The 57,671-nt window shown below is 39.6% G+C and carries 58 protein-coding genes (2 of these 58 running past the window's edge); 24 read left to right on the top strand and 34 right to left on the bottom strand.

The genetic code is table 11. The annotated features are described in order from the left end of the window. From dnaE to B3394_RS03405, 5 genes are all read right to left on the bottom strand, one after another. Positions 1-280 carry the 5' portion of a DNA polymerase III subunit alpha gene (dnaE, locus tag B3394_RS03425; protein WP_177730162.1) on the bottom strand. It extends 4,232 nt beyond the left edge of the window, so 280 of the gene's 4,512 nt are visible here — the first part of the coding sequence; the start codon lies at positions 278-280; the stop codon falls past the left edge of the window. Positions 281-382: 102 nt separating this feature from the next. Then, entirely contained in the window at positions 383-1,966 is a 1,584-nt protein-coding gene (locus tag B3394_RS03420) for an MFS transporter (protein WP_286912960.1), read from the bottom strand. Positions 1,967-1,968: 2 nt separating this feature from the next. Then, on the bottom strand, positions 1,969-3,009 hold the full coding sequence (locus B3394_RS03415) for an HlyD family secretion protein (protein ID WP_177730165.1): 1,041 nt from the start codon (positions 3,007-3,009) through the stop codon (positions 1,969-1,971). A 41-nt stretch (positions 3,010-3,050) separates the two neighbouring features. Beyond that, the gene (locus B3394_RS03410) at positions 3,051-4,412 is read right to left on the bottom strand and encodes a TolC family protein (RefSeq protein ID WP_286912954.1); all 1,362 of its coding nucleotides are present in this window, start codon (positions 4,410-4,412) and stop codon (positions 3,051-3,053) included. Between the two features lie 147 nt (positions 4,413-4,559). After that, a complete protein-coding gene (locus tag B3394_RS03405) occupies positions 4,560-5,243 on the bottom strand; it encodes a DUF6252 family protein (protein ID WP_177730167.1) in 684 nt (227 codons plus the stop codon). 228 nt (positions 5,244-5,471) lie between these two features. On the opposite strand from B3394_RS03405, the gene B3394_RS03400 reads away from it, so the two are divergent. From B3394_RS03400 to B3394_RS03375, 6 genes are all read left to right on the top strand, one after another. Further along, the gene (locus B3394_RS03400) at positions 5,472-6,017 is read left to right on the top strand and encodes a 30S ribosomal protein S16 (RefSeq protein WP_177730169.1); all 546 of its coding nucleotides are present in this window, start codon (positions 5,472-5,474) and stop codon (positions 6,015-6,017) included. Between the two features lie 17 nt (positions 6,018-6,034). Beyond that, entirely contained in the window at positions 6,035-6,565 is a 531-nt protein-coding gene (gene rimM, locus B3394_RS03395) for a ribosome maturation factor RimM (RefSeq protein WP_177730171.1), read from the top strand. A gap of 23 nt (positions 6,566-6,588) precedes the next feature. Further along, on the top strand, positions 6,589-7,296 hold the full coding sequence (locus B3394_RS03390) for a tRNA1(Val) (adenine(37)-N6)-methyltransferase (protein ID WP_273244526.1): 708 nt from the start codon (positions 6,589-6,591) through the stop codon (positions 7,294-7,296). A 263-nt stretch (positions 7,297-7,559) separates the two neighbouring features. After that, entirely contained in the window at positions 7,560-8,738 is a 1,179-nt protein-coding gene (locus B3394_RS03385; RefSeq protein WP_177730175.1) for an acyl-CoA dehydrogenase family protein, read from the top strand. A gap of 96 nt (positions 8,739-8,834) precedes the next feature. Beyond that, complete coding sequence (locus B3394_RS03380; RefSeq protein WP_286912947.1) at positions 8,835-9,329, top strand: DinB family protein; 495 nt, start codon at positions 8,835-8,837, stop codon at positions 9,327-9,329. Between the two features lie 94 nt (positions 9,330-9,423). Then, positions 9,424-10,209: a DUF3050 domain-containing protein gene (locus tag B3394_RS03375; RefSeq protein WP_286912945.1), complete on the top strand. Its 786-nt coding sequence runs from the start codon at positions 9,424-9,426 to the stop codon at positions 10,207-10,209. Positions 10,210-10,239: 30 nt separating this feature from the next. On the opposite strand, the gene B3394_RS03370 is transcribed toward B3394_RS03375, so the two are convergent. The 15 genes from B3394_RS03370 to B3394_RS03300 all read right to left on the bottom strand — a co-directional run bounded on the left by B3394_RS03370 (position 10,240) and on the right by B3394_RS03300 (position 25,298). Beyond that, positions 10,240-11,256, bottom strand: coding sequence for a hypothetical protein (locus B3394_RS03370; protein WP_286912942.1), 1,017 nt, complete (start codon positions 11,254-11,256; stop codon positions 10,240-10,242). Then, on the bottom strand, positions 11,234-12,859 hold the full coding sequence (locus tag B3394_RS03365) for an NAD(P)/FAD-dependent oxidoreductase (protein ID WP_286912937.1): 1,626 nt from the start codon (positions 12,857-12,859) through the stop codon (positions 11,234-11,236). The genes B3394_RS03370 and B3394_RS03365 overlap by 23 nt, the downstream gene beginning before the upstream one ends. Further along, positions 12,837-14,315 carry a polyamine aminopropyltransferase gene (locus B3394_RS03360; RefSeq protein WP_286912935.1) on the bottom strand — a complete coding sequence of 493 codons (1,479 nt, stop codon included), beginning with the start codon at positions 14,313-14,315 and terminating at the stop codon, positions 12,837-12,839. The genes B3394_RS03365 and B3394_RS03360 overlap by 23 nt, the downstream gene beginning before the upstream one ends. A gap of 31 nt (positions 14,316-14,346) precedes the next feature. Beyond that, complete coding sequence (locus B3394_RS03355; RefSeq protein WP_177730188.1) at positions 14,347-14,562, bottom strand: DUF350 domain-containing protein; 216 nt, start codon at positions 14,560-14,562, stop codon at positions 14,347-14,349. Between the two features lie 18 nt (positions 14,563-14,580). Beyond that, positions 14,581-14,763, bottom strand: coding sequence for a hypothetical protein (locus B3394_RS03350; RefSeq protein WP_177729786.1), 183 nt, complete (start codon positions 14,761-14,763; stop codon positions 14,581-14,583). Positions 14,764-14,769: 6 nt separating this feature from the next. Then, entirely contained in the window at positions 14,770-16,002 is a 1,233-nt protein-coding gene (locus B3394_RS03345) for a DUF4178 domain-containing protein (RefSeq protein WP_286912929.1), read from the bottom strand. 3 nt (positions 16,003-16,005) lie between these two features. Then, on the bottom strand, positions 16,006-16,368 hold the full coding sequence (locus B3394_RS03340; RefSeq protein WP_177730192.1) for an S-adenosylmethionine decarboxylase family protein: 363 nt from the start codon (positions 16,366-16,368) through the stop codon (positions 16,006-16,008). Positions 16,369-16,462: 94 nt separating this feature from the next. Continuing rightward, positions 16,463-16,795, bottom strand: coding sequence for a 2Fe-2S iron-sulfur cluster-binding protein (locus B3394_RS03335; protein WP_286912927.1), 333 nt, complete (start codon positions 16,793-16,795; stop codon positions 16,463-16,465). Between the two features lie 40 nt (positions 16,796-16,835). Next, a complete protein-coding gene (locus B3394_RS03330; protein WP_177730196.1) occupies positions 16,836-17,894 on the bottom strand; it encodes an NAD(P)/FAD-dependent oxidoreductase in 1,059 nt (352 codons plus the stop codon). A gap of 179 nt (positions 17,895-18,073) precedes the next feature. Then, complete coding sequence (locus tag B3394_RS03325; RefSeq protein ID WP_177730198.1) at positions 18,074-18,313, bottom strand: NifU family protein; 240 nt, start codon at positions 18,311-18,313, stop codon at positions 18,074-18,076. Position 18,314: 1 nt separating this feature from the next. After that, on the bottom strand, positions 18,315-19,445 hold the full coding sequence (locus tag B3394_RS03320) for an Mrp/NBP35 family ATP-binding protein (RefSeq protein WP_177730200.1): 1,131 nt from the start codon (positions 19,443-19,445) through the stop codon (positions 18,315-18,317). Positions 19,446-19,771: 326 nt separating this feature from the next. Further along, positions 19,772-22,183: an ABC transporter permease gene (locus B3394_RS03315; RefSeq protein ID WP_286912925.1), complete on the bottom strand. Its 2,412-nt coding sequence runs from the start codon at positions 22,181-22,183 to the stop codon at positions 19,772-19,774. 164 nt (positions 22,184-22,347) lie between these two features. Further along, positions 22,348-23,091, bottom strand: a complete 744-nt coding sequence (locus B3394_RS03310; protein ID WP_177730204.1) for a head GIN domain-containing protein — start codon at positions 23,089-23,091, stop codon at positions 22,348-22,350. Positions 23,092-23,109: 18 nt separating this feature from the next. After that, complete coding sequence (locus tag B3394_RS03305; protein ID WP_286912920.1) at positions 23,110-23,823, bottom strand: ABC transporter ATP-binding protein; 714 nt, start codon at positions 23,821-23,823, stop codon at positions 23,110-23,112. Positions 23,824-24,056: 233 nt separating this feature from the next. Beyond that, on the bottom strand, positions 24,057-25,298 hold the full coding sequence (locus tag B3394_RS03300) for an efflux RND transporter periplasmic adaptor subunit (RefSeq protein ID WP_286912919.1): 1,242 nt from the start codon (positions 25,296-25,298) through the stop codon (positions 24,057-24,059). Positions 25,299-25,445: 147 nt separating this feature from the next. On the opposite strand from B3394_RS03300, the gene B3394_RS03295 reads away from it, so the two are divergent. Further along, on the top strand, positions 25,446-26,798 hold the full coding sequence (locus tag B3394_RS03295) for a sigma-54-dependent transcriptional regulator (protein WP_286912918.1): 1,353 nt from the start codon (positions 25,446-25,448) through the stop codon (positions 26,796-26,798). 11 nt (positions 26,799-26,809) lie between these two features. Continuing rightward, positions 26,810-28,171, top strand: coding sequence for a sensor histidine kinase (locus B3394_RS03290; protein WP_286912916.1), 1,362 nt, complete (start codon positions 26,810-26,812; stop codon positions 28,169-28,171). On the opposite strand, the gene B3394_RS03285 is transcribed toward B3394_RS03290, so the two are convergent. The 3 genes from B3394_RS03285 to trmB are packed head-to-tail and all read right to left on the bottom strand — an operon-like array spanning position 28,168 to position 29,813. Continuing rightward, entirely contained in the window at positions 28,168-28,500 is a 333-nt protein-coding gene (locus B3394_RS03285; RefSeq protein WP_286912912.1) for an MGMT family protein, read from the bottom strand. The genes B3394_RS03290 and B3394_RS03285 overlap by 4 nt on opposite strands. Further along, positions 28,500-29,138 (bottom strand): LysE family transporter, encoded by a 639-nt coding sequence (locus tag B3394_RS03280; protein ID WP_177730216.1) that lies wholly within the window; start codon positions 29,136-29,138, stop codon positions 28,500-28,502. Before B3394_RS03280 ends, B3394_RS03285 begins: the two co-directional genes overlap by 1 nt. Next, positions 29,139-29,813, bottom strand: a complete 675-nt coding sequence (gene trmB / locus B3394_RS03275; protein ID WP_177730218.1) for a tRNA (guanosine(46)-N7)-methyltransferase TrmB — start codon at positions 29,811-29,813, stop codon at positions 29,139-29,141. It abuts the gene before it with no gap. Positions 29,814-30,068: 255 nt separating this feature from the next. Between trmB and B3394_RS03270 the strand changes: the two genes are divergently transcribed. Continuing rightward, on the top strand, positions 30,069-31,145 hold the full coding sequence (locus tag B3394_RS03270) for a glycosyltransferase (RefSeq protein ID WP_177730220.1): 1,077 nt from the start codon (positions 30,069-30,071) through the stop codon (positions 31,143-31,145). On the opposite strand, the gene B3394_RS03265 is transcribed toward B3394_RS03270, so the two are convergent. Further along, positions 31,110-32,153 carry a sensor histidine kinase gene (locus B3394_RS03265; RefSeq protein WP_177730222.1) on the bottom strand — a complete coding sequence of 348 codons (1,044 nt, stop codon included), beginning with the start codon at positions 32,151-32,153 and terminating at the stop codon, positions 31,110-31,112. The genes B3394_RS03270 and B3394_RS03265 overlap by 36 nt on opposite strands. Next, positions 32,154-32,837, bottom strand: a complete 684-nt coding sequence (locus B3394_RS03260) for a response regulator transcription factor (protein ID WP_177730224.1) — start codon at positions 32,835-32,837, stop codon at positions 32,154-32,156. It lies immediately after the preceding gene. 183 nt (positions 32,838-33,020) lie between these two features. Here B3394_RS03260 and B3394_RS03255 point away from each other — a divergent pair, with 183 nt between their 5' ends. The 7 genes from B3394_RS03255 (at position 33,021) to B3394_RS03225 (ending at position 40,800) form a co-directional block, all read left to right on the top strand. Further along, positions 33,021-35,771 carry a TonB-dependent receptor gene (locus B3394_RS03255; protein ID WP_177730227.1) on the top strand — a complete coding sequence of 917 codons (2,751 nt, stop codon included), beginning with the start codon at positions 33,021-33,023 and terminating at the stop codon, positions 35,769-35,771. Positions 35,772-35,968: 197 nt separating this feature from the next. Continuing rightward, positions 35,969-37,156 carry a hypothetical protein gene (locus B3394_RS03250; protein ID WP_286912901.1) on the top strand — a complete coding sequence of 396 codons (1,188 nt, stop codon included), beginning with the start codon at positions 35,969-35,971 and terminating at the stop codon, positions 37,154-37,156. A gap of 110 nt (positions 37,157-37,266) precedes the next feature. Continuing rightward, positions 37,267-37,593 (top strand): T9SS type A sorting domain-containing protein, encoded by a 327-nt coding sequence (locus tag B3394_RS03245; RefSeq protein WP_177730231.1) that lies wholly within the window; start codon positions 37,267-37,269, stop codon positions 37,591-37,593. Positions 37,594-37,703: 110 nt separating this feature from the next. Next, entirely contained in the window at positions 37,704-38,753 is a 1,050-nt protein-coding gene (locus tag B3394_RS03240; protein WP_273244488.1) for a T9SS type A sorting domain-containing protein, read from the top strand. A gap of 152 nt (positions 38,754-38,905) precedes the next feature. Continuing rightward, positions 38,906-39,154, top strand: coding sequence for a hypothetical protein (locus tag B3394_RS03235; protein WP_286912897.1), 249 nt, complete (start codon positions 38,906-38,908; stop codon positions 39,152-39,154). Between the two features lie 121 nt (positions 39,155-39,275). Further along, entirely contained in the window at positions 39,276-39,737 is a 462-nt protein-coding gene (locus B3394_RS03230; RefSeq protein WP_286912893.1) for a T9SS type A sorting domain-containing protein, read from the top strand. Positions 39,738-39,819: 82 nt separating this feature from the next. Next, the gene (locus B3394_RS03225) at positions 39,820-40,800 is read left to right on the top strand and encodes an acyl transferase (RefSeq protein WP_273244484.1); all 981 of its coding nucleotides are present in this window, start codon (positions 39,820-39,822) and stop codon (positions 40,798-40,800) included. 32 nt (positions 40,801-40,832) lie between these two features. On the opposite strand, the gene tyrS is transcribed toward B3394_RS03225, so the two are convergent. Next, entirely contained in the window at positions 40,833-42,125 is a 1,293-nt protein-coding gene (tyrS, locus tag B3394_RS03220) for a tyrosine--tRNA ligase (RefSeq protein ID WP_286912891.1), read from the bottom strand. Positions 42,126-42,250: 125 nt separating this feature from the next. On the opposite strand from tyrS, the gene B3394_RS03215 reads away from it, so the two are divergent. Next, positions 42,251-43,249, top strand: a complete 999-nt coding sequence (locus B3394_RS03215) for an NAD-dependent epimerase/dehydratase family protein (protein WP_286912889.1) — start codon at positions 42,251-42,253, stop codon at positions 43,247-43,249. On the opposite strand, the gene B3394_RS03210 is transcribed toward B3394_RS03215, so the two are convergent. The 3 genes from B3394_RS03210 to B3394_RS03200 are packed head-to-tail and all read right to left on the bottom strand — an operon-like array spanning position 43,242 to position 45,705. Then, positions 43,242-43,622, bottom strand: a complete 381-nt coding sequence (locus tag B3394_RS03210; protein WP_177730244.1) for a DUF4296 domain-containing protein — start codon at positions 43,620-43,622, stop codon at positions 43,242-43,244. The genes B3394_RS03215 and B3394_RS03210 overlap by 8 nt on opposite strands. A gap of 4 nt (positions 43,623-43,626) precedes the next feature. Next, a complete protein-coding gene (locus tag B3394_RS03205; protein WP_177730245.1) occupies positions 43,627-44,967 on the bottom strand; it encodes a dihydroorotase in 1,341 nt (446 codons plus the stop codon). A gap of 15 nt (positions 44,968-44,982) precedes the next feature. Continuing rightward, positions 44,983-45,705: a polyprenol monophosphomannose synthase gene (locus B3394_RS03200; protein WP_273244479.1), complete on the bottom strand. Its 723-nt coding sequence runs from the start codon at positions 45,703-45,705 to the stop codon at positions 44,983-44,985. Positions 45,706-45,810: 105 nt separating this feature from the next. On the opposite strand from B3394_RS03200, the gene B3394_RS03195 reads away from it, so the two are divergent. Both B3394_RS03195 and B3394_RS03190 read left to right on the top strand, forming a co-directional pair. Beyond that, entirely contained in the window at positions 45,811-46,476 is a 666-nt protein-coding gene (locus tag B3394_RS03195; protein ID WP_177730249.1) for a DUF4271 domain-containing protein, read from the top strand. A 20-nt stretch (positions 46,477-46,496) separates the two neighbouring features. Then, a complete protein-coding gene (locus tag B3394_RS03190; protein ID WP_177730251.1) occupies positions 46,497-47,255 on the top strand; it encodes a uroporphyrinogen-III synthase in 759 nt (252 codons plus the stop codon). Between the two features lie 96 nt (positions 47,256-47,351). On the opposite strand, the gene B3394_RS03185 is transcribed toward B3394_RS03190, so the two are convergent. From B3394_RS03185 to B3394_RS03175, 3 genes are all read right to left on the bottom strand, one after another. Then, positions 47,352-47,642: a hypothetical protein gene (locus B3394_RS03185; RefSeq protein WP_177730253.1), complete on the bottom strand. Its 291-nt coding sequence runs from the start codon at positions 47,640-47,642 to the stop codon at positions 47,352-47,354. Between the two features lie 313 nt (positions 47,643-47,955). Next, a complete protein-coding gene (gene pckA, locus B3394_RS03180) occupies positions 47,956-49,569 on the bottom strand; it encodes a phosphoenolpyruvate carboxykinase (ATP) (RefSeq protein WP_177730255.1) in 1,614 nt (537 codons plus the stop codon). A 79-nt stretch (positions 49,570-49,648) separates the two neighbouring features. Then, entirely contained in the window at positions 49,649-50,035 is a 387-nt protein-coding gene (locus B3394_RS03175) for a DUF423 domain-containing protein (protein ID WP_177730257.1), read from the bottom strand. Between the two features lie 128 nt (positions 50,036-50,163). Between B3394_RS03175 and B3394_RS03170 the strand changes: the two genes are divergently transcribed. Continuing rightward, complete coding sequence (locus tag B3394_RS03170; protein WP_177730259.1) at positions 50,164-51,516, top strand: saccharopine dehydrogenase family protein; 1,353 nt, start codon at positions 50,164-50,166, stop codon at positions 51,514-51,516. Between the two features lie 88 nt (positions 51,517-51,604). Then, entirely contained in the window at positions 51,605-52,075 is a 471-nt protein-coding gene (locus tag B3394_RS03165; RefSeq protein ID WP_177730261.1) for an Lrp/AsnC family transcriptional regulator, read from the top strand. Positions 52,076-52,130: 55 nt separating this feature from the next. Here B3394_RS03165 and B3394_RS03160 read toward each other — a convergent pair whose 3' ends face one another. Both B3394_RS03160 and leuS read right to left on the bottom strand, forming a co-directional pair. Then, the gene (locus tag B3394_RS03160) at positions 52,131-52,826 is read right to left on the bottom strand and encodes a zinc metallopeptidase (RefSeq protein WP_177730263.1); all 696 of its coding nucleotides are present in this window, start codon (positions 52,824-52,826) and stop codon (positions 52,131-52,133) included. 98 nt (positions 52,827-52,924) lie between these two features. Next, positions 52,925-55,738 carry a leucine--tRNA ligase gene (leuS, locus tag B3394_RS03155; RefSeq protein ID WP_286912877.1) on the bottom strand — a complete coding sequence of 938 codons (2,814 nt, stop codon included), beginning with the start codon at positions 55,736-55,738 and terminating at the stop codon, positions 52,925-52,927. A 264-nt stretch (positions 55,739-56,002) separates the two neighbouring features. Between leuS and B3394_RS03150 the strand changes: the two genes are divergently transcribed. The 3 genes in view from B3394_RS03150 to B3394_RS03140 are tightly spaced (at most 31 nt apart) and all read left to right on the top strand, a layout consistent with a single transcriptional unit that may run on beyond the window. After that, on the top strand, positions 56,003-56,878 hold the full coding sequence (locus tag B3394_RS03150) for a cell division protein FtsX (RefSeq protein WP_177730267.1): 876 nt from the start codon (positions 56,003-56,005) through the stop codon (positions 56,876-56,878). A gap of 31 nt (positions 56,879-56,909) precedes the next feature. After that, positions 56,910-57,164 carry a DUF3098 domain-containing protein gene (locus tag B3394_RS03145; RefSeq protein ID WP_273244466.1) on the top strand — a complete coding sequence of 85 codons (255 nt, stop codon included), beginning with the start codon at positions 56,910-56,912 and terminating at the stop codon, positions 57,162-57,164. Positions 57,165-57,175: 11 nt separating this feature from the next. After that, positions 57,176-57,671, top strand: partial view of an undecaprenyl-diphosphate phosphatase gene (locus B3394_RS03140; RefSeq protein ID WP_177730270.1) — the 5' portion only. It continues 314 nt past the right edge of the window; the window shows 496 of its 810 coding nt (coding positions 1-496); its start codon is at positions 57,176-57,178; the stop codon falls past the right edge of the window.

The raw sequence follows: 57,671 nt of genomic DNA, 5'->3' as shown, positions 1-57,671 counted from the left end.
CTTTGGATAAAGCAATGTTGAATTTTTCCAATACTTCCTGCAGTGAAATTCCCTGCTCCATGGCCAGCTCGGTAGAAATACCGTGAATACGCTCTGCATCATAGGGAATATTGAAACCTTCAGGCTTAACAAGATAGTCCTGATGTTCTACCAGATTTCCCATTTCATCATGCAACTGCCATGCAATTTGAATACATCTGGGCCAGTTATCAGTATCGGTAATAGGAGCGGACCAACTTCGTGGCAAACCCGTTGTTTCGGTATCAAAAATCAAGTACATAGCTAAAAATCAGAATTTTAAAATCCGTAGAATTTCAAAAAAAGTAATTGTCAAATGTACTGCTTTTTAGAGAAAAAATTCAGCAGAAGTTGTTAACAAGCGCTAACTTCCCCAGACTCTGTTCTTAAAGATGTCGAAAGTTTGTTTCAGATGCCGGTTGATTAAAAGAAACCCTACTAAAAAAAGTAAGGCATACCCCACAACGGTAAAAATTTCCATATCCGAAAGCAAAACCGCCTGTCTGGAAACGGTATTGACGATTTGCTGTACCGATAATTTATGGGCCTCATCCACAGTATAGCCTTTAGCAATAAAACCCTGGGCAAATTTTTCCATCCGTGCCTGTGTTTCGGGACTTTCCGGCACTACAAACCGGCGCAGTTTGGTAAAATGGGTATTTTGCAGTAAAACCTGTGCATTTTGCATGATACAAAAACCGACGGTACTTCCCCAGAAACGCCCGGTAACGCCAATGGTTCCCGAAAAAGGAGCATAGTGTGCCGGAACAGACGAAACCGTGAACAACACTAACGGTACAAATAATATTCCCACCGCAACACCCTGCAATATATACGGAATCATAATATCCATCAATGCCACATCGGGCACAAAAAGAAAGGTAAACCACAGGTGATAGATTGCAAAAATGAGGAAACCCAGCATAAAAATATAGCGCATTGCCACCGCTTTTGCCAGAAAGACCCCTGCCAGTACAAGTCCCGTGATATTGCCCAGCACATTGAGATACTGCACGTGTGCTACTCTGGACGGTTCCCAGTTCCACACTGTAAACATCGCGCTGTGACAAATATTCAGCGTTGCTCTGGCGATATAAAAAACCACAAACAGGAAAAATCCGGTTCGCAGGTTAGTGTATCGAAATACCTGCATGTCAAAGCAAGGGCGCTTTACCAATTGCTGCCGGACAATAAAAAGACCTCCGGTAATGAGCGTTACGATCAAAGCAATGATGATTTGCGGCGAGTCGAACCAGTATTTCCGTTCGCCGTATATAAAGAAAAAGGAGCCGCTCAGTATGGCCGTCAGTACTAAGATAAAACTTGCCCAGTCCACCTGATACAGCGGGATCTTTTTATGAAAACGGTTGTTGTTAAACGTGAGCAGCACCAGTGCCACGCAAAGGATCTGGAATAATGCCGAGCCGTAAGCCATATAGGTCCAGTCGTAATTTTCCAGCAGCCAGACGGCTATATTCATGATAAAAGGAGAAGCCAGCAGCAGTGCGCCATAATTACAGGTAAATCCTATGATCACCGCATTCTTAGATTTAAAACGGGTGATCAGCAATTGCCGGAGCGGAATCCACGGCAAGGCCATCAGGATTCCTTCGGCCATTCTGAGGATGATAAACAGGGAATAATTGTTTGTATAAGCCGACAGCATAAAGGTTAATGCTGCCAGACAGTAAATAACAATGAAATATTTTTTGGTTGGAAAAAATTTAAACAGCCTGCTTTCAATCATTATCGTCGCCAGAAAGGTGCCATAGGTCACACACAATGAAAATTGCAGGTCTTCCACATCCACATCTAAGAAACTGGCCGAATAGGTCACATTTGAGGTATAAACTCCCAACAGTACCATGGAATGCAGCATGCAGAATATCAGTATCACGATGACCGCCCAATTGGGCACCCAGGGTTTAAAAACGCTTACTCCGGACATGTTTACTGGTGTTCCGCTACTACAATAACGTTCATTCCGGCTCTTAAAAAGTCGGTCTGCGAATCGATGTCGACAAGTTTGATACGGATCGGGATCCGCTGTTCGATCTTAACAAAGTTTCCAGTAGCATTATCGGGCGGCAATAATGAAAAACGGGCTCCGCTTGCCGGCGACAGGGATTCGATAACTCCGCGAAAAACTCTTCCTTTTACAGCATCTGCTTTTAGCGTGACTTCCTGCCCGACTGCCAGATATTGCAGCTGGGTTTCTTTAAAGTTTGCCGTGATCCATTTTTCTTTGCTGACGATAGCAACCAATGCCTGCCCTTCTTTGACAAGCTGTCCCGGCTGAATTGTTTTTTTTCCGACCCAGCCATCATAAGGCGCCGTGATAACCGTATAGGATAAAAACAGTGAGGCATTATCAGCCTGTGCTTTTTTGGAGGCAATCACCGCTTCAGCCGTTGGTATTTTAGCGGAAGCTTCCGAAGTGCTTAAAGCAGCCGTTTGGATCGTTCCGGATATTTCCTCATAATGTGCTTTTGCCGATTCATAATCTGCTTTTACTCTTTCCAGCTGCTGCTCGGTGGCCGCTTCTTCTTTTAGTAATGCCGCATAACGAAGGTAATCCTGTCTGGTTTTCCAGACTTCCGTTTTTGCCGCCGCCAATTGCGATTTTCTAACCGTTTCGGCATTTGCTGTTGTGGCTACATTTTTTTCAAGTACATTGATGGTTCTTTTAGCATTATCCATTTCGGCTGCTGCCATATCCAGATGTGCTTTATATTCCCTGTTGTCTATGATAACGAGCGTATCACCCCGGTTCACAAATTGATTTTCTTCATAACGGACTTCCTGTACATAACCGGTTATCCGCGCCATAACCGGTGTGACATACTGGTCTACCTGGGCATCATTGGTTTCTTCATGGTTGTTGTAGAAAATTAAAAACCAGATACCCAGAACGATGCCGCAAAAAACAATAATACCAGCCATTACGGTAATAAATGTGTGAAAAGAACGATGTGCCTTTTGTGTTCCCATCTTATGAAACGTATTTAAGAATTGTGTGTTAAATCAGAAAATTATTCGTGAAGCATATCTGCCGTATGAAGCAATTCGTAGTATTTCATTGCCGCATCTATTCTTGTAGCGATTTTTTTAAATCTTGCTTCCAGCAAGGTATTATCCGCATCGATCATTTCGGTGATCAGCACCAGCTGGTTCAGGTATTTTAATTTTACGATGCGATAATTTTCCTCCGCCAGTTCGAGTGCTTTATCGGTCACCGGAAGCCGGTCCAGAATTTCATGGTATTGGGTGTACTCCTTAAAAACCTTATCAGACATTTCGTTTTTAACGAGTGCTGCCGTTACTTTCTGTACTTCAACTTTTTTGTCAGCGATGTGCATCCGGGTCTTATTCTTGTAAAGGCCAGACAGGTTAAAAGTCGCCTCTACGCCAATCTGCCCGAGGGAGTACAAATAGGGATTGGGCGGAAAGAACATATAGTTGGGATACTTAAAGCTGTAGTTTCCAAAAAAGCTGACCGTGGGATAATAATTTGCTTTTACGATCTTTCTTTCAAGGTTCCCGATGACGATTTCCTGCTGTGCGATTTTCATCTCTTCGTTGTGCAGCGCTCCTTTCAGGTAATGATCATAATTTTCAGCAGCCGGCAAAGCAGCGATAATATGCATCGTATCCAGTGCGATGGTTTCATCTTCCGGTAACTGCAACAGGGTTTTAAGATTATGAAGAGCAATCGCGGTATTTTTCTGATTGGTCAGTGCGTTAAGTTCCCGGTCCGATAACTGCAATTCGGCGCGCAATACTTCATTTTTAGTCACCGTACCGTGGGCTTTAAAGGACTTAACTTCTTTTAACCGCTCCTGCTCTTCCTGAATACTTTGGGTTATAATTTTTTGTAATTCCATCATTTTATAGATTCCTAAAAAGGAGGCTATAACACTTAATCTGACGTCATTCTCTGTTTTTTCGGCTTTCAGCAATGCTATTTCCGATTCGTGTCCGGCTTTTTTTACGGCATTATTGATTCTGTTACCGGCATACAGCGGCATGCGGAACGATGCAGAAACATCGTAAATTTCCGGTATGGTTTTCGTAACCTGTTTATCCTGCAGGAAGCCGCTCTTAAATTCCGTCAGATCCGTAATCCTGGAGTATAACGAATGAAATTCCACTTCCGGCAGGCGCAGTTCTTTTTTCTCACTGATTTCTTCCCTGGCAATTTGTGTTTCAAGCTGCTGTTTCTGAATCGCGATATTGTTTTCTTTTGCTACGCGCAAAGCGTCTGCCAGTGTTAGCTTGCTGCCGTGTTGTGCACTTGCGGTACCAACACTAAATAGAAGAAAAGAAATTAAAGATATGCTTCCGGAAAAGCTGCTCTTTATGTGGTTTCGATAAACCAACCTGTTAAGGTGCATAATTTCATCAATAAATATGAGGCAAAGTTGCGGTGTTTTCCCGATGTGTTAAAATTACATAAAGCCAAATATTTATTCATTTCAGCCATTTACTAAAACAAAAAAACCACTCAAAATGAGTGGTTTAATTTTTTATTTGTGTTTTATCTAGTAAATCGGAATTCTGTAGAAAACCCCGTTTTGATAGGTTACAATACTGTCGTTAGCATTTTTTGCATTGAACTTGAATTTACCGGTCATTGTTCCGTCTTCAATTTTTTCAATTCTGATTTCTCCATCGCTACCATAAACATTCTCTACTTTGAATTTAGCGGTATTGTCACCACCATCAACCGTTACAATATCTCCCGGAAGGTATCCTGTACCTCTCAAAGTGATGATTACTTTAGTGATCACACCGGCAGCAACCGTAGTTCTAACCTGTAATCCGGAACCGGAACCACCGGATGTATGTGCCGAATTGGCAGCTGTATATCCTGTTCCACCGCTTTGCAGTGTTATTTTACTGGCAGGTCCTACAAAAACACCTGTTGTAAATACAGATTCTTCACCATCAAACGTAGAGATAAAACTAGCTCTGTTATTTTGATTTGTTGTTCCCAAAGCATAAACTCCGTTTTCAAAAGAAGATGTTCTTAAGATCACCTCTTCATCTGTCGTAATTCCTTCGATAGTTACCGAACCGTCCGGTCCGATAGTTGCATGTGCATCGGAAGCTCTCCATAAGTTATAGTTCTTTTCACCCTGAAGTGACGGATTATTAAACTTAACATCTTCTTCACAGGAAGAGAAAGCTGCCATAAGAACTATCAGAGAAAATATTTTTTTCATTTTCAATTCGCAATTAAATGTTTGGATACTTTATTTCTACAAAAATAGTTTTTTAAAGATAATAAGCTAATAAAATCATAAAAAATCACAAAAGACCTTTAATATTCCCATTTTCAAAACGATACCTATACTTTTTTATTATGCAAAATTATTTTGTATGCCAAAGTTTACTATATTTGCACCCTTAATTAACAGAGGTCGAGAACCTCAAAATTTAATCACAAGATTATGTCAGTAAAAATTAGATTACAAAGACACGGTAAAAAAGGAAAACCTTTTTACTGGATCGTTGCGGCTGATGCCCGTTCAAAAAGAGATGGTAAATTCTTAGAGAAAATCGGAACTTACAATCCAAACACTAACCCTGCTACTATCGACTTAAACCTTGATAGCGCTGTACAATGGTTACACAATGGTGCTCAACCAACTGATACTGCAAGAGCAATCCTTTCTTACAAAGGTGCTTTATTGAAACACCACTTAGACGGAGGTATCCGTAAAGGTGCTTTAACACAAGAGCAAGCTGATGCTAAATTAGCTGCATGGTTAGAGGAGAAAGCAGTAAAAGTTAATGCTAAAAAAGACGGTTTAAGCAAAGTACAAGCTGATGCTAAAGCTAAAGCTTTCAAAGCAGAACAAGAAGTTAACGCTAAGCGTTTAGCTGCTGCTGAAGAAGCTGCTAAGGCTGCTGAAGCTGCAACTGAAGAAGTTGTTGAAGAGGCTACTGAAGAGGCTCCAGCTGTTGAAGAAAACAACGAAGAAACTCAAGCTTAATTCAGTTAGCGATTATTATGCGTAAAGAAGATTGTTTCTATTTAGGTAAAATCGCTAAAAAATTTAGTTTCAAAGGGGAAGTTCTGGCTTATTTAGACACGGACGAACCGGAGATGTATGAAGATATGGAATCGGTTTTTGTTGAATTCAACAAAAACCTGGTTCCATTTTTCATTGAAAGCAGTTCGCTGCACAAAAACGATTTCCTGCGTATCCGCTTTGAAGATATTAACAGCGAAGAAGAAGCAGACAAACTACTGGGCTGCGAATTATACCTTCCGTTAACCATGCTTCCGAAACTGGAAGGAAACAAGTTTTACTTTCATGAAGTAATCGGTTTTGATGTGGAAGACAGCCGTTTGGGCGTTATTGGTAAAATCGTATCGATCAATGACAGTACCGCACAGCCGCTTTTTGAAATCCTTAATGGCGAAACGGAGATTTTAGTACCAATGATTGACAATTTCATTGTTAAAATTGACCGTGAGAACAGTAAAGTAGTCATGAATATCCCTGAAGGTTTAGTCGATTTATATCTGAACAGCTAAACGTCACCCCTCACCTTATTATTATGTTCGAATTCAAGCAGTTCAAAATAGAACAGGACAGATGTGCTATGAAAGTAGGTACAGACGGTGTTTTATTAGGCGCCTGGACTCCCGTTGAACACCATCCTTTCAGCATACTCGATATTGGCGCCGGAACCGGCTTAATAGCTCTTATGCTTGCACAGCGTTCTTTTGCAGAACAGGTTGATGCCTTTGAAATTGATGAAGAAGCCTACGAACAGGCTGTTGAAAATTTTGAAAACAGTCCGTGGAACGATCGTTTATTCTGTTACCACGCTGCTTTGGATGAATTTGTTGCGGAAATTGAAGACGAATACGACTTGATTGTTTCCAATCCCCCTTTTTATACGGAAGATTATTACTCCCAGAACGAACAACGCGACACCGCTCGTTTTGAAGACGCAATGCCTTTTGAGGATCTGGTTGAAGCTGCCGCAGTGCTGCTTTCGGAAACCGGCATTTTTTCCGTGATCATTCCTTTTAAGGAAGAAGAACGTTTTATTGCTCTGGCAAAAGACTGCGACTTGCATCCTTTTAAAATTACCCGTGTTAAAGGCACACCGGCAACCGCCGTTAAACGAAGCCTTATTGCTTTTAGCAGAAATCCGGAAACAACCTTAAGCACTGACGAACTGGTTATTGAAATTTCCCGTCACAATTATACTCCGGAATACACCGAACTGACGAAAGCGTTTTACCTGAAAATGTAATTCCTTTTCAGCCTTGCTGCAACAGGCAACCATCACCCAAACATATCCAGCATACCGGTACTGCATTCGCGGCACTACTTATTATTGTGACAAATAACACAATAAATACCGATTATCACAAATACTGTTTTTTAAAACAACTTCTGTCAATTATTCCTTCGTTAAGAGTCTTAAATTTCGATTGAATATATAATTATAACAATACTGTCACTTGAATAGTTGATTTTGTTTCCTTACTTTTGTCAACCAAAATTATAAACAAAATGAGACCAGACTTATTTCAAGCTCCTGATTATTACCAATTAGACGATTTATTGACGGAGGAACATAAATTAGTTCGTGATGCAGCACGGGCATGGGTAAAACGTGATGTGACACCTATTATTGAAGAATATGCTCAAAAAGCAGAATTTCCGAAACAATTAATTAATGGTTTAGCAGAAATCGGAGGTTTTGGACCTTATATTCCTGTTGAATATGGTGGTGCCGGATTAGATCAGATTTCTTACGGTTTAATCATGCAGGAAATTGAAAGAGGTGATTCTGGTGTTCGTTCAACATCATCTGTTCAGTCTTCATTAGTAATGTATCCTATCTGGAAATACGGTAATGAAGAGCAACGCATGAAATATTTACCAAAATTAGCGACCGGTGAATTCATTGGCTGTTTCGGATTAACAGAGCCTGATCACGGTTCGAATCCGGGTGGTATGGTAACCAATTTTAAAGATATGGGTGACCATTATTTATTAAACGGTGCTAAAATGTGGATCTCTAATGCTCCTTTTGCTGATATTGCAGTAGTTTGGGCAAAAGATGAAACCGGAAGAATTCACGGATTAATCGTGGAAAGAGGAATGGAAGGTTTTACAACTCCTGAAACACATAACAAATGGTCTTTAAGAGCTTCTGCTACCGGAGAGTTAATTTTCGACAATGTAAAAGTTCCTAAAGAAAATTTATTACCCAATAAATCCGGATTAGGTGCTCCGCTAGGATGCCTTGATTCTGCACGTTACGGAATTGCATGGGGTGCTATTGGTGCTGCTATGGATTGTTATGACACGGCATTGCGTTATGCAAAAGAGCGTGTTCAGTTTGACAAACCAATCGCTGCAACACAATTACAACAAAAGAAACTGGCTGAGATGATTACCGAAATCACAAAAGCACAATTATTAACCTGGAGATTAGGTGTATTGAGAAATGAAGGAAGAGCTACTTCTGCCCAAATCTCAATGGCCAAAAGAAATAATGTGGATATGGCTTTAACAATTGCACGTGATGCACGTCAGATGTTAGGCGGTATGGGTATTACCGGTGAATACTCTATCATGCGCCACATGATGAACTTAGAATCTGTTGTGACTTACGAAGGAACACATGACATCCACTTACTGATTACCGGTATGGATATTACCGGTCATGCTGCTTTCAAATAGTAGTTATACAATGCTATAAAAAAAAGAGTTCTTTCCGGAACTCTTTTTTTATACCCAAACTCTTCATAGCTTTGAATAAACAAAAAACAAATAGTTATGAATCTAAGCGAATTTTTAATGCCTGAATTTCAGCATGAAATGGCCAGTACCCGAAAAATGCTGAGTGCCTTACCCGAAGCCGAACTGGATTTTAAACCACACGAAAAAGCAATGAGCCTGGCGGAATTAGCCAATCACCTTACCGAAATACCAACATGGATTCCCATTACTTTACTGCAACCGGAACTGGATTTCTCGACGCTTAACTATACCCCGACCAACTACAGAACGGTGGCAGCGCTTTTAGAAGCTTTTGATGCCAATGTAGCGGAAGCCCAAAAACTACTCCAGGAAGCTCAAAATGAAACGTTTCAGGAACAGTGGACCATGCGAAACGGTGAAACGGTTTATTTCACCCTGCCCAAAATGTCTGTTTACCGGATGTTTGTCATGAACCACACCATTCACCACAGAGGGCAAATGTCGACCTACATCCGATCCGTTGGCGGCAAAGTACCCGGAATGTACGGACCCACAGCCGATGAAAACTAAGAATCACGATAGTTTATAGTTAAATTAATAAAATCAATGTTAAAAGCTTCCCCCGAAACGGGAAGCTTTTTTATTTTTGTAGCAAACTTTTACCATGAATATAAAATCTGTCAACAAAAAAATACAGCCACAAAGGGACATTCTATTGAGCCATCCTTTATACAGTCAGATCCAGAACATAGATGACTTACACTGTTTTCTTGAGGGGCATGTTTATGCTGTTTGGGATTTTATGTCATTGCTAAAGGCATTACAGTCCAAACTGACCTGCACGACCACACCCTGGTTTGCGACCAAAAATCCGGAGACCCGCTATCTGATCAACGAGATCGTTCTTGCTGAAGAATCGGATTTATCTCTGGACGGCAAAAGGCTGAGCCATTTTGAAATGTATCTCGATGCGATGCACGCCTGCAATGCAAACACCAGCCAGGTTAATGCTTTTCTGGACAATGTGATCCGTACGCAGAATATTTTTGTATCCATCAAACAAAGCGATCTGCATCCTGACATAAAGGCATTTCTCGATTTTACTTTCCGGGTTATCGAAGAAGGCAAGCCGCATGAAATTGCCGCTGCATTCACTTTCGGAAGAGAAGACCTGATCCCGGGAATGTTTACCGCTATATTGAAACATTTCCAGACGAATTTCCCGACTACCGATCTTTCCAAACTGATTTATTATTTTGAAAGACATATTGAGTTGGATGCCGACGATCACGGTCCTATGGCCATGCAAATGATTACAGAACTATGCGGTGAAGACAATCAGAAATGGAAAGAAGTGGAAGCTGTTTCCATACTTGCACTGGAAAAACGCATCGGCTTATGGAACGCTATCGAAGCACACATACAACAGAAGCATCTTGCTACAACATAAAACAGAAAAACATCCCAAGGGATGTTTTTTTTATTTTGATTTCCATATAAATCCGTCCAGTACATAATGGGTAAACTGCGGAACGGCAAGCAGCGGTACCAATACAAAATGAGCCGCCGTAAAGTCCATTCCACGCATCGAGAACTGTTCGTTCCAGACCGCTATTTCCCATATATATTCTTCCAGAAAGGCAATTAAAAGCAGTATTCCCAAATAGAAAACAACGCCTTTAAATTTCGTGAGATACGACATCGCTCCCCATAAAGCAGTACCTTTTCCGTCAATTTCTTTCAGAAAAATCAATGCCATATATGGTATGCCGTGGGAAACCACATTGAGCATCGTAAAGATCAGATCGTTATTATAGTACACTATACCAAAATACCAGGATAGGGCAGTCCCGACGATTATTGCATTTTTGGGGATATTAAAAAAACGGTTCTTCCATGCCTTATAACTTACACTGAGTACGTAAACGGCTAGTATTAAAAAGTAGAACGCCCGGAATATTTCCAGCAAACCTTCATTTTCAAACTGCAAAAACTCGTTTGGCATAAACCAGTTAAAGTTTCTTTCCGGGGAAAAGAACCAATACAACATCGGGTAGCCTGTAACGGTATAGATTACCAGGCTGTCAAAATATTTGTTTCTCTTTAATCTGGGTTCATTACGGGAATATAGCCGCATAAATCCATACTGCTGCCTTATAAAATGAAAAACAGCCACATACGCCAATACCGACCAAAAAACCCGGCTGCCAAAGGAGAACAGGACAAGCCCTATACAAAAGCACAGCACCGGCAATCCTATCATCAGTTTTTTTCGCTTCTGAAATTCAGACGAAACAAAATATGTTTTAAATAATGTGGCATAAACATGGGCCACGTCAATAAAAACGATCAGAAAAAGCCAGATATAAAAAGAGTGCTTCGCTTCTATTTCCAGCAGCCATTGCTGACCTAAAACAATAATGCCCAAAACCAAAAAAGAGGGCGCTAAAATAAATATAGTATCTGTTTTAGCTCTATGTATCCAGGGCTGCATCATCTATGATTGTATTAACTACATTAATTCCCTGATGAAAAGCTTCTTCAAAAATTGAAATACCGGATAAATCCGAATGGGCAAAATAGATCTTATTTTCGATTGGCTGCTTTGCTGCCGCTTTGGCTTTGCCAAACAAAAATCCCGGAACCGGGCTTATCATCCCATGTCCTAAAAGATGTATTTCCATTTCTTCAATATTGTCTTCAATATCAGGATGGGCAATTTTTAAATCCTTAATAACCATTTGTTTCCAGAATTCTTTACTTTTCTTATACATTTCCCTTCTGCTTTTACCGGAATCGGAAGCAGAAAAACTGTAATAGTAGGTAATTACCTTTCTGGAGTGTAATTGCTGTAATGACTGGTGCTGGTCATAGATATACCCCAATCCCTCAGCGCCATAAATCACATTATCCCAACACAGCGGATAGCTGTAATTATCCGAAAGTTCCCTGACAACGAGTGTCGCCAGCAGCCACGGCGCATAATGAAAAGCCTGCGCTATGGGCTTTCTGTCTTTCAGCAAATACTGGTTTACAAATTGCGGGGTGGCTAAAATAACTTTATCTGCCAGTATTTCTATTGTTTCTTTCGTTTCATCACTATACACCCTGGTTACAACTTTATCATTCTGAATCGCAATATTATGAGCCAGATGTCTTTTTAAGGTTTTTCCATCGACATATTGCTTTAAATGAGTCGTCAGTCTTGCATTACCTTCGGCCCACGTTAGTACATTTTCGGCTTTATCAGAAGTTGCATCGTGTTTTCTTGCGGCAAAATAGTGTATCCCGGCCCAGGCAGAAACAAATTCAATTCCATATCCGAAATCGTCTCTGCAGCAATAGTCTACATAATTTAATAACGGTCCGGCAGTAAATCCGTTTTCACCGAGCCACTGTTTCATCGTTATGTTATCAAAATCCTTAGCATATTTTTCATTGGAAGACTGCGCTAACGGAATATCAAAAAGGTATTTTCCATCCGATCCTTTTGCGGTTTTGAAAAAATCCATTTTCTCAAAAAACAGCTGAAATGCTGTGTTCTCTCCGGTCGTGTTTCCTGATTTCGGAACAAGACTTTCCTGCCAGCTGTTTTTATAATACAGCCGTTCCTGAGGCGAAAACGTTAATTGTTCTTCATCAAATACCGGGTATCCCTTTTCATCATAACGGACAATAATCTGTGCTTCTTCCAGGAATGCCAACAATTCTTTATCACTGAAATTAGGAAGGGGTAGGTAATGTGCTCCCAACGGGTATTTTGAGTATTTGTTCTCACCGTTTGACGAGTTTCCGCCTACATGATTTTCCAATTCAACAATTAAAAAATCTGTAATTCCTTTTTTAGCAAATTGCCGGGCAGCACTTAAGCCTGCTATTCCGCCGCCAATAATAAGATATGGTGTTGTAATCGTCCTTACCGGTTTTGGAAAATCATTAAGCCTTAGCCTGTGTCCTAAAATATGGTTTGTCCCGGAAAGGCGGATCATGAAGTTAATGACTTTCTCTTTACAGGACTGTAAAACGGAAACCAATAATACGGATGTCGCTATTCCTTTTATAAATGTTCTTCTTGAACTATAGTTTCCCCCACTCTTCATCGAAATAACGTACTAAAATCTGATTATCAAGACGATTGATTTCTACCGAATTTGCAATCATATCTTTTGAAAAATAATTCAATTTCTGAAACTGATAGTTATAGAACCGCAATCCGTTTACTTTTCTGTTTACCTTATCAAAAGAGGTTGCAAAGCTATTTGCGGCTATCGTATAGCCCCATTCTCCGAAGGAAGGCACATAGGCATGGTAGGCATCCACCTGAGGAAAGATCTCTTTTACCGTTTTATTGATACACCAGAATGATTTGGGCGCAAAGTAAGGCGACGTTGTCTGCACTACAACGACCGCATCTTTTGAAAGTATATCGTGCAGTGATTTATAAAAGTTTAAGGAGTATAATTTGCCCAAACTATAGTTAGACGGATCCGGAAAGTCAATAATGGCCACATCAAACTTTTCTTTGCAGTTCTTTGTCCAGATATAGGCATCCTGGTTAAACACTTTAACTTTTGCGTCAGTTAAGGAATGCTGATTGAAACCGGTCAGTATTTTATTGGTTTTAAAAAGTTTTGTCATGCCCTCGTCAAGATCGACCAGGGTAATGTTTTTCACCTCTTTATATTTTAATATTTCCCTTACGGCCAGTCCGTCGCCACCACCTAAAACGAGTACATTTTCCACTTTTTTTGCCGCAGCCATTACCGGATGCACGAGTGCTTCATGATAGCGGTATTCGTCGGCAGAGCTGAATTGCAGGTTGTTATTGAGGTATAATTTGTAATCGCTTTTGTTATGTGTCAATACGATGCGCTGGTATGGGGTTGAACTGGTATAGACAATATTTTCACCGTATAATTTCCCTTCCGAAAAAGAAAGAATCGCTTCCGAAAAAAGAAACACCAGAAGCAGGAATACGAAAGAGCCTATCGCTTTTGCTTTAAGGAGATAAGGGCGTTTCAATTCGTTTTTTAAAACAAAACACAATACGATGGCAATACTAACATTGATCATTCCAAAAAACAGCGAGGTTCGCATTACACCAAGCTGCGGCACCAGAACCAGAGGGAATAATATCGAAGCGAGTAAAGCGCCTATATAATCGAATGTGAAAACATTAGACACCAAATCCCTGAAGGCTACCTTATCCTTCAGGATATTCATTAAAAGCGGTATTTCCAGACCAACCAGGCATCCTGTTACAAATACCAGAAGGTATAAGATAAACTGGAAGTAATCGACACTTTCAAATAATAAAAACAAGATTACCGAACTCAGTCCGCCAATTAATCCTACCAGGATCTCAATCTCTACAAAAGTATTGAGCAGGTCTTTCCGGATAAATTTTGAGAAGTAAGAGCCTATTCCCATTGAAAAAAGGTACACTCCAATGATGAACGAGAATTGTTTAACCGAATCTCCTAAAAGGTAACTGGCCAGTGTTCCCGCCACCAGCTCGTATACCAGGCCGCAAGTGGCAATTGTAAATACAGCCATTAGCAGCAGAAATTCAAATTTCAGGTACTTTTTACCCATGTATAGCTGCACTAATAATCATTGATATTCCAATTATAAATGCCGCAAAAACGATGGCAACGGCAATATTATTTTTCTGAACAATTTCTTTCCACGTGTTTTCCGGGGTTAATTTTTCAATGACAAAATAGGCTCCCAAAAGGATCAGTACTCCTAATAGTGAGAAAACAACAGAATTTAAAATCGGTTTTAATGTGATAAGATCCATATATTTTTATTTTTAAAACTATTTATGATAAAAACGTCCAACGTGTGCCCTGCTTCCGTTACTGCTTCCGTATTTTTCTGTTGCAACACAGTCACAGATCCTGTTTCCGGAGAATATAAACTGTAAATACAGCAGATAAACGGCTAGTGCAACCAGCAAAGACCATTTATTATTTTTTATAAAGCTTACAATACTATCCATCTGAAATTAATCGTTTATATAAGGGGAATTCACACTTTCTGCCCATCGCTGTTTTTCAAAATACACGCTTAAATAATACACGATAACCAGAAAAACAATGATTGTTATTACAATTACCCAGACATTCCACATGGAGGCCTGATTCCAGACAGCGGTAACCCTCATATAGGTATTACTATTGTCTTCGGGTGCTTTTTGAGGCGTAATGGTCAAGTGATACTGTCCGGCACTAACGCCACAGATACTGAAATCCTCCGATTTATCTCCTTCAGACCAGTTTTCACCATCGGTATAGCCGTGATAATATTCCACATCTTTATTGGCGTAAATTTCTTCACTTGTTTTTTCATTCACCAAAGCTACCTGAACGTTAGCCCAGGAGTTATCTACTTCTGAAAAAACCGCAACCGTTAAAGGTGCTGCTCCTCCTTTTAAAGTAAAAGAAGGCGATATAAATTCTTTATTATTAAATTCACTAAAGTGAAGGTCCTTACTGACAACAACATTTTCCTCCCTGTCGTTATAAACAAACAGATGGGTTAACAGTATCAGCAGCATACAGGAACACAAAATAAGCGCCAGGTTCCGGATATTAAAAACAAATGGCTGTACGATTCCAATGCCAACGGTTGCAGGCACATAATCCGCTTTAAATGCCTTCTTTATTTTACTTTTTGAAATATGTTCGCCGGTGAATACGGTTTTTTCACTATTTATATTTTCTTTCGAAATAATATAAGGCGGCGCTATGTGCTCTGTCATTCTTATTGCCTTTACCGGCAATTCAAAATCAAAATAACCTTCTGCCGAGGCAATTGTAGCACTGGTACTTTCATACAGGCTATACATAACATCATTATAGGTAATATGCTTCAGTTTCGTGCTTGCCAAATGCGCATCTTCCGTTTCTTCCAGCAATATCCAGTGTCCGTTTGCTTCAGATAAATACCGGAAATTTCCGGCTGCATCCGTTAGTATATATTCCGTCCAAAAGAAATTTTCGGGTATGTTTTTTACAATAATACCCATTATGGTATACTCGACATTCCTCAAGGTTCCTTTCTGCCCCACTTTCAGTCCGTCATATTCCCGCTTGTAGCTGTATTGTTTTCTAAAAACAAAGTCACCCTCTTTATTGGAAAGGTACACACTTTTACAGCCAGGGCAGACAAACTGCACTACTTCAAAATTCACATCAATATCCGTAGCAGTATCACACTGATAACACGTTACTTTCATAAATTATCTGTTAATTTCAAAATCTTTAATAATATCCGCACGAAAGTAACTGATATAATCGTTAGCAATATCTTTAACTTTTCCGGAATTGTCCTGAAGATAATTACACAGGTAAATATCGATTGTCAGCTGATGGAACTCCGGCCAGGTATGAATGCAAATATGGGATTCTTTCAGACATACTGCAATTGTAAAACTATTATTTTCGAAAGAATGTGTTACCAGGCCTACTTTTTCCAGGTTATAGGTTTCCAGAATTTTTTCGGTAAAATCGGCAAAACCCCGGGCATCTTTAAGGATACCGTCGTCCTGTACCGAAAGTGTGAGCAGTTTATGTAAACCGGGTGAATAGGAAGTTTGAATCATTAATTTAATCCCTAAAGGGAAATTTTATAAATACTGTAATTATACGGAGTACTTTATAAAATGTTACAAAAAAAAGCGAAGAAAAATCTTCGCTTTAATATTCCGGTGCTAATTCCACCGCTAATCCGTCTAAATCTTCGGTGATGTGAATCTGGCAACCCAGTCGGCTGTTTGGCTTCACATTAAATGCTTCCGACAGCATGGCTTCTTCGTCATCGCCCATTTCCGGGACCGCTACATCGTTTAAGACATAACACTGACAAGAGGCACACATTGCCATTCCACCGCAGATCCCGATAGTGCCTTCCGGTGCCAGCTCATAGGCTCTGACCAGTTCCATGATATTCATATTCATGTCTGTTGGTGCCTGAACCTCGTGTGTAGCGCCTTCTCTATCGGTAATTGTTATCGTTATATCCTGCGACATTTCTTTTCTATTTACAAAACAGGCTACAGCCCGTTTATTTCTAATCTATCGATTTTACAACTGCTTTTTCAGCTTCTTTACGGGTACCGTCGAAACCGTCCACACCGCTAACCGTTGTATATTTTAACACATATTTTTTACCCGGATTCAGCTTGTTATACACACTCTGACACATCAGCGTAGCTTCGTGGAAACCGCATAAAATCAGCTTTAATTTTCCAGGATAAATATTGATATCGCCAATAGCGTAGATGCCTTCAATATTTGTCTGGTAATCCAGTGCATTGTTCACTTTAATCGCGTTTTTCTCGATTTCCAGTCCCCAGTTTGCAATTGCGCCTAATTTAGGTGTTAATCCAAACAGCGGAATAAAGTAATCCGTAACCACATTCATCCGGGCACCGTTAATTTCGATATCTACCGATTCAACTCGTTCCGAACCTTTAAATCCGACAACTTCTCCCGGTGTAACCAATTTGATTTTTCCCGCTTTTTTCAATTCCTGTACTTTTTCCACAGAATCCAGCGCACCTCTGAACTCGTTTCTTCTGTGAACCAAAGTCACTTCCGAAGCTACATCGGCCAGGAAAATACTCCAGTCCAATGCCGAATCGCCTCCTCCGGAAATAACCACTTTCTTGTTGCGGAATTTTTCCGGATCTTTTACAAAATATTCTACCCCTCTGTCTTCCTGTTCGTAGAATTCCAAATCTTTCAGGATTGGTTTTCTCGGCTCAAAACTACCCAAACCTCCGGCAATCGCAACAGCTTTTGCATGATGCTGCGTTCCTTTATCGGTGGTAACGATAAACGTACCATCTTCCAGTTTTTCTATAGTTTCTGCTTTTTCATTCAGTGTAAAACCAGGCTGGAACTGTTTGATCTGTTCCATCAGGTTGTTCACTAAATCTCCCGCTAAAACGGACGGGTATCCGGGGATATCAAAGATTGGTTTTTTAGGATACAATTCTGTTAATTGTCCTCCGGGCTGCGGAAGACCGTCAATGATATGGCATTTTAATTTTAAAAGTCCTGCTTCAAAAACAGCGAAAAGTCCTGTGGGACCTGCGCCAATAATTAGTATATCTGTTTCAATCATTATTTAATGGATTTTTAAGGACACAAAAGTCCTTAGAATTATTTTCACATTCTATGACAAATATCAAGAAATCTAACAATGGAAAGCATTAAAAAACTATACAGGATAGGATCCTGAAAGCAAAAAGAGTCCCAATTTTCAATATTGTTATCGAAAATTGAGACTTAAATATCCTGAACTTATGCTACATTAACCACAGTCTCGATCTGTGGAGCATATTTTTTTATAGTTGTTTCAACTCCGGCACGCAAGGTCATCTGATTCACGCTACAAGCTGTACAAGCGCCTTCAAGGCGGACTTTCACATGCTTATCATCTTCGATGTCAATAAGTGTGATGTCACCTCCGTCTGAATTCAGGAAGGGACGAATCTCTTCCAGTGCTTTCTCAACGTTTAATTTGATTTCTTCTGTTGTCATTTTATTTCTTTTTTACAGCTGAACATCCAGCCATCGTGGTAATTTTTATTGCTTCTGTAGGAGGCAGACTTTCATTTCTGTCTACTACTTCCTGTACTACGGAACGCGCTAAGTCTTCAAATGCTTTTTCTACCGGAGAAGCGGTCTGTAAAGCCGCCGGACGACCGTAATCGCCTGCTTCCCTGATACTCTGAACAATTGGAATTTCTCCTAAAAACGGCACCTGTAAATCTTCTGCCAGGTTTCGCGCACCTTCTTTTCCGAAGATGTAGTATTTATTATCTGGTAATTCTTCCGGTGTAAAGTAGGCCATGTTTTCAATAATTCCTAAAACCGGAACATTGATGCTTTCTGCCTGGAACATTGCCACACCTTTTTTAGCATCGGCCAAAGCGACTGCCTGTGGCGTACTTACCACTACCGCTCCAGTAATAGGCAAGGACTGCATCAGGGACAAATGGATATCTCCGGTTCCCGGTGGTAAATCCAGTAACATAAAGTCTAATTCTCCCCAATCGGCGTCAAAAATCATCTGGTTTAATGCTTTTGAAGCCATTGGTCCTCTCCAGATTACTGCCTGATCCGGATTTGTAAAAAATCCGATGGATAGTATTTCCACGCCATAACTCTGAATCGGTTTCATTTTTGATTTGCCATCCACTTCAACAGAAATAGGTCTGGCCTTTTCAACGTCAAACATGATAGGCATCGACGGTCCGTATACATCGGCATCCAGGACACCAACTTTAAAGCCCATATTAGCCAGTGTTACCGCTAAGTTAGCCGTTACAGTAGATTTTCCTACTCCTCCTTTTCCGGAAGAAACCGCAATAATATTACTGATTCCCGGAATTGATTTGCCTTTAATTTCCGGTTTTTCAGGGGCTTCAACTTTTATATTTACTTTTACTTTGGCTTTATCGTAAACCTGCTCATGAATTACTTTCATGATATCCACCTCAGCACGTTTTTTGATATGCAGTGCCGGCGTGTGCAACAATAAATCGACTACAACCTCATCTCCAAAAGTGATTACATTTTGAACAGCACCACTTTCAACCATATTTTTACCTTCTCCAGCTATGGAAATGGACTCCAATGCTTTAAGAATTTCTTTTCTATCTAATTTCATTATATTATTTTCTTTAAGTCGTTTATTAAGACTGACTCTATCTTGCAAAGATAAGATGAAAAGTTCTTAAAATAAAGATAAAGAATTGTATTTGTTTATAGTGCGATAGAGTTGTTTCTCCCCGGTCATTATCCCTCCAAAACCACCGTAATTACAATAGTTACCAGCTGTTTCCCCATGCTCCTTTCCTGTTGAAAAGATTTTCAGGCAATTAAAATCTACTTAAAAGTTCACATTTTATCATCAAAACTGCCCTTTCTTTAAAAAAAATGCTGTGACTGAAAAAATCCAGTCACAGCAAAAGGTAGTTATAATAATAGCCAATACTATTCGTACTTCAGGTATCGCAATACATCCACCCGCGTAGCCTGATAGGCTTTCGAAAGGACGATCAGCAGTGTTAAAAACATCAGCACCAGGAATCCGATAATGAAAGGACTCACCGCGATTGTTATTCGGAACGCAAAGTTTTCCAGCCATTTATTGAGCAGATAATAAACCGGGAAAGTTGCTGCAACAAATCCGATTATTCCGAAAATAAGGTATTGTAAAGACAGTTCTTTCAGCAAGGTTTTGGTTTCGGCGCCCAATGTTTTGCGAATGGCAATTTCTTTCATTCTTCTTTCAATCGAATAGGATGCCAGTGCAAATAATCCGAATAACGCGATCAATATCACCACTCCGTTTAGCAAGGCAAACAGGTTTCGTTGTTTGACATAGGCGGCATAGGTTCTGGCAAATTCCTTGTTTACAAAATCATATTTAAACGGGTAATCCGTATCTACTTTTTTGGTCCAGAATTTTTCCAGTGCTGCTATGGTTTTTTCCATGTCCTCCGGTGACATTTTAACATACACCCGGCTCATGGTTTTACCCATCCATGGAATGGTTTTAATATGGAAAAAGACCATCGGCGGGATTTTTTCGTGCAATCCGAAAAGGTGGAAATCATCGGCAATTCCTACTATTTTAAGTTTGTTGCCATTCCATGAAATTTCTTTTCCTAACGGTTCTTTCTCGTTTAGCCTGTCCAGTGCTGTTTTATTAAGGATCACCGAATCAATCGTGTCTGATGCAATACCCGGCGACAGGTTTCTACCTTCCAGCATTTTGATATCGAGCATTTTCAGCATTCCAAAATCGATTGCCATATTTTGTCCCTGGACCGCCACATCTTTATAATTAAATCCGGATGTTGAGGTTGCTCCGCTGCCACTGAAATTGAAAGTTCCTGCCGAAACGTCCTGCACGCCTTTAATTTTCATCAGCTCTTTTTTAATGGTGGCATAGCGTTCAAAATTCCCTTCGTTGCTGATTCTTCTAAAAGAAATATCAATAACCTGATTTCCCTGAAAGCCCAGTTCTTTGTTCATCATGAAGTTCACCTGCTGGTAAACGATATAGGACCCTATTATAAAAAAAGTGGCTATCGTAAACTGAAGGATCAGCATTCCGTTTCGCAGCCATACTCCGTTCTTACTGCGTCCGAAATTTCCTTTCAGTACTTTCAGGGTTTCGAAATTGGATACATAAACTGCCGGAAAAATTCCGGCCACCAGAATAACAACCAGCACAATACCCAGTAACTGTAAATAAAACTGGCTTCCTTCCAGCTCAAGCGATTTTTCTAAAAAGGAGTTGTAATACGGCAGCGATAGTTCCACTAACATAAGCGACAACACCACGGCACAGCAGACCACTAAAATGGTTTCGAAAACAAATTGCTGTATAATTTGTTTTTTAGTAGCTCCGATAATTCTTCTGACGCCTACTTCTTTGGCTCTTTTGATGGCATTTGCCGTTGTCAGGTTTACATAATTAACGATGGACAATACTAAAATAAGTACCGATAAGCCGATCATGATTACCAAAAACTGATAGTTTCCTTTTTTCTCCGGGAGAATACTGACATTCTCATTAAGCCTTGCCGTTTCTAACGAACTGAGCCCGGATTTGGTCGCACCATATCTTTTTACAAATTCCGGACCGCTCAATCCCTGCTCTTTAGCCATTTTTAATGTGGTGTTCTCATAATAGATCCTGTCTATTGTTTTGATCACCGCAGCTGTTTTTGCCGGATTTTTCAGTTTTAGCAACAGTCCGTAATTATAGTTCCCCCACTGGTCGCTATTTTCCTGCAGGCTTGATGCGATCAGATTGGTAACAACTTCCGGTGCCAGTGACGATTTCCCGGGAATGCGGTATACGCCCCGGATCATAAAAATTCTTCCGGAGTATTCTACCTGTTTTCCTAACGGCTCTTCCTCTTTAAAGAGCAGCTTGGCCGTGCTTTCTGAAATCGCCATACTATTGCCATCCTGTATAGCCGTTTTCGGGCTTCCTTTGACAAATTCAAAAGGAAAAAAGGAAAAGAAGTTGCTCTGGGCATCAATAATTTTATTGATTAATTCTTTTTTGCCTTTGTAGCTTACAATTTCCTCATAATACCACGGATTGTAATAGCAATAGCTATCAATATCCTTAGACGTCTTGATTACTATCGGTCCAAGCGGAGCCGGATTGGAGGCCCAGATACCGGCATCGCCCATATCGTTAAACACTTCAAATATCTTTTCTTTTTCCGGATTCCAGGCATTGTACGAATGTTCCTCATTCCTGTACAGGATGGCAAAGATCAATCCCGAAATCCCGATACTCAGCCCCAATACATTCAGTATTGAGAACAGTTTGTTTTGTTTAAAATGATAAACAAATATTTTTAACCAGTTTAAAATCATAGTTTTATATTTTTAGAAAAACACCTTATTGTTCAGCCATGTGCTGTTTCACAAACCGGAATTACTGTTCACAATTGCATTCCCAGGCAAAAGCATTCAGGGTGTTCAACAGTACTAAGCCATTGTTCTTTTCAGTGTTCTCATTTTATCTTTTCTGAACCTTCCTATTCGGCTGAAATTTTACCCAAAGTTGCTTTTTGCTGGCTTATATTTTTAGGTGTTCCGTAATATTTAACAACAGCCGTTGAATTAGCCGATACATCCAGTGAGTTCTTTACATTTACCGTAACCACTGCGGCACTTTCTGCCTTTACCACAGCATTTTGTACCACAAGGTCTTTTGCTTTACAAAACGAACTGCTGGCGGTTTCAAGTTTCATATTTTCGGCTTTGCCGGTCACTTTCAGGGTGGAGGCACCGGAAAGATTTGCGCCGAGATCTTTGGTTTCAATATTTCCTTTAAAAGTTGCCGCCGAATTGAGTTTCAATACCGCTTCTGTAGCTTTTATGTTTCCGGAAAATACCGCCCCGGAAGCCAGATCAACAACCGCTTTTTTAACCGTAATGGTGTTTTCTGACGAAAATCCGGCACCGGAATCAATTTTAAAAGACGCTACATTGGGTGCTGTTACCGACACTTTTAATACCTGAAAATTGTTTGTACCTTTTTTGGACTGTACACTGATTTTCAGTGTTTCACCTTTTACGGCCGTAACTATCTGCTTTAATTTATCTTCATTATCGGATTCCACTTTTACCGTCGTGGTATTCCCTTGTGTAAAAAACACCTGAACGCCTTTGGAAACTTCAATTTTGGTAAAACCGGCAATCGCTCTGTTTTCGGAAACCTGGGCATTACAAAGTAATCCTACAAGTCCTATCGTTGCTGTAATAATAAATCGTATCATGGTTGTGTCTGTTTAAGGTTAGTTTTCTTTTGCGTCAACAAAGACGTCTACATTTCTGGAATTGTTCTTTTCGGAAAGAATGGTGCCGTCTTTCATGTAAATTGTTTTCTGCGAGAAAGAAGCGTCATAATCCGAGTGGGTCACCATTAGTATCGTAGCTCCTTTTGCGTGCAAATCTGTCAGTAACTCCATTACTTCATTTCCGTTTTTACTATCCAGGTTTCCGGTAGGTTCATCGGCAAGGATAATTTTAGGGTCGTTAATTAAAGCTCTGGCTACGGCTACACGCTGCTGCTGTCCGCCGGAAAGCTGCTGCGGATAATGTTTTAAACGGTGTGAAATGGACAGTCTTTGCGCTATTGCTTCGACTTTTTTCTTTCTTTCGGCAGCATTCACATTGTTATAAATCAGCGGCAGCGCTATGTTATCATACACCGAAAGCTCATCGATCAGGTTAAAATTCTGAAAAATAAACCCGATGTTTTGTTTTCTCACTTTGGCTTTCTCCACTTCTTTTAAGCCGTTGATTTCCTGATTCAGCATCAGGTAACTGCCGCCGGAAGCGCTGTCCAAAAGTCCTACAATGTTTAGCAATGTCGATTTCCCACAGCCGGAAGGTCCCATAATGGTCACAAAATCGCCTTCATTAACCTGTAAGGATATTCCGTTTAAGGCGGCTGTTTCGACTTCTTCCGTTCTAAAAACTTTTGAAAGATTTTCGATTTTTATCATAACTGTTCGTTTATTGATTGATGATTGATTTCTTAATTATTTTTTTTTGGCCTGTTCGTAAAACAGCACCGTTTGTTTTATTTTTTCCACATTGGGCATCCCTTGTCAGATTGCTTTTACCTGCTTTAAAGCGGCTGCTAAATGTATATGTTTTTTAGTCGTCACGACTGCAAAAGTTACGGCTTTATCTTTTATACAAGCTGCTTTTGCTGGCGGTTTCTCTTTTAATGATGCTATTTTTCCAGATTTAATACAGTTATCTCCTGATAATCTTTATAGGAAGAGGTAATCACTTTTTCCCCTGCTTTTAAGCCGTCCAGCACTTCAAAGTACAACGGGTTTTCCCTTCCCAGTGTTATCGATCTTCTTACGGCTTTATTTCCCTGAACCACGAAAACCCATTTCCCGGAAGTTTCCTGACTGAAATTGCCTTTAGGCAATACAATTTTCCTGGTGCTTTCGGAAAGGATCAGCTTTACGCCAAAGCTTAATCCCTGCTGTAAATCCAGTTCTTTTTCACTTTCAAAGTTCATCTCAATCTGGAATTTGCCTTCTTTTACTTCCGGAATCACTTTTGAGATGATAACGTTCACCTGTTTGTCCTTATATTCTATCGTTCCTTTTTGTCCCGTAGCGACTCTTTCCAGATAAAACTCGTCTATTTTTGCCATTAGCTTGTACCCTTTCATAACGTCAATCTTACCGATACTTTCTCCTGCCTGATAGGTTTTCCCTAATATAGGTTCAAAAGAGGACAGTCTGCCGGATAAAGGGGCGGTAACCAGGAAGTTTTTCTTATTGCTTCTTAAAATCTCGAGGCTTTTTTCCATTGTTGCAATCGACCGGTTGATCTGGCCGATTTGTACGCGGTTGGTTTGTTTTTCTTTTTGGATACTCTGCTGGATAATATTTTTTCTTTCCTGCTGAAAACGAAAACTCTCCTTAGTGGTTTCCCAGTCGTTTTTAGCAATGATCTCTTTTCGAAACAGTCTTTCATTCAGATCATATAGTTGTTTGGCAGCATTGTAATCGTGCTCAATTGCAATAAGGTCTTTTGCCAGATTCAGTTCCTGATTCCGGATATCCAGACGTGCCTTGTTTAAATTATTAATCTGTTCAATAATGGAAGTTTCCTGCGTCAGGTAACTGAGTTCCGTATTCGGGTTGTACAATTTTGCCAAAGCCTGTCCTTTTTCAACATTATCACCGTTTCCTACAAAGATCTCCTGAACGGAACCCCCTTCAACAACATTAATCAGCATGGAATGCAACGGCTCCACTTTTGCCTGGAAGGCTATAAAATCTTCAAAGTATTCTTTTTCTACAGTTTTTACAATGATTTCACTTTGGCTGATATTCAGACTTCTTTCATTGGTAATCATTGCATAAGCAAAATAACCCGCCGCTAAAAAGAGCAAAATAAATCCGATACGATAGCTATTTTTTCTATTTTTACGGGTAATAACGGTGTCCATTTTTATTTGTTTTTGTTGTATTATCCATAGTCAATTTTGTGCCATAGATTTATAAATCAAAAACTTGCTAAAAATCAAGCCTTTCCCAATCAATCAAAATAAAGCGGTGTTCATTATCGGACACTTTTTGTACGAAATCGAACAGCCATGAAAAAAATGCAAGCCCAAATTTTAATCATCGATGACCAGGAAGACATTCTTTTGTCGGCAAAACTGCTGTTAAAAAAACATTTTGAAACCATCCTTACGGTAAGTTCTCCTAAAAAAATTGTGCAGTTGCTTGCCGATAATCCCATTGATGTTGTTTTGCTGGACATGAATTACCGTATTGGTTTTGAAGATGGCCGCGAAGGAATTCACTGGCTGAAAGAGATCAAAACCCTTTCTCCCAATACGATCGTGATCTTAATGACGGCTTTTGGCAAGGTGGAAACGGCAGTGGAAGGCTTAAAAAGCGGTGCTTTTGACTACATCATGAAACCCTGGGACAACGAGCAGCTGATCTCGTTACTGCAAAATGCCGTTTTAAAGAGCCGGAAAGAAACTAAAAAGTCGGAAGCACTCCCTAAAAACAAAGTTATTTTTACCGGTAGTTCCGCCGCTATAAAACAGGCGTATGCCATTGCCGAAAAAGTAGCCCGAACGGATGCCAACGTGCTGGTACTGGGTGAAAACGGTACCGGAAAATATGTTTTTGCCGAATATATTCATCAAAATTCCAATCGTAAAGACAAGCCTTTTATTCATGTTGATCTGGGTTCCTTAAATGAGAATATTTTTGAAAGTGAGCTTTTCGGCTATGCCAAAGGGGCTTTTACCGATGCCAAGACCGATACCCCGGGGCGCTTTGAAGCGGCTCAGAACGGCACTATTTTTTTAGACGAAATCGGAAACATTCCCCTGCACCTGCAATCCAAATTACTGCAGATCATTCAGAATAAAACGGTTACCCGGCTTGGCGAAGCAAAACCAAGACCGCTGGATGTGCGTATCATTACCGCTACCAATCTGGATTTAAAACAGGAAGTTGCTTTTAAAAATTTCCGGGAAGATTTGTTTTACCGGATCAATACCATGGAAATCCTGTTACCGCCTTTGCGAAACCGGAAAGAAGATATTATTCCGATGGCTGATTTTTTACTGACGCAAATGATGGCAAAGTACAACCGCGAGCGTATTACGTTTGCTGAAAAAGCACTTCAAAACATCGAAAAACACGCCTGGAACGGTAATATCCGCGAAATGGAAAACCGGATTGAGCGCGCTGTTATTCTATGTGAAAACAGTACCATAACCGCAACCGACCTGGATCTGACCGTTATTGTACCGGTGGAAACAGCTACCGAGGAGATCCAGCTATCCGATATTGAAAAGGCTACCATAGAAAAAATACTGGCCAAACATCACAACAACATTAGCAAAACCGCCGAAGAGTTAGGGCTTTCCCGTGCGGCTTTATACCGGAGAATAGAGAAGTTTAAAATTGACGTAAAAGAATAAATCCCGTTTCGATGACCAAATCCTGGAGAGTTCATAATGCTTTGTTTTTGCGGCTGTTTGTCATTTTACTAACAACCGGGCTTGGCCTGTTTTTATTTCAGAAAGGGCTCACCTACAGTCTGTTTTGCTGTATCTGCCTGCTGGCACTGCTTTTGCTCGAGCTTTACTTTTTTTTCAAGAATGTATTTTCCTTTTACGACAAAACCATTTCGGCTATTTTACAGAATGATTTTTCGTCCAGTTATTCGAAAGAATACCAGTTCGGGAATTATAAAAAGCTATACGAACTGTATGACGTTTTAAAAACAAGAGCACAGGAACAGACTTCCAGAGAAATCATTTACCAGTCCATCCTGAACAATATTGACAGCGGCGTTCTTATTCTTGAAAAAGAAAGCGACGAGTGGAATATCTTTTTAATGAATGACTATTTTTCCGATTATTTTACGGTGCCCAAGGTGTCTAAATGGTTGTATTTAAAAAACCAGCTGCCAGCTTTTTGCAAGGTCATTGAAGACAATAATTTTGAGGAACTTAAAGCTCCTGTACAAATACGGGTTAACGAGAACAGCGATCCGCAAACGTTTATACTCCAGTCATCATTAAGCAAGGCGAACAATAAAGAATACTATATTATACTGCTGGATTCCATTCAGCGGGTTATTGAGAAAAAAGAAAAAGAAGCCTGGATCAACCTGATGAAGGTTATCTCGCATGAGCTGATGAATTCCCTGACGCCCATCCGTTCCTTATCGCAAAACCTCCAGGACATTGTTAACCAGGACACACTTTCCAATGAAGATTTCGAAGACATCCGCCTGAGTCTTTCCACCATTGTGAACAGAAGTGACCAGTTACAGTTTTTTGTTGACAATTACCGGAAACTGGCGATGCTTCCTTCCCCTCAAAAAACAAAAACGGAACTTAAAATACTGCTTGACGAATGCATTGCGGTCATGGCCCCGCTTTTTAAGAAAAACGGCATTACCCTTCACAATACGGTTGATTTTAACCGACAGTTGCACCTTGACAAACAGCAAATGGAACAGGTTATTATCAATTTGTTTACGAATAGTATTTTTTCACTGGAAAACAGCGATGCTGAAGATCGATTTATTGAAGTGGCGGCATCGTTTAGCAACAATCGTTTTTACCTGACTATTTCCGATAACGGTTTTGGGATTGACGCGGCTATTAAGGATAAAATTTTCCTGCCGTTTTTTACCACACGTAAAGACGGTGCCGGTATTGGCTTAACGCTTTCCAAGAATATTATTGAAGCACACGGAGGCTATCTGAGTTACCAGAGTGACGAGCAGAAAACAACTTTTATAATCTGCCTGATTGAGAACAGTCCGAAAGAGCCGTCTTAAAACTGAACCTCCGGTTCCCAGAGTACTTTTTTAAAATCAACCACCTGATTGTTTTTCACTTTTATGCCTTCGCTTTCCAGCAATTGCTGCATCAGGTTGGTACCTTCAAAGTGGTGTTTCCCGGAAAGCAGTCCGTTTCTGTTGACCACACGATGTGCCGGCACATCATCTTTTCCATGTGCGGCATTCATTGCCCAGCCTACCATTCTGGCAGAACGTGCCGCACCCAATGCTTTTGCAATAGCACCGTAGGAGGTTACTCTTCCGTAGGGAATCTGCCGGACAACGGCATAGACTTTTTCAAAAAAATTGTCGTTAACGGCTGTCATTAGCCCAGGTAATTGTTGATTAATTTAACCAGGGTGATAACGGATACCAGCCCGGTGATGGACCCGATAATGTAGTTGATATTGTTCATCAGGAAAGACGGTTTTTTTTCCTCTTTCTTTTTAAAGAACAGTATGTACATATAGAATACCAGGAAAGAACCTAAAACCGCTCCGAATACAAATAATGAAATATAGGACTGGTTAAAAAAGAAGTACCCGTTTCGGGAAAGCCATACACTCACGAATACATAATACGGAATCGGGAATAAATTCAGGGCAGACAGCAGCATTCCTAAAAAGAACCGGCTGGTCTTGCTCCTCATTTTTAATTCTTCCTTTTGTTTTTTCGGTTTGTTGGCTGCTGTAAAAAAGTAAATCGTCAGCAAAACAAAAATCCCAAGTCCGATTTCCTGTAAAAGGTTAATGACATCGGGATTTCTGTCTATAAATTTTGCAAACAGAACCGCCATATAGGTTTGAAAAAGGACAGTGAGTGTCGCCCCTAAAGCAAACATAACGGCTTTATTTCTGCCATCTCTTACGCTAACTTTTGCAGCAGTCATGTTGAGCAATCCAGGCGGAGTGATTCCGATGGATGCTGCTGTAAAACCCAGAATAAGCGGCATAAAATAGTTCATCTACTTAATTTTAAATTGTATGTAGGTAATGGCTTTATTTTGTTCTAAATACTGTTTTTCATAAAAGGTCTGGATCGCTGTTACCACTTCCGGAGCGCCTTCATTTTTGTATACATTGTGGTTCGCATAAATAACCTCATGTCCTTCTCCGTGAAGCAATCCTAACGTATAGCCGTGCATAAATTCGCTATCCGTTTTCAGGTTCATCAATCCGTCTTTTTTCAGTATTTTTTTATAACGCTGTAAAAACTCCGTATTGGTCATGCGGTGCTTGGTACGTTTGTATTTGATCTGCGGATCCGGAAACGTGATCCAGATCTCATCTACTTCATTTTTATCAAAAACATGTTCGATAAGCTCAATCTGCGTACGCAAAAAAGCCACATTGTGCAATTCGTTCGCTACAGCTGTTTTAGCTCCTCTCCAAAATCGTGCCCCTTTGATATCGATACCGATAAAATTTTTATCCGGGTAACGTTCTGCCAAACCTACAGAATATTCTCCTTTTCCGCAACCCAGTTCTAAAACCAGCGGGTTGTCGTTTTTGAAAAATTCTTTATTCCACTTTCCTTTTAACGGAAAAGAATCCGTTACTACCTCTTCTCTTGTTGGCTGAAAAACATTACCGAAAGTCTCGTTTTCCTTAAATCTTTTTAATTTATTTTTACTTCCCACGACTAAACTTAAAATTTTGGTAAAATTACGGAAATATCCAAGAACAAAAATAGTTTTACTTTGCACTTATCAAACAAGTTATTAAAGATACTTATTTTGAACGAAACTTCAGACAATTTTAATCGTTAAGTTTCCGTTATGCATGCTAATCTTTGGAAAAAACTTGTTCTTTCAGCGTTTGATTTGGGTTGTTTTTTCAAAAAGGGTTTCCAATGCTATCGGGATTAAGAGAAAAACTTTTGGAAAATTTGTAAAATGCATAAAGTACATAAAAAAAGAATTTTAGTTGCCCCGTTAAACTGGGGATTAGGCCATGCCACACGATGCATTCCTATTATCGAGGCTTTGGAAAATAACGGTTATCAGCCGGTAGTTGCTTCCGATGGTGTTGCTTTATCACTATTGGAAAAAGAGTTTCCGCATTTGCAGACACTGGAATTGCCTTCCTATAAAATCCAGTATGCCCAAAACGGCGCCAATTTTAAATGGAAGCTTATTTCGCAGATCCCGAATATGGTTAAAGCCATGCGCACGGAGCACAGCACCATAGAACGCTGGATCGATGAGCATGAGATTGACGGTATTATATCGGACAATCGCCTGGGATTGTATTCCAATAAGGTCCCAACGGTGTTTATAACGCATCAGCTGAATGTGCTAACCGGAAATACTTCCTGGATAACAACCAAAATACACCATCAGTTTATTAAAAAGTTTAATGAATGCTGGGTTCCCGATATTGCCGGAACACCCAATCTTTCCGGTAAATTAGGACATCTGGACAGCTCTTCACTAAACGTGAAATACATTGGCCCGTTGAGCCGTCTGCACAAAAAAGCAGTCGAGCCGATATATGACCTTATGGTTATCCTTTCCGGACCGGAGCCGCAACGCACCCTGCTGGAAGAGAAGCTGAAACTGGAGCTGAAATATTTTGAAGGCAAGATCATTTTTATCAGAGGCGTGATCGAAGAAGAGCAGACCATTACCCGCCGACTGAATTTTACCTGTTATAATTTTATGAATACGGAAGAGCTTGAAATGGCTTTTAACCAAAGTAAAATCGTATTGAGCCGCTCCGGATATACGACTATCATGGATTTGGCACAACTGGGCAAAAAAGCTTTTTTTATTCCCACACCCGGACAATATGAACAGGAATATCTGGCTAAAAAATTAAAGAAAAAAGGATTGATCCCGTATTCCAGACAGGAGGATTTTAAAGCAGACGACCTGCTTCAGGTGGCCCTGTATAAAGGGTTAAAGAATGTTACCCAGGAAATAACCTGGAGGCAATTATTTAGTCTTTTCGAGCGTAAAGGAAAACTCTGAGCCAACGCCGAGTTTGCTTTCCACATAAATGCGCTCGTCATGGGCTTCAATTAAATGCTTTACAATAGCCAGTCCCAGACCGGAACCGCCTTCCGAACGGGCTCCGCTTTTATCGACACGGAAGAATCGTTCGAACAAACGCGAAATGTATTGCTTCTGAATTCCTTCACCGTTATCGGTAACACGGATGATCACTTTATTGTTCACCAGGTCTTCAATGCTAACCTCTGTTGTTCCGTTTTCTTTTCCGTACTTAATGGAGTTTTCAACCAGGTTGGTCACTACCTGCTGAATTCTTTCCTTGTCGGCAAAAACCTTAATCGCTTTCGGGTATTTGCGGTCAAACATCAGCATGATGTTTTTCTGGTCGGCACGCATTTCAAGCAGGTCAAAAACATTCTGAACAACATCTACAATATTGAATTCGGTAAATTCAAGGTTCAGATCCCCGGCTTCCAGTTTGGTAATCATATCCAGATCTTTTACGATATAGATAAGGCGTTCCACTCCTTTTTCGGCACGCTGCAGGTATTTTTTACGGATGGTTTTATCGTTCATCGCGCCATCCAGCAACGTGAGCAGGTAGCCCTGAACCGTAAACAGCGGTGTTTTTAATTCGTGAGAAACATTGCCCAGAAATTCTCTTCTGTATTCCTCACGAATTTTTAAGGTTTCTATTTCAATTTTTTTGTCTTTGGCAAATTTTTGCACTTCGTTCATTAAAGTCGCCATATCTGTAGTAACCGGCTGACTTCTGAGTGTGGAAGAATCCAGAAGCGAAACATCGTCATAGATTTTTTTCACTCTTCTGTAAATAAAGCGTTCCACACGGTATTGCAGAACGAAAAAGGAAAAGAAGTATACGCCTAAAGCAAAAACAATACAGAATTTGTAATTCAGTTCAAAAAACCAATAGGTCAATCCTGCAATTAATAAAGTTGAAAAAATGGTAATATAAAGTGCAGATTTAACCGCAAATCTGTATGATTTTTTAAAGCTTATGGACATTTATATTTCTAATTTGTAACCTACTCCTTTGATGGTTTTAAACAATTCGTCGCCGATTTTTTCTCTTAGTTTTCGAATGTGAACATCAATTGTTCTTCCACCTACAACTACTTCATTACCCCAGACTTTATCCAGTATTTCTTCACGTTTGAATACTTTTCCGGGTTTTGAAGCCAACAGGTAAAACAGTTCGAATTCTTTACGGGGAAGGATAATCTCTTCACCTTCTTTTACGATTTTGTACTCTTCGCGGTTGATTTCTATTTCACCTACTCTAAGCACATCACCCTGCTGCTCTTCTTCTTTTAAGCGGCGCAATAAGGCTTTTACCTTGCTCACAAGCACTTTTGGTTTGATTGGCTTGGCGATATAATCATCTGCTCCGGCATCAAAACCTGCAACCTGCGAATAATCTTCACTTCTTGCCGTTAAGAACGTAATAATAACATTGGCTAATTCGGGAATTTTACGAATGTTCTCACACGCTTCCATTCCATCCATTTCCGGCATCATTACATCCATAATGATTAGTTGCGGCATTTCTTTTTTTGCCTTTGCAATCGCTTCTCTTCCATTGCTGGCAGTCACGATTTGATAACCTTCCTGTGATAGATTATACCCTACAATTTCGAGGATATCTTGCTCATCATCAACCAATAAAATCTTAATGTCTTTTTTCTTCATAATGGACACTGTATGTGTGTTTTCGGGTTGTAAAGGTAAAGATAATACAAAACGATTACATGTGTTAACGATTATTTAATCTGTTAACGTTTTAGTAATAAATACCCAACAAAAGCATAACAAGTCACTAACCTCAAGTTAACGCTCACCAAGTTCCTTTGCACAAAATTTAATAAACACACAATGAAATTTAAATTATTATTAACAACATTATTGTTCACGGTCTTTGCCTTCGCACAAAAGGGAACTGTCAAGGGTACCATTACAGACAAAGAAATGAACAATGAACCGTTACCTTTTGCCAGTATAACAATTAAAGGTACAACAATTGGAGCAAGTACAGACGAAAAAGGTAATTTTAGTCTGAGTGTTCCGGAAGGAAATCACATTTTGATGATTGCCTTCTTAGGCTACGAAACTACTGAAGTGCCTTTTAAAATAGCTTCAGGAGAAACAAAAACCATTGACAAAGCAATTGGTGCAAACGGAGTACAACTGGAAGATGTTGTTCTTAAAATAGAAACCAGCCGTCAGAAAGAAAGTGCTTTATTAGTAGAACAGAAAAAAGCAATTGAAATAAAACAGAGTATCGGAGCGCAGGAATTATCCCGAAAAGGGGTTAGCGATGTGGCAACAGCTGTAACCAAAACCACAGGGATCACCAAACAGGAAGGTTCCGGGAATATTTATGTGAGAGGTTTGGGCGACCGTTACAACTCCACCACCATGAACGGCCTGCCGATTCCTTCAAACGATCCGGAAAAAAAGAATATCAAACTGGACATTTTCCCTACAGACATTGTAGAATATGTATCTATTGACAAAGTATACAACGGAAAAGTTTCCGGAGATTTTGCCGGAGGTAACGTAGATATCGTATCGAAAGACTATAAAGGTAAAGGATTTTTAAAATTGGACATCGGTTCTAATGTAAACACGAACGCACTGGCAGAGGACAATTTCAGCCTGCAGAAAGGACCAAACAGCTTTGGTTTCAGCAATCAGGCGAATCCGAAAACAATTGCTGCCTACGATTTTCAGTCATGGCAGCTGGAAGGTAAAACTCCGGTAGCCGGATCATTCGGAATTTCCGGAGGTAAATCATTCGACATCGGAGCAGAAGGAAAATTAAGCGTTTTCGCAACCGGATCTTTCAGTAATGAATATACTTCCAAAAGAAACGGTAGCGCAAAAGGAAGCGTTAGCGGTGACGGAAGTTTGATCAACAAAAATTTCAAAACCTATACTTCAATGGGTTACAACACCAACACCACCGGATTGGTAAATGTTGGCTACAAAATAAACAACAACCACAAAATCAGTTTCAACTCCCTGTTCATCAACTCTTCCAGCCAGGTTAAAGATGAGTATTTCGGATATGTTGCCGATTTGGAAGATACCGGAAATGGTTTGATCCGTCGTTCCCAATATGTTAAAAACACCCTTTTTGTAAATCAGTTATTGGGAGAGCACACGATCAGCAGCCGTTCAAAATTCAACTGGGGTGTAGCCCAAAACAACATCACAGGCGATACACCGGACAGAATGTACAATTCTTTTAAAAAGACTGACGAAGGTTATGTACTGATCAGTAAATCAAAACCGGACAACCACCGTTATTTCCAGAGATTGAAAGAGTATGAAACCGTTGCCAATGCCGCTGTTGACTATAAATTCAAAAAAGATGGAGAAGGTGATTTTAAAGGAAAATTCACATTAGGGTATAACGGTCGTTTTAAAAACAGAGATTTTAAAGCTACACAGTTCAACTTCAAAACGGAAGGTCCTTATCTGGGTACTCTTGTTGATCCTGACAACCTGGATTTGTTTTACAACCAGCAAAACCTGAACAATGGTTACTTTAACGTGAGTACCTTCATTGGAAACTCAGAAATCAGCAATGCCCTGGATCCTCAAAAATATTCCGGAGAGCAGATTATTCACGGAGGATTCTTAAATACCGAGTACAAATTCAGCAACAAGCTTACTGCGGTTTTAGGTTTACGTGCCGAGTATATTTTCCAAAAAGTAAACTGGAAAACACAGCTTGACCCGACCGGTGACAAAGATGAATTCGATAAAGTGACTTTCTTACCGAATTTAATCATGAAATACGAATTGAACGAAAAGCAGAATCTTCGTTTGGGATTAAGCAAAACCTATACACTTCCTCAATTTAAAGAAAGAGCTTTATTTATCTATGAAGATGTTACAGAGGTAAAAATCGGTAACCCGGATTTATATCCTTCAGACAACTATAACTTAGACTTAAAATGGGAAATGTTCCCTAAAAATGACGAGTTACTATCTTTCACTGCTTTTGGTAAATATATTGTTAATCCTATCAACGAAGTTACGATCGCTTCTTCTACTAACGATATTTCTTTTATCAATACCGGAGACAGAGGTTATGTAGCCGGTGCCGAAGCAGAATTCAGAAAGTTAATTTTTGAATCCGGTGAGAACAACACTAAAAAGCTGACAGCAGGCGTAAACGCTTCTTATATGTATACAACCCAGGACCTGAATACGTCAAAGGTTGAGAACGAAACAAGATACCAGGTACAGTTCACAAACGCTAAAAGCGCTTTTACAGGAGCTTCTCCATTGTTGTTAAATGCTGATATTTCATTCTTAAAAGAATGGGATAATAAAAATGCGAATGTTTCCACAACTCTGGCTTATTCGTATTTCTCAGACAGGATTTATGCTATCGGAACAAACTACAGAGGCGACCAGGTTGACAAAGCCGTAGGCACACTGGACTTTATCCTGAAATCCAAAATCAACAAAAACTTAGGTTTTGGTTTCACTGCAAAAAACCTGTTAAATCCAAAAATCGAACGTGTTCAGGAAAACGATAACGGCGACATCACATTATTAACTTATACTAAAGGTTTGAACCTGAGTTTTAACGTTAGTTACCAGTTTTAAGAAAACAATACAGAAACACAAAGGAGCACGATCGTGCTCCTTTTTTATTTGCAGCAAGATTACTTAACACAAGAAACATTCTCTTAATAATTAGGACAAAATAAGTTAATCTAACATTGATAATCGCTTAACCTGTTTCCAGAAAAATCAGAGCACTTTTGCATCAAGACATAACTAAAAAATTATTTAGAAAAAAAATGAAAAAATCGATTGTAAAATTATTTGGAATTTTCGCAGTAACTGCAGGGATCTTAACAGGTTGTTCTTCTTCTGATGACGATAACAACAATAACTCCCAGCCATCTTCTTCTTTCGTTGCTAATGCAAACGATTTCAAAGGAGTAATCAATGATGGTACGGTAACTTTAGTTGCTGGTGTAACTTATAAGCTTACAGGTAAAATTCAAGTAAATAACGGTGCTACATTAACAATTCCTGCTGGAACAAGAATTGAAGGCACTGGAGGAACATCTGCTTATATCGCAGTTGCTCAAGGTGGTAAAATCAACGTTTTAGGCACAGCAAGCAGCCCGGTTATCATGACCAGCGGTTTAGCTACTAAAAATGCAGGTGACTGGGGAGGTTTAGTAATTTGTGGTAAAGCTCCGATTAACAGAGGTACTGTTACTGCACAATCAGAAGTTGCTGATTTAACTTATGGTGGTACAGTTGCTACTGATAATTCAGGTGTAATTAAATATTTAAGAGTAGAATATTCCGGAGCTGCTTTTAACACAGAAAAAGAATTCAACGGAATTTCTTTCTTCGGTGTAGGTTCCGGAACTGTAGTTGAAAATGTAGAGGTTTACCACGGTGCTGATGACGGATTCGAATTCTTCGGAGGAACTGTTAACACTTCAAACTTAGTATCTATCGGAAACGAAGACGATCAGTTTGACTGGACAGAAGGATGGAACGGAACAAACACAAACTGGTATGGTAAAATTGATTTCGGAAAAGGAAACAGAGGTATCGAAGCAGACAACTATGAGTTCAACTTTGACGCAAATCCAAACTCTAACCCTACAATCGCTAACCTTACTTTAATCGGACCTGGAAGTACTGCGGATACAAACATCTATACCGAAAACCAGGCATTAAAATTAAGAAGAGGTACTAAAGGAATGTTCAGCAACCTGGTTATAAAAGATTTCAAAGTTGGTTTCGATGTAGAGCACGATCAAACTATCGCTTACGTTGCTAACGGTACTTTAAAAGCTACTAACGTTAAATTCGACGGAATCGGAACAAACTCAAAAGGTAAGAAAACGGATGCTTCAAGTGCAGATGTGAATGCTGTATTTACAACTTCAACTACTGCAACAGGAGCTGGAAACGGAACAGCAGCACCAAGCTGGGCAACAGGATGGGCTATCGGTTTCTAATCCATATAAAAAATAATCTTTTTCAGAAAAATATCTCTCTTTTTTAAGAGGGATATTTTTTTGGCATAAATTTTGAACTTTTTTTGTATCTTTATACAATATTTGTACACATGAAGAAAAATTACTTTTATATTATCCTATTCTCCCTCTTTTTGTTTTCTGTAACCGCGATGGCACAGGAATCAAAAGGTTCTTCTGGTACTACAATTGAAGGGTTAAACATTTATCCCAATCCAACAAACGGAGACAAGATTTACATCACTTCCCGTTCTTCACAGGACAAAGAAGTTGAAATTTTTGATGTATTGGGAAAACGTATTTTGCAGGCCACTCTTAATTCCAAAGAGTTAAACATTGCCAATTTAAATGCCGGCGTTTATATCATAAAAATCAAAGAAGGTGAAGCTTCCGCAACAAGAAAGCTTATTATCAGATAATTAACACAACAAAATTTACAATAATTAACCATAATTTTACATTAAAAGTTTTCATAACTAATGAATACTTATTAACTTTGTTGTCCACTTTTTAAAAAACAATTCAAAACATGAAAAAACTTTACACTTTATCATTAGTATTATTAGCTAGTGCTTATTCTTTCGGACAAACCGTTTTAACCGAAAGTTTTAACTATACAGCAGGACAAAATGTCGGAGGTAATTCAACAGCTACAACTGACACTACCGGAGCAAACAACTGGACTACACAAAGTAATACTTCTGGAAACTCAGGTACAATAGACGTTATCGCTGGTAGCTTATCCTATACTGGCTTACAAGCTTCAGTAGGTAATAAAATTTTATTACCAGGAAATAATACTGCCGTTCCAAGAGACATAAACAGAGCAATCACTCCAAATGCTGCTGATAACGTTCTTTACTATTCATTATTAATCAATGTTATCGACAACACTCAATTAAGCGGAACCCCTAACTACTTCTTCGGATTAGGAGCTTCAACTACTGCTTTTGGTGCTCGTTTAGGTATCAACTCTACTACAGGAACTAATTACAGATTAAGCATTCAAAACACATCCGGAGGAGCACCTACATTTACTGATTTTGTTCAAGATTTAAATTTTGGCACAACTTATTTAGTAGTTGTAAAATATGATAAATCTGCATCACCAACTAATGCAACATTATGGGTAAACCCTACTAGTTTAGGAGGAGCTGAACCAGCAACAGGATTTGTATCAAACAATTCAGGAACTTCAGCATTCAACACTTTCGCAAACATCTTCTTAAGAAATGCTCTTGCAAGTGGAGCAGGTACTCCTAAAGCACATATTGACGAAATCAGAGTAGGAAACACTTGGGCTAGTGTTACTCCTCAAGCTACTGCCAGCTTAACTGACAACGCTATCGCCGGATTAAAAGTATACCCTAACCCGGTTTCCGGAAATAACTTCTATATCTCTTCTGACGCTACTGCTGTAAAATCAGTTGCAGTTTATGATGTATTAGGAAAACAAGTAATCAACACTAAAGTTGAGAACGAAGCAGCAATCAACGTTTCTAACTTAAACGCTGGTGTTTATATCGTTAAAATCACTGAAGAAGGAAAAACAGCAACTAGAAAATTAGTTATCAAATAATTTCTTCAAACAAGATATTCTTAAAGCGCTGACATTGTCAGCGCTTTTTTTATTTCTGTACAATCTTCAAAAAACCGCTAAAATTTAAACATAGCTTTACATTATCGTCATTAAAAACAAATTTTCATACGGTATCTTTCCATAAAAATACCATGAAGAAAATCTACTTCGCTTTATTCAGCATCGCAACAGCACTAACGGGCAGTGCTCAGACGAATTTAATTCCAAATGGGGATTTTGAAAATTGGACAAACAACACGACTCCAACGAATTTTACACCGGTAAATACCGAAACGTTTTCTGCAAACAATTTTATAGCAAAAGAAACCGGCATTAAAAAAAAATGGCCTGTCTGCCGTAAAACACCAATCGCAGGACGATACCCAAACCGTAAGCCCTAACGACCTGATCCCGGTTATTGCCGGAAACAACTATACCATCTCCTATTGGCTTCTTGATAACGATACCAAAGCACGTTCCCGCGCCTGGCATTCCTGGGTGAGCATCTCCAATGGCGTAGAAATGGAACTTACAGACAACAGAGACGTTTTGCACCCTACCTCCTATTCCAGCAACAACGCACAATGGGTACAGATCAGTTTTACCCTGACCGCACCGGCTAACGCCACACATTTCAGGTTTCAGGCAAGAACCTACAGACAGTCGGCAACAAATGTTGGCGGATATATTTATTATGACGATTTCTCCATCGTAAACAACACTCCAATGGGAACAGCCGATCACACTATTGAAGGACTGAAAATATATCCCAATCCGGCTTCAGCCAATGACAACCTGTTTATCACTTCCGATTCCGGCGCTGCAAAATCCATTCTTATGTATGACATCCTGGGCAAAGAAGTTAAAAACACCACTGCCGACAACAACAGCCCGGTTAACCTTTCCCAATTAAACAGCGGCGTTTATTTGCTTAAAGTTACCGAAGAAGGAAAAACAGCAACCAAAAAATTAATCATCAAATAGCCTTCCATAATCCTTAACCTTGCAAAGCATCAATTTCTATTGGTGCTTTTTTATTTTGTATTTTTGTCAAAAAGAATTTCCCTTGATCTCAACATCCGATATATTTCAAATTGCATCCAAAAAAGAATTTGAGAAAACAACGCTCAAAGTTTTTCGCCATCAATATGATAACAATAGTGTTTATCAGGATTTTTGCAATCTTTTAAAAAAGGACAAAACCAACGTCAAAAGCATTCAAGACATTCCGTTTTTACCCATACAGTTTTTTAAAAGTCATGATGTATTAAGTTCAACCGAACCCATACAGACCACGTTTACCAGCAGCGGAACTACCGGCATGAGTACCAGCCGCCACCTGATAACCGACTTACAATATTATGAAGAAAGTTTTCGCCTGGGATTTTCCCAATTTTACGGCAACATTGAGGATTATGTTGTTTTAGCCCTGTTACCATCCTATCTGGAACGGGAAGGCTCTTCATTAATCTATATGGTAGAAGATTTAATACAGGCATCCAATCAACCTGACAGCGGCTTCTATTTAAACAATTACAACGAGCTGATTGAAAAACTGGTTACTCTGGACAGGCAGGGACAGAATGTCATCCTGATAGGGGTTACCTATGCTTTACTGGATTTAATTGAAATGCAGGATTTCAGCCTGAAAAATACCATTATCATGGAAACCGGAGGCATGAAAGGGCGCCGTAAAGAAATCATCCGGGAAGAGCTGCACGATATCCTATGCAAAGGATTCGGCGTGTCAAAGATCCATTCCGAATATGGTATGACCGAATTATTATCGCAGGCATATTCTTTAGGCGATGGTGTTTTTGAATGCCCGCCGTGGATGGATATCCTGATCCGCGATACCGAAGACGCCTTATCGTATATTGCCTACGGAAAAACCGGCGGCATTAACGTCATTGACCTCGCAAACATCAATTCCTGCTCCTTTATCGCCACCCAGGATTTAGGAAAAAAATACACCAACCAGTCCTTCGAAGTATTGGGCCGTTTTGACAATTCCGATATCCGCGGATGCAATCTGATGGTTTTATAAAATAAAAAAGGGAGCTTAAAGCTCCCTTTTCATTATATTGCTCTGATAACAAAATAATTCTTTTTACCTCTTTGCAGCAAAACGAATTGCCCGTTAATCAGATCCGTATCGGATATGGAATAATCCTCTCCTACTTTTTCCTTATTAACCGCGATCGAGTTCTCTTTTAAAGCTCTTCTTGCTTCTCCGTTAGAAGACAGGAATCCCGATTTACCGGCTAAAGCATCAACAATCCCTAAACCGGATGCAATCTCCGCTTTAGCAATCTCCGCTTGCGGCACACCATCAAAAACATCTAAAAATGTTTTCTCATCCAATTGTCTTAAATCCTCCGAAGTTGAATTTCCAAATAAAATATTCGACGCTTTAATCGCATTATCCATATCTTCTTTTGAATGCACCATAATTGTGATCTCTTCCGCCAAACGCTTCTGTAAGATTCTTAAATGCGGTTCTTTTCGGTGTTCTTCCGTTAAGGTTTCAATTTCTTCTTTCGATAAAAACGTAAAGATCTTGATATATTTTTCAGCATCTAAATCGGATGTATTCAACCAGTACTGGTAGAATTTGTATGGCGATGTTCTGGCAGCATCCAGCCAGATGTTACCACCTTCTGATTTTCCGAATTTAGTACCGTCTGCTTTTGTAATCAACGGACAGGTTAACGCATAGGCTTTTCCGCTTTCTTTTCTGCGAACCAGTTCCGTTCCGGTAGTAATATTACCCCATTGGTCACTACCTCCCATTTGCAGGGTGCAGTTTTTCGCTTTGAATAAATGTAAGAAATCATACCCCTGAACCAATTGGTAAGTAAACTCGGTAAAAGACATTCCTTCTGCCGATTCTGACGAAAGACGCTTTTTAACGGAATCTTTAGCCATCATATAGTTCACCGTAATATGCTTCCCTACATCACGAATAAAGTCCAAAAACGTGAACTCCTTCATCCAGTCATAGTTATTTACCAGTTCCGCAGCATTGGGAGCGTCGGAAGTAAAATCAAGAAAACGGGACAGCTGTCCTTTTATCGCATCCTGATTGTGACGCAGCGTTGCTTCGTCCAGTAAATTTCTTTCGTTTGATTTTCCGGACGGATCGCCAATCATTCCGGTTGCACCGCCCACTAAAGCCAAAGGCTTGTGACCGCTCAACTGAAAATGTTTCAGCATCATTACGCCTACCAAATGTCCTATATGCAATGAATCCGCTGTTGGGTCAATACCCACATACGCCACACGCATCTGCTCCAACAAATGTTCTTCCGTGCCTGGCATAACGTCGTGGAGCATTCCTCTCCAAGTCACTTCTTCAATAAAATTCTTCATTTTTAATCAATTTGCACAAAGATAATCGAATTAAACTATTTGATGAAGCATCCTTTTTGACAATTTTGTATTTTTTAATATAATTCCTACTTCCATAAGCTGCTATAATTACTACATTTGTAACTATGATATTAGTAACAGGCGGAACCGGATTAGTAGGCGCATATCTTCTTCTGGACTTACTTCAGAAAGGAGAGGCCGTTCGGGCTATTTACCGTTCGCATTCCAATATCCAAAACACCAAAAAGCTTTTTGAAAAACACCGGCAAACGGCCCTGTTTGAAAAAATAGACTGGTTTGAAGCCGATATTACCGATATCCCCCGTTTAAGCAAAGCTTTTAAAGACGTGGAATATGTGTACCATTGTGCTGCCTTAATTTCTTTTGATCCGGACGACGAAGAATTGCTGCGCAAAACCAATATTGAAGGCACTGCCAATGTTGTCAATTGCGCACTGGATTTCAAAGTCAGAAAACTCTGCTATGTAAGCTCTATCGCTGCTTTAGGCGACACAAAAGAAGGCGAAACACTCATTACCGAAGAAACAGACTGGAACCCCGAAAAACTCCACGGCGATTATGCCATTACAAAGTTTGGCGCCGAAATGGAAGTATGGCGTGCCGCTCAGGAAGGTTTAAAAGTAATTGTTGTTAATCCCGGAATCATTTTCGGAAGCGGCTTCTGGAATAACGGCAGCGGCCAGATTTGTAAAAAAATTGCCGGCGGATTCCCATTCTACTCAAAAGGCGTAACCGGAATTATAGCTATTGAAGATGTTATCCGCATCATGACCGCCTTAATGAACAGTGATCTTGCCGGAAACCGTTATACGCTTGTCGCAGAAAATCTTTCTTTGGAAAAAATATTGTTTACCATCGCCGACGGCATGGGTAAAAAAAGACCTGCCGTTTATGCCGGTCCGCTGCTCACAGCGATAGTCTGGCGACTGGACTGGTTATTTTCCAAACTATTGTTCCGTAGCAGAAGTTTCACAAAAGCTACATCAAAATCCTCCCACTCACAGGAAATTTACAGCAATAAAAAAATAGCTCAGGAACTGAACTATTCTTTTATCTCCATGGAGGAATATCTTTTAAATCTAGGGAAAGAATATACTAATTAGCTGCATCCGTAGGCGGAACACCTGTAGTTTTCTCGATTTCTGCGCCTACCGCTTTTCGCTGCTCATCCAGTCTTTCAATCACCTTATTATACAGTCTTTTATATCCTTCCACATCGGACGCATAGTACTTATTACTGGCTTCAATTATTTTAGCATTGACTTTATACTTATTAAAGATATAATCATCCAGCTTTAGATTATTCGAGGAAATCCGCAGCGGATCATAGCCGTCAACAGCCTGATATATGGCAATATCCGATAAAATTTCGACCATAGTATCTTCCGGAATAAGATTCACGGGTTTTTTCATGACCTGTTGCTCACAGGCAGTAACCACACATAGCAATCCGATAAGAAAAAGAAGTTTTTTCATAATTTTATCTATCAAATAATAAACGCTCTCCGCAACGAATATCTTTAATCTTCGAATTTACATAAACTAACTGTCCGTTTACCAACGTATGGGTAATTCGTGATTTAAAATTCGAACCTTCAAAAGGCGACCATCCGCATTTGTACAGAATATTTTCTTTTTTCACGCTCCATGGAAGTCCCGGATTCACAATAGCCAGATCGGCATAATATCCTTCTCTGATAAAACCTCTTTTTTCGATTTTAAAGATTTTAGCCGGATTGTGTGCCATTTTCTCCACAATCTTCTCCACGGAAATTTTCCCCTGATGAAACGCTTCAAACATCGCCACAACAGCATGCTGAACCAATGGTCCGCCGGAAGGGGCGCTGGTATACGGATTTTTCTTTTCTTCCAATGTATGCGGCGCGTGATCTGTTGCAATCACATCGATCCTGTCATCCAATAAGGCTTTCCACAATTCATCCCTGTCCTTTTCCGTTTTTACGGCCGGATTCCATTTTATAAATGTCCCTTTCTTTTCATAATCGGCATCGGTAAACCAAAGATGGTGCACACAAACTTCTGCGGTGATCTTCTTCTCTTCCAATGGGATTTTATTGGTAAACAATTCCGTTTCCTTAGCGGTAGAAACATGGAAAATGTGCAAACGGGCTCCGGTTTTCTTCGCCAGCTCAATCGCTTTCGAAGAAGAAAGGTAGCACGCCTCTTCGCTTCTTATTAAATGGTGGAATTTCATCGGGATATCATCTCCGTATTCCTCTTTGTATTTTTCAAGATTCGCTTTGATTGTCCCTTCATCTTCACAGTGAACGGCAATCAGCATGGGCGTACTGGAAAAAATCTTTTCCAGAACTTCTTCATTATCCACAAGCATGTTTCCGGTTGACGAACCTAAAAACAATTTTATCCCGGCAACATTTTTCGGATTGGTTTTTAAAACTTCTTCCAGATTGTCGTTTGTTCCGCCCATCATAAACGAATAATTCGCATAGGATGTTTCGGCTGCAATCTGGTATTTTTGTTCCAATAATTCCTGCGTTACCGCATTCGGAACCGTATTGGGCTGTTCGATAAAGGAAGTGATTCCTCCGGCAACAGCAGCTTTCGATTCGGAAGCAATATCGCCTTTATGCGTTAATCCCGGTTCCCGAAAATGCACCTGATCGTCGATTGCACCCGGAATAAGATAATTTCCTTCGGCATCAATAATTTTACAATCAGAAGATTTAGGGCTTATACTTTCTGCGATTTCCTTGATAATTTGTCCTTCTATCAATACATCACCTTCAAAAATAACGCCTTCATTTACAATCTTCGCATTTTTTATTAATATCTTGTTCATTGTGAATCTTATCTCTTATAATCGGTTTATCATTTTTTTCAATCGCAATGTAATCACTCCGAATATTGCTTCTTTTATAATCGCATTACTCATTTTTGACTGTCCTTTTGTCCGGTCCGTAAAAATAATCGGCACTTCAACAATCTTCAGTTTTTTGACGAAAGTCCGGTATTTCATTTCAATCTGAAAAGCATACCCGACAAACTTAATTTTATCCAGGTTGATCTGCTCCAGAACCTGTTTTTTGTAACAGATAAAACCGGCGGTAGCATCGTGAATTTTCATTCCGGTAATGATATCCACATAAACAGAAGCAAAATAGGACATCAAAACACGGTTTAGCGGCCAGTTAACCACATTCACACCGGTTATATACCGCGATCCTATTGCCATATCCGCACCGGCAGCACAAGCCTCATACAAACGCTTTAAATCTTTAGGATTATGGGAGAAATCGGCATCCATTTCAAAAATGTATTCGTATCCTCTATCCAGAGCCCATTTAAAACCATGTACATAAGCCGTTCCCAGCCCCGATTTTTTGAACCGGTTTTCCAGATGCAGCAAACCCGGGTATTCCGATTGCAATTCGGCAACCTTACGGGCCGTTCCGTCCGGAGAATTATCATCAACCACAAGTATATGAAACGGGACATCCAATTCGAAAACAGCTCTCACGATATTTTCTATATTTTCAATCTCGTTATATGTTGGAATGACAACTACTCCTAAACTCATTTTTACTTAAATTTGCCTGCAAAAATAAACTATTTCTGATGGTTGTTTCATAATAAAAGTATAATAAAAATATTCCGTTTAAAAATTAGTACTTTTACAGGCGATATGATGGATTTAATATTTAACGAGAGAGTAGTTGAAAACAAAGACTGGGCAACAATTTTATTTGTTGTTTGCTTTGCTTTACTTGCAATTAATAAGGCTGTTTTTGAAGTTCGTTTTAACGAGTTCATCCGGCTCGGTATTTCCGATAAATACATAAAGATTTATAAGGACAGCGGCAACATGCAAAGCTGGTTCACGATCTCTATGTTTTTTGTCCAGCTGATTTCCTTTGCTTTTCTCATCCAGATCATCCTGAGCTATTACGGCCATACCACCAAGACCAACTGGATTTCCTACATACAGATTGTAACGCTTCTGGGCGTATTTATCCTTTCCAAATACCTGATTGAAAAGATCATCGCGACATCATTTAACATTGAGGAGTTCAACGAGCAATTTAATTTACAAAAAGTTAACTATCGAACCTACATCGGTTTACTCATTTTACCCATCAATTTATTCCTCTTTTACAACAATTTCCCATCAAAAAAACTAATATTAGGCGTTATTTCTATTATTTTAATAATAAACATAACAACTTATGTGTTTACATTGAAAATTTATCAAAATTTAATACTGGGCAAGCTGTTCTATTTTATTTTGTATCTTTGCACACTTGAAATAGCCCCCTATTATTTCATGTATTATTGGTTTACGAAAAGTTAGAGCATTACAATTATTTTAATATGAAAGTGAAAACAATCTTGGTCTCTCAACCAGAACCTAAAGTAGAAAATTCACCATACTTTGAGCTTCAACAGAAGCTGAAAATTAAAGTCGACTTTAGACCATTTATTCACGTAGAGGGCGTTCCTGCCAAAGAGGTTAGACAGCAAAAAATTGATTTAAACAATTATTCTGCCATCATTCTTACGAGTAAAAATTCGGTCGATCACTTTTTCAGAGTAGCGGAAGAAATGCGCTATAAGGTTCCGGAAGATTTAAAATATTTCTGCCAATCTGAAGCTATCGCTTTCTATCTGCAAAAATATGTAGTTTACAGAAAACGTAAAATTTATGTTGGTCAAAAAGACTTTGTTGATTTATCACCATTAATCAAAAAGTATAAAGACGAAAAATTCCTGTTACCGTCTTCCGATCAATTGAATGCTGATATCCCACAAACGCTGAACAGCTTAAAAGTTGACTGGATACCAGGAACATTCTACAGAACTGTAATGAGCGATTTATCGGACTTAAAAGACGTATATTACGATGTTTTAGCGTTCTTTAGTCCAACGGGAATTAAATCATTATTTAAAAACTTCCCGGACTTCCAGCAAAACAACACCCGGATTGCTGTTTTTGGAAGCACCACCCAAAAAGAAGCCCTGGAACACGGCTTACGGGTAGACATCATGGCTCCGACACCGGAAACACCATCGATGACCATGGCTTTAGAAAAATACATTGTTAAAGCCAACAAAGAATCAAAAGAGAAATAAACCTCAAATAAAAAAGCCTCCCAAATGGGAGGCTTTTTCTTTTTAAACTCTCAAAAAAACAAAATCGAATATAATTTACATTACCCGATAATTATCTTAAACACACACTGTATCACCAAGTGCAATCAGTGCGTTAATTGCTTTATCTCCTTTTTCGCCTGTAAAAATCTTGGCTAAGGTTAGCAGTATTCTGGCTACAGGCCACCACGAACACCATTTCGACTGAAACCGCTCCACATTCGGAGTATCAAAATCACCCGATTTCCCGTTTGGAAAAATCCCGCCTACCGTATAATCCGATTCAATATGCTTGGCAATATCTCTTGCGTTTCTCATGCTTAACGAGTTCGCTTTTAATAATTCCAATTCACTTGCAGACAGCTTCATATACTTTATTTATATATTTTTTTAAAATGTATCCTTTTTATTCAAAAGCGAAATATTTTAATAGTTAACTGAATTTCAACACTATAGCCCCCTAAAATATTTATTCTTCAGCTAACTATTAAAATAAAATCTGTCTTTTTTAAAATCATTCTAATTTATAACAAAAACCAAAACAAATATTACGGTTTTTTTACATTTATGTTACGGATTCAATAAATAGTTAACATAACAAAAAACTAATCTTCAGACAACATCAGCGCATAAAAAAAAGCCATTCAAACGAATGGCTTTCAAAATATTATTGCAAATTTAATTATAACTGCGGACCCGCTTTAACTAAATTTTGTCCTTCTTCATTATCGGTATACTGAACAAAGTTTTTAACAAACAACTTCCCTAAGTCCGTCGCTTTGTTTGTCCATTCTGTAGCATCAGCATACGTATTTCTCGGATCAAGAATTTCAGTATTTACACCTTCCAGAGCTTTAGGAACTTCCAGGTTAAAGATCGGAACAATCTGCGTTTCGGCTGTTTCAATAGAACCGTCAAGGATTCTGTCGATGATTGCACGGGTATCTTTAATAGAAATACGTTTTCCGGTTCCGTTCCATCCTGTATTTACCATATAGGCTGTAGCGTTATGCTCTTCCATCTTTTTAACCAGCTCTTCTCCGTATTTTGTCGGGTGCAAACATAAGAATGCTTTTCCGAAACAAGCAGAAAATGTAGGTTCCGGCTGTGTTACACCACGCTCAGTACCTGCTAATTTAGCGGTAAATCCGGATAGGAAGAAATATTTCGTTTGTTCCGGAGTCAGTTTAGATACCGGTGGCATTACTCCGAAAGCATCTGCTGTTAAGAAAATAACTTTTGAAGCATGACCAGCTTTAGAAACCGGTTTTACAATATTGTCAATATGATAAATCGGGTAAGAAACACGTGTGTTTTGTGTTACAGAACCATCTTTAAAGTCGATTGTTCCGTCGGCAGCAACCGTTACATTTTCCAACAACGCATCTTTACGGATGGCATTGAAAATATCCGGCTCGTTTTCTTTACTTAAGTCAATTGTTTTAGCATAACAACCGCCTTCAAAATTGAAAACACCTTCATTGTCCCATCCGTGCTCGTCGTCACCGATTAATTCACGTTTAGGATCTGTTGATAACGTTGTTTTTCCTGTTCCGGATAATCCGAAGAAAACCGCAACATCACCATCTTTACCTTTATTAGCAGAACAGTGCATCGAAGCAATTCCCTGTAATGGTAAATAGTAGTTCATCATGGAGAATAATCCTTTCTTCATTTCACCACCATACCAGGTTCCGCCGATTAACTGAATTTTTTCTGTTAAGTTGAATGCCACATAAACCTCAGAGTTCAATCCGTGAGCAGCATACTCTTTAAAATTTGTTTTAGAACCATTCATTACTACGAAATCAGGCTCTCCGAAGTTTTCCAGTTCTTCTTCAGTAGGACGGATAAACATATTTTTCACAAAATGTGCCTGCCATGCCACTTCCATAATAAAACGCACTTTTAAACGTGTGTTTTCGTTAGCTCCACAGAAAGTGTCCACTACATATAATTTTTTCCCGGAAAGCTGGTCAACCGTAGTTTTCTTTAAAGCATCCCAGGTTTCCTTTGTAATTGGCTTATTATCATTTACTGCTTTTTCTGATGTCCACCAAATAGTATCTTTTGTAATATCGTCTTTAACTATGTATTTATCCTTAGGGGATCTTCCTGTAAAAACACCCGTCATCACGTTAACAGCTCCCAGTTCCGTCAACTGCCCTTTCTCAAATCCCTCTAGCTCCGGATTCAATTCTTCATTATATAGGTAATCATACGATGGATTATAAATAATTTCAACCGTATTTTCGATACCGTATTTCTCTAATGAAATTGTATTAGTAACATTCATAACTTAAAAATGTGTTGTTTGTTATTTAAGAACGCAAAAGTAAAAATTTAATTTTATAATAATTTTTTTTTAATAAATATTATGCTTTTTTCCTGATTAGCTGTACAAAGAGTATTCCCCATGCCAATATCAGTAAAAGACCACCAACAGGCGTAATAGGTCCCAGCACCTTAAAATCGCAGCCCGTTACAGCTTTTGTTGCCAACAGGTAAATGGATCCTGAAAAAAATAACACTCCCGTAACCACCAAATAGAAGATTGTTTTTTTAGCTTTTTCCGTAAGCATGGCCGTGGTACCCACAAATAATAAAAACAGAGCATGATACATCTGGTATTTTACTCCTGTTTCAAAAGTGGCCAGCTGCGCTTCATCCAGAACCTGTTTTAATCCGTGAGCGCCAAAAGCACCCAATATTATCGCAACAGCTCCCATGATAGCTGCTACTCCGGCTATTTTTCTATCCATATTTTCAAAATTATGCTCAAAGTTACTATTATTTTAAAAAGTTAAATAATGATATTAATCATCTTTTATGTTTTTAAAGAATATAACAAATTCCTATTTTCGTAGACTTTTTAAAACAAACAACTAAAATGAGACATATTTTAATCATCGGAGCCGGTCGCTCGGCTTCGTCGCTCATTAAATATTTATTAGATAAATCGGAACAGGAAAATTTACATTTAACCATAGGCGATTTATCATTGGAATTAGCTCAAAAGAAGACCAATAATCACCCAAGGGCAACCGCTATTGCTTTTGACATGTTTGATGATGCGCAGCGTAAAACCGAAATCCAGAAAGCAGACATCGTAATTTCCATGTTGCCGGCTTACCTGCACATTGAAGTTGCCAAAGATTGTATTGCCTATAAAAAACACATGGTAACCGCTTCTTATATTTCGGATGCCATGCAGGAACTGAACGAAGCCGCCATTGCCAACAATCTTGTGTTTATGAATGAGATCGGACTGGATCCGGGTATCGACCACATGAGTGCCATGAAGGTTTTGGATGAAATTCGCGGAGAAGGCGGAAAAATAATCCTGTTCGAATCTTTCTGCGGCGGATTAGTTGCCCCGGAATCCGATAACAATTTATGGAATTATAAGTTTACATGGAATCCCCGTAATGTTGTTTTAGCCGGACAGGGCGGCGCCGCTAAATTCATCCAGGAAGGAACCTACAAATACATTCCGTACCACAAACTGTTCCGAAGAACAGAGTTCCTGGAAGTGGAAGGTTACGGCCGTTTTGAAGGTTATGCAAACCGTGATTCCCTTAAATACAGAAGTGTTTACGGTTTAGACAATGCCTTAACCGTTTTTAGAGGTACCATTCGCCGCGTAGGCTATTCCAGAGCCTGGGATATGTTTGTACAATTGGGTATGACAGACGACTCATACACTATTGACAATACCGAAACCATGAGCTATCGGGAGTTTGTGAATTTGTTTTTACCATATCACCCGACAGATTCTGTTGAGATCAAACTTCGCCATGTCCTTAAAATCGACCAGGACGATGTTGTATGGGATAAATTATTAGAACTGGACCTGTTTAACGCCAATAAAATTATCGGCCTTAAAAACGCCACTCCGGCGCAAATCCTTGAAAAGATCCTGACGGACAGCTGGACTTTAGCACCGGATGATAAAGACATGATTGTCATGTATCACAAAATCGGTTATGAGGTAAACGGCGAAAAGAAACAGATTGACGCTACTATGGTTTGCATCGGCGACGACCAGACTTATACTTCAATGGCAAAAACCGTAGGACTGCCGGTTGCTATGGCAACGCTTCAGATCCTGAACGGCAATATTAAAACACCTGGCGTACAGCTTCCGATCAACAAAGAAGTATACCTTCCTATACTGAAAGAACTGGAAGAATACGGTGTGATTTTTAAAGAAAAAGAAGTAGCCTACAAAGGATACAAATAAAAAACAAAAAAGGCTGATTGTAACAAATCAGCCTTTTTTACTTTAATAAAGCATTTCATTTTGTAACTTTAACTTCAAATTATTACCAATGAAGATAAATTCCTTACAAATTGAAATGGACGGAATCGACAAGGAAATCCTCCGTTACCTGATGGAAGATGCCCGGAAACCGATTTTACAGATAGCCAACAAAATTGGTATTTCCGGTGCGGCCATACACCAGCGGCTGCGAAAACTGGAACAGGCCGGTGTGATTACCGGTTCCCGTTTTACCGTAAGCCCGAAAATTTTAGGCTACAGTACGATGGCATTTGTTGGTATTTACCTGGATAAAGCTTCCCGGAATCCGGAAGCTGTAAGGGAATTAAAAAAAATACCGGAAGTACTGGAATGCCATTATACAACCGGAAACTGGAGCATTTTAATAAAACTGATCTGCCATGACAACGAGCATTTAATGCAGTTGCTCAACAAAAAGATACAGGCAATTGAGGGTGTTTCCCGTACGGAAACATTCATTTCATTAGACCAGCAGATCGAACGGCAGATTCAATTATAACCATAAAAAAATCCGGTACTTGCGCACCGGATTTTTTTTACTTTATATTTTCAGATTAATCTCTTCTTCCAAAAACCTGGAAAGCCCAGTATACCAAGGATGCCAAAGCACCAATTGCAGCTACCACATAGGTTCTTGCAGCCCATTTCAAGGCATCTTCCGCTCCGGCATATTCCTGCTGGCTCAGCATGTTCTTATTTTTCAGCCATGCTAAAGCACGGTTACTGGCATCATATTCGACCGGCAAGGTGACAAAACTAAAAACAGTGGCTACTCCCATTAACACCAAACCTAATATGGCAATATAAAATCCGAAACCAACTTTTGCCGCAGCGCCTAAAATCAAACCACCAACCACTAACCATTGTGACATACCCGAGGTAACACTCACCATTGGTACCATTTTGGAACGCATTTGCAGCATTCCGTAAGCGGTGGCGTGCTGAACAGCGTGTCCGCATTCGTGTGCCGCTACTGCCGCTGCCGCTGCATTTCTTTCATTGTATACCGCCTCACTTAAGTTAACCGTTTTATCTACCGGATTATAGTGATCCGTCAGTCTTCCGGGAGTCGAAATAACCTTTACATCATAAATTCCGTTATCGGCAAGCATTTTCTCGGCTATTTCCGCTCCGGACATTCCGTTGCGCAAATGCACCTTTGAATATTCTTCAAACTTGCTCTTTAATTTGTGGCTTACAATCCAGCTTACTAAAGCAATTCCTCCTAATAAAATATAATATCCTAACATCGTTTTTACTTTTTAGTTTTCTAAAATTACTAAAACAACATCAAATTACAAGCCAATTAGGACTCTCTTAACAGAATCTGCAATTTTGTCAGTCCGGTTTATCCTACTAAATTGATGATTTTTCCGGGAACAATAATCACTTTTTTCGGTGCATTTCCGTTTAATTGTGCTTTTGTTCTTTCGTCTTCCATCACAATTTTCTCAATTTCTTCTGCTGTTAAATCCATGGGCAGTTCAATTTTGAAACGCATTTTTCCATTAAAAGAAACCGGATATTCCTTGCTGCTTTCTACCAGGTGCTGTGCATCAAATACCGGGAAAGGCACTTTTGAAACGGAACCTTCGTTCCCCAAGGCACTCCATAATTCTTCTGCGATATGCGGAGCATACGGAGAAATTAAAACCGCCAATGGTTCCAGGATCGCTCTTTCATTGCATTTTGCCGCCGACAATTCATTTACCGCGATCATAAATCCGGAAACCGAAGTATTGAACGAGAAGTTCTCTATATCTTCCTGTACTTTCTTAATGGTTTTATGCAACGTTTTTAAGGCTTCTTTGCCTGGCTCGTTATCCGTAACGATCAAACCGTTATCGTCAAAATACAAACGCCATAGTTTTTTCAGGAATCCTGACACTCCGGTAATTCCGGCTGTATTCCATGGTTTTGCCTGCTCTAACGGTCCTAAGAACATTTCATACAAACGCAACGTATCGGCTCCGTACTGTTCACAGATATCATCCGGGTTTACGACGTTGTACCATCTTTTCGACATTTTCTCAACTTCTCTTCCAACAATATATCTATCATTTTCCAGAATAAATTCAGCATTTGCAAATTCAGGTATCCATTTTCTCAATCCATCAATACTGATCTCATCAGAAGCATTAACCAAATTAACATCAACTCTTATTTCTTCTGTCTGATAATCCCCTCTTAAATTTTTAGAAACATATTTATTTGTTCCGGATACACGATAAACGATAGCACTCATTCCTAAAATCATTCCCTGATTAATCAGTTTTTTGAACGGTTCTTCGGTTGGCGCCAATCCTTTATCTTTTAAGAATTTGTTCCAGAAACGGGAATATAGCAAGTGGCCGGTAGCGTGTTCGCTTCCGCCGATATACAAGTCTACATTTTCCCAATATTTCAAAGCTTCTTCCGAAGCAAATGCTTCTGCATTATGAGCGTCCATATAACGCATCCAGTACCAGGAGCTTCCCGCCCAGCCCGGCATTGTATTTAATTCCAACGGAAATACCGTTACCTGATCGATCCGATCATTGCTTACCACCTGGTTGTTTTGCGTATCCCAGGCCCAAACCGTTGCATTTCCTAACGGCGGCTGTCCGTCTTCTGTTGGCAGGTATTTTTCCACCTCCGGCAATACGATCGGCAGGTATTGTGCTTCGATCATTTGCGGCAGGTCGTTTACATAATATACCGGGAACGGTTCTCCCCAATAACGTTGTCTGGAGAATACCGCATCACGCAAACGGTAGTTGGTCTTTCCGTTTCCTTGTCCTAGTTTTTCAAGGGCTTCAATTGCTTTTTTTGTCGCTTCTTTATAATTCAGTCCGTTTAAGAAATCGGAATTACCGATGATGGTTTTTTCTTTATCGGCAAAAGCTTCTTCCGAAATATCCACTCCTTCAAAAATATTCTGAATCGGAATATTAAAATGTTTGGCAAAGGCATAATCTCTTTCATCACCGCAAGGCACTGCCATAACAGCTCCGGTTCCGTATCCTGCCAATACATAATCCCCTATCCATACCGGAATCGGTTCTTTGGTAAAAGGATGTTCTGCATACGCTCCTGTAAAAACACCGGAAATGGTTTTCACATCTGCCATACGCTCTCTTTCACTTCGTTTTGCCGTAGCCGTAACATACGCCTCCACAGCTTCTTTTTGTTCCGGAGTAGTGATCTTAGCCACCAATTCGTGTTCCGGCGCCAAAGTCATAAAAGTTACTCCGAAAATCGTATCGGGACGGGTCGTGAATACTTCCACAACCGCATCATGGTCTTTCAGGTTAAATGTAACGGAAGCTCCAACGGATTTCCCGATCCAGTTACGCTGGCTTTCCTTGATACTTTCACTCCAGTCGATGGTTTCCAATCCCTGTAGCAAACGCTCTGCATAGGCAGAAATGCGCATACTCCATTGTGTCATCTTTTTACGGATAACCGGATGTCCGCCACGTTCGGAAACACCATTTATAATTTCATCATTTGCCAATACCGTCCCCAAAGCCGGACACCAGTTTACTTCGGTTTCTGCCAGATAGGTCAATCGGTACTGCAACAATATCTTTTCTTTTTCTTCTTTGGTAAAGGCATTCCACTGCGTTGCCGAAAACGGTGCTATATTCTCGTCACAAACCGCATTTACGCCGGCATTGCCTTCTTTTTCAAAAACAGCTGTCAAAGTAGCGATATCTTCCGCTTTGTCGGTATCGATATTGTACCAGGAGTTAAACAATTGGATAAAAATCCATTGTGTCCATTTGTAATAATCCGGGTTTGACGTGCGCACTTCTCTGCTCCAGTCGAATGAAAAGCCTATTTTATCCAATTGCTCACGGTAACGGGCAATGTTCTCTTTTGTTGTTTTTTCAGGATGCTGGCCGGTTTGAATGGCATATTGTTCTGCCGGTAATCCGAAACTGTCGTATCCCTGCGGATGCAGTACGTTAAATCCTTTATGACGTTTATATCGCGCATAAATGTCTGAAGCGATATAGCCCAGCGGATGCCCTACATGCAGTCCTGCTCCCGACGGGTAAGGAAACATGTCTAATACGAAATATTTAGGCTTAGACGAATTATTTTCTGCTTTAAAGGTTTGGTCTTCCGACCAAAATTTCTGCCACTTGGCTTCAATTTCATTTGGATTGTACTTCATTGCTCTGAATTCTATGTTACCGGAAATTGCATTCCTGTATGTTTTCTACTAATTTATCGTGAATCGTTCCGTTTCCACGCATCAAAAGATACTGAAAAACCGGTGTGGATTGCCAAAAAATCCCAAAACGATTCGTTTCCCAATCAAAAAACCTTCTTTTTGGGCAGGCAAATTTACATTATATTATAAGAAAGTTAAAACTTTGGACGTTATAAACCCTAAAAACAATTTTCTTTATTATTTTTACGGCTTAAATCAGATTCTATGGCTTCATCTTTTGAAAAGTATCAAAAACGCAAACTTATTTCTTCCTATTTTTCGGTTATTTTGAGTATTTTCCTGGTGCTGTTCCTTTTGGGCGCTTTAGGGCTTTTTGTTATTAATTCTGGAAAGATTTCAAACGATTTTAAAGAAAACATTCCGATGTCTGTTTACTTTAACAGTGAGGCCAACGACAGTATTCTGAAAGCGTTCGGAACACAACTGGTTGCTTCCAATTATGTAAAGGATCACACTTTTGTTTCCAAAGACGATGCAGCAAAAAAACACAAAGATATCATCGGCGAGGATTTTATGGAGTTCTTAGGATTCAATCCGCTTCAAAATTCTTACGACATTCACCTGAAAGGGGATTATGTTGTTTCCGACAGTATTAAAGAAATTGAAAGCAATATTCGTAAAAACCCTATGGTTACAGAGGTTATTTACGACAAACAACTGGTTGATCTGGTAAATGAGAACGTAAAGAAAATTACGTTTTGGATTTTAATCGTAAGTGCCGTACTGGCTTTGGTAGCGATGTTGTTAATTAACAGCTCACTGCGTTTATCGATTCATTCCAACCGTTTTATCATCAAAACCATGCAAATGGTCGGGGCAACAAAATCGTTTATCCGCAAACCGTTTATCTGGAGAAGCATCAAGCTGGGACTAATTGGTTCCGGACTGGCTATTATTGCTTTAATCGGACTGGTTTTCTATGTAGACGGTCTGTTTCCTAGTTTAGGTATTGCAACCGATTATCTTTCTATTGGCATTGTATTGGCAGCCGTATTGCTGGTAGGCATTATCATTACCTGGATCAGCACCTTCTTTGCGACCCAGCGCTTTTTAAATTTAAGAACAGACGATTTATATTAAGAATCTAAAATAATAGTAAGAACACGATACAATGGAGAACGAAAACAAACACAAACACGACTTTCTTTTTGAAAGCGTTAATTACAAAATCCTTTTTATAGGTCTTGGTGTTATTGCCTTAGGTTTTTTATTAATGTCGGGTGGCGGCAGTACCGATCCGAACGTATTTAGTGAAGATATCTTCAATTTCAGAAGAATCAAACTGGCACCGACCATCGTTTTAATCGGTTTTGGAATTACGATTTATTCGATTATCAAAAACCCTAAAAAAGATACTAAAGCCTAGTACCCGTTTCAATGGATTTATTACAAGCCCTTATTCTTGCCGTTATTGAAGGCTTAACAGAATATTTACCTGTTTCTTCAACCGGCCACATGATTTTTGCCAGTTCTTATTTTGACATTCAAAATGACGATTTTGTAAAACTATTCCAGGTTTCCATTCAGTTCGGAGCTATCCTTGCCGTTGTGGCGTTGTACTGGAAAAAGTTTTTCGATTTCTCCAAATTCAATTTCTATATCAAATTAGCCTGCGCCGTAGTACCGGCTTTGATTTTAGGCAAAATTTTTGACGACATGATCGATGCCGTATTGGGAAAACCTATTCCGATCGCGATTGTATTGATCTTAGGCGGTGTTATTTTGTTATTTGTGGACAATTTTTTCAAAAACCCGACGATTCACAAAGAAGAAGATATTTCCATTAAGAGAGCCGTGATTATCGGATTCTGGCAGTGTCTGGCAATGATGCCGGGAACAAGTCGTTCTGCCGCTTCTATTATTGGTGGCATGC

It is taken from the genome of Flavobacterium sp. UBA4197 (assembly GCF_002379575.1).
Classification (GTDB): domain Bacteria; phylum Bacteroidota; class Bacteroidia; order Flavobacteriales; family Flavobacteriaceae; genus Flavobacterium; species Flavobacterium inviolabile.
Note: the sequence above shows the minus strand (reverse complement) of the source record. Positions and strands in the feature narration are given on the sequence as shown.

Bases quoted from the DNA above. Each gene is read 5' to 3' on its own strand.
- B3394_RS03145 (WP_273244466.1), top strand. From the start codon at position 56,910: ATGGAGAACGAAAACAAACACAAACACGACTTTCTTTTTGAAAGCGTT.
- B3394_RS03325 (WP_177730198.1), bottom strand. From the start codon at position 18,313: ATGACAACAGAAGAAATCAAATTAAACGTTGAGAAAGCACTGGAAGAG.
- B3394_RS03175 (WP_177730257.1), bottom strand. From the start codon at position 50,035: ATGGATAGAAAAATAGCCGGAGTAGCAGCTATCATGGGAGCTGTTGCG.
- pckA (WP_177730255.1), bottom strand. From the start codon at position 49,569: ATGAATGTTACTAATACAATTTCATTAGAGAAATACGGTATCGAAAAT.
- B3394_RS03365 (WP_286912937.1), bottom strand. From the start codon at position 12,859: ATGAAGAGTGGGGGAAACTATAGTTCAAGAAGAACATTTATAAAAGGA.
- B3394_RS03240 (WP_273244488.1), top strand. From the start codon at position 37,704: ATGAAAAAACTTTACACTTTATCATTAGTATTATTAGCTAGTGCTTAT.
- B3394_RS03350 (WP_177729786.1), bottom strand. From the start codon at position 14,763: ATGGATAGTATTGTAAGCTTTATAAAAAATAATAAATGGTCTTTGCTG.
- B3394_RS03235 (WP_286912897.1), top strand. From the start codon at position 38,906: ATGAAGAAAATCTACTTCGCTTTATTCAGCATCGCAACAGCACTAACG.
- B3394_RS03210 (WP_177730244.1), bottom strand. From the start codon at position 43,622: ATGAAAAAACTTCTTTTTCTTATCGGATTGCTATGTGTGGTTACTGCC.
- B3394_RS03215 (WP_286912889.1), top strand. From the start codon at position 42,251: ATGATATTAGTAACAGGCGGAACCGGATTAGTAGGCGCATATCTTCTT.
- B3394_RS03205 (WP_177730245.1), bottom strand. From the start codon at position 44,967: ATGAACAAGATATTAATAAAAAATGCGAAGATTGTAAATGAAGGCGTT.
- B3394_RS03355 (WP_177730188.1), bottom strand. From the start codon at position 14,562: ATGGATCTTATCACATTAAAACCGATTTTAAATTCTGTTGTTTTCTCA.
- B3394_RS03245 (WP_177730231.1), top strand. From the start codon at position 37,267: ATGAAGAAAAATTACTTTTATATTATCCTATTCTCCCTCTTTTTGTTT.
- B3394_RS03310 (WP_177730204.1), bottom strand. From the start codon at position 23,091: ATGATACGATTTATTATTACAGCAACGATAGGACTTGTAGGATTACTT.
- B3394_RS03295 (WP_286912918.1), top strand. From the start codon at position 25,446: ATGAAAAAAATGCAAGCCCAAATTTTAATCATCGATGACCAGGAAGAC.
- B3394_RS03150 (WP_177730267.1), top strand. From the start codon at position 56,003: ATGGCTTCATCTTTTGAAAAGTATCAAAAACGCAAACTTATTTCTTCC.
- B3394_RS03385 (WP_177730175.1), top strand. From the start codon at position 7,560: ATGAGACCAGACTTATTTCAAGCTCCTGATTATTACCAATTAGACGAT.
- B3394_RS03200 (WP_273244479.1), bottom strand. From the start codon at position 45,705: ATGAGTTTAGGAGTAGTTGTCATTCCAACATATAACGAGATTGAAAAT.
- B3394_RS03390 (WP_273244526.1), top strand. From the start codon at position 6,589: ATGTTCGAATTCAAGCAGTTCAAAATAGAACAGGACAGATGTGCTATG.
- B3394_RS03375 (WP_286912945.1), top strand. From the start codon at position 9,424: ATGAATATAAAATCTGTCAACAAAAAAATACAGCCACAAAGGGACATT.
- B3394_RS03405 (WP_177730167.1), bottom strand. From the start codon at position 5,243: ATGAAAAAAATATTTTCTCTGATAGTTCTTATGGCAGCTTTCTCTTCC.
- B3394_RS03165 (WP_177730261.1), top strand. From the start codon at position 51,605: ATGAAGATAAATTCCTTACAAATTGAAATGGACGGAATCGACAAGGAA.
- B3394_RS03410 (WP_286912954.1), bottom strand. From the start codon at position 4,412: ATGCACCTTAACAGGTTGGTTTATCGAAACCACATAAAGAGCAGCTTT.
- B3394_RS03270 (WP_177730220.1), top strand. From the start codon at position 30,069: ATGCATAAAGTACATAAAAAAAGAATTTTAGTTGCCCCGTTAAACTGG.
- B3394_RS03340 (WP_177730192.1), bottom strand. From the start codon at position 16,368: ATGATTCAAACTTCCTATTCACCCGGTTTACATAAACTGCTCACACTT.
- B3394_RS03420 (WP_286912960.1), bottom strand. From the start codon at position 1,966: ATGTCCGGAGTAAGCGTTTTTAAACCCTGGGTGCCCAATTGGGCGGTC.
- B3394_RS03360 (WP_286912935.1), bottom strand. From the start codon at position 14,315: ATGGCTGTATTTACAATTGCCACTTGCGGCCTGGTATACGAGCTGGTG.
- B3394_RS03265 (WP_177730222.1), bottom strand. From the start codon at position 32,153: ATGTCCATAAGCTTTAAAAAATCATACAGATTTGCGGTTAAATCTGCA.
- B3394_RS03255 (WP_177730227.1), top strand. From the start codon at position 33,021: ATGAAATTTAAATTATTATTAACAACATTATTGTTCACGGTCTTTGCC.
- B3394_RS03185 (WP_177730253.1), bottom strand. From the start codon at position 47,642: ATGAAGCTGTCTGCAAGTGAATTGGAATTATTAAAAGCGAACTCGTTA.
- B3394_RS03250 (WP_286912901.1), top strand. From the start codon at position 35,969: ATGAAAAAATCGATTGTAAAATTATTTGGAATTTTCGCAGTAACTGCA.
- rimM (WP_177730171.1), top strand. From the start codon at position 6,035: ATGCGTAAAGAAGATTGTTTCTATTTAGGTAAAATCGCTAAAAAATTT.
- B3394_RS03380 (WP_286912947.1), top strand. From the start codon at position 8,835: ATGAATCTAAGCGAATTTTTAATGCCTGAATTTCAGCATGAAATGGCC.
- B3394_RS03320 (WP_177730200.1), bottom strand. From the start codon at position 19,445: ATGAAATTAGATAGAAAAGAAATTCTTAAAGCATTGGAGTCCATTTCC.
- B3394_RS03285 (WP_286912912.1), bottom strand. From the start codon at position 28,500: ATGACAGCCGTTAACGACAATTTTTTTGAAAAAGTCTATGCCGTTGTC.
- B3394_RS03160 (WP_177730263.1), bottom strand. From the start codon at position 52,826: ATGTTAGGATATTATATTTTATTAGGAGGAATTGCTTTAGTAAGCTGG.
- B3394_RS03260 (WP_177730224.1), bottom strand. From the start codon at position 32,837: ATGAAGAAAAAAGACATTAAGATTTTATTGGTTGATGATGAGCAAGAT.
- B3394_RS03305 (WP_286912920.1), bottom strand. From the start codon at position 23,823: ATGATAAAAATCGAAAATCTTTCAAAAGTTTTTAGAACGGAAGAAGTC.
- B3394_RS03290 (WP_286912916.1), top strand. From the start codon at position 26,810: ATGACCAAATCCTGGAGAGTTCATAATGCTTTGTTTTTGCGGCTGTTT.
- B3394_RS03280 (WP_177730216.1), bottom strand. From the start codon at position 29,138: ATGAACTATTTTATGCCGCTTATTCTGGGTTTTACAGCAGCATCCATC.
- B3394_RS03335 (WP_286912927.1), bottom strand. From the start codon at position 16,795: ATGTCGCAGGATATAACGATAACAATTACCGATAGAGAAGGCGCTACA.
- B3394_RS03370 (WP_286912942.1), bottom strand. From the start codon at position 11,256: ATGATGCAGCCCTGGATACATAGAGCTAAAACAGATACTATATTTATT.
- B3394_RS03400 (WP_177730169.1), top strand. From the start codon at position 5,472: ATGTCAGTAAAAATTAGATTACAAAGACACGGTAAAAAAGGAAAACCT.
- B3394_RS03170 (WP_177730259.1), top strand. From the start codon at position 50,164: ATGAGACATATTTTAATCATCGGAGCCGGTCGCTCGGCTTCGTCGCTC.
- tyrS (WP_286912891.1), bottom strand. From the start codon at position 42,125: ATGAAGAATTTTATTGAAGAAGTGACTTGGAGAGGAATGCTCCACGAC.
- B3394_RS03190 (WP_177730251.1), top strand. From the start codon at position 46,497: ATGAAAGTGAAAACAATCTTGGTCTCTCAACCAGAACCTAAAGTAGAA.
- B3394_RS03345 (WP_286912929.1), bottom strand. From the start codon at position 16,002: ATGAAAGTAACGTGTTATCAGTGTGATACTGCTACGGATATTGATGTG.
- B3394_RS03330 (WP_177730196.1), bottom strand. From the start codon at position 17,894: ATGATTGAAACAGATATACTAATTATTGGCGCAGGTCCCACAGGACTT.
- B3394_RS03230 (WP_286912893.1), top strand. From the start codon at position 39,276: ATGGAACTTACAGACAACAGAGACGTTTTGCACCCTACCTCCTATTCC.
- B3394_RS03315 (WP_286912925.1), bottom strand. From the start codon at position 22,183: ATGATTTTAAACTGGTTAAAAATATTTGTTTATCATTTTAAACAAAAC.
- B3394_RS03195 (WP_177730249.1), top strand. From the start codon at position 45,811: ATGATGGATTTAATATTTAACGAGAGAGTAGTTGAAAACAAAGACTGG.
- B3394_RS03300 (WP_286912919.1), bottom strand. From the start codon at position 25,298: ATGGACACCGTTATTACCCGTAAAAATAGAAAAAATAGCTATCGTATC.
- B3394_RS03415 (WP_177730165.1), bottom strand. From the start codon at position 3,009: ATGGGAACACAAAAGGCACATCGTTCTTTTCACACATTTATTACCGTA.
- leuS (WP_286912877.1), bottom strand. From the start codon at position 55,738: ATGAAGTACAATCCAAATGAAATTGAAGCCAAGTGGCAGAAATTTTGG.